The sequence below is a fragment of the Pseudomonas sp. GW821-FHT05D12 genome (genome assembly GCF_059419825.1).
Genome location: NZ_JBWKSN010000005.1, coordinates 56,433 through 112,513 on the forward strand (window position 1 = coordinate 56,433; position 56,081 = coordinate 112,513).

The following is a 56,081-nucleotide window of genomic DNA, read 5'->3' on the forward strand; positions in this document are numbered from 1 at the left end:
CGCCGCCTTCAGGTCGTTGAACCACACAGCCAGGCCGTACACCGTGATGAGCATGCCCAGGGTAGCAATTATTGGCCACTTGCTTTGCGCTGGTACGTAGTACGTATCATGAGTCGACATGTATTCGCTCTCCTGATTGAGCGGGCAAACAGTAGCTAGCCGCCGCTATGGACAGCCACCGGCGGTTGGCGCGCAGTGATATCAAACAGCGTGTACGCCAGGGTCAAATGCTTCACATCCTTGGGCATGTCGCGGTCGACAATGAAACGCACCGGCATTTCGATGCGCTGGCCTGGCTGCAGCACTTGCTGGGTGAAGCAAAAGCATTCGGTCTTGTGGAAGTACATCGCCGCTTCGGCCGGGGAAATGCTCGGTACGGCCTGGGCGGTCATGGCTTTGTCGGTAGGGTTGTAGGCCACGAACAGCATTTCGGTGACCGCCCCCGGATTGACCACCACCTCATCGGCCTTGGAATGAAATTCCCAGACCATGTCGATGGCATTGGTCGACAGGAACTGCACCCGCACCTGCCGCGTGGGGTCGACGACCTGCTCGCCCTCGTACTGCCCGGCGGTCTTGCCGTTGATACCGAATGCCTTGCACATCACGTCGTAGATCGGCACCAGCGCAAAGCCGAAGCCGAACATCGCCACCACCAGGATCAGCAGGCGGGTGACCAGGCGCTTGGTGGGGATCGACTCAAGCATGACGATCACCCGCTCTTGGCTTTTCTGTGGGAGCTGGCTTGCCTGCGATAGCGGTGTACCAGTCACCCAATCCATCAACTGTCAGGCCCTCATCGCAGGCAAGCCAGCTCCCACAGGAGACCCTGGCAGTCCGCGCCAAGCTGTTCACTTGACCTCCGGCGGCGTCGTGAAGGTGTGGTAGGGCGCTGGCGAGGGGATGCTCCACTCCAGGCCTTCCGCGCCATCCCAGGGCTTGGCCGGCGCAGGCGGACCGCCACGGATGCACTTGATCACGATGAACAGGAAGAAGATCTGCGTGGCGCCAAACATGAAGGCGCCGATCGAGGAGACCATGTTGAAGTCGGCGAACTGCAGGTTGTAGTCCGGCACACGGCGCGGCATGCCAGCCAGCCCGACGAAGTGCATCGGGAAAAACGCCATGTTCATGCCGATGAAGGACAGCCAGAAGTGCAGCTTGCCGAGGGTTTCGTCGTACATGTGGCCGGTCCATTTCGGCAGCCAGTAGTAGGCCGAGGCGAAGATGCCGAAGATCGCACCGGGCACCAGTACGTAATGGAAGTGCGCCACCACGAAATAGGTGTCGTGGTATTGGAAGTCCGCCGGGGCAATCGCCAGCATCAGCCCGGAAAAGCCGCCGATGGTGAACAGGATCACGAAGGCCACGGCAAACAGCATCGGTGTCTCGAAGGTCAGCGAGCCTTGCCACATGGTGCTGACCCAGTTGAATACTTTCACCCCCGTCGGTACTGCAATCAGCAGCGTGGCGTACATGAAGAACAACTCGCCCACCAGCGGAATGCCGACCACGAACATGTGGTGCGCCCACACGATGAACGACAGGAACGCGATGCTCGCCGTGGCATATACCATCGACGTATAGCCGAACAGCGGCTTGCGCGAGAACGTCGGGATGATCGAACTGACGGCACCAAAGGCCGGCAGGATCATGATGTACACCTCGGGGTGGCCGAAGAACCAGAACACATGCTGGAACAGCACGGGGTCGCCACCGCCGGCAGCACTGAAGAAGCTGGTGCCGAAGTGGATGTCCATCAGCATCATGGTCACGCAACCGGCCAGCACCGGCATCACCGCGATCAGCAGGAAGGCAGTGATCAGCCACGTCCAGACGAACAACGGCATCTTCATCAGGGTCATGCCGGGGGCGCGCAGGTTGAGGATGGTGGCGACCACGTTGATCGCGCCCATGATCGAACTGATACCCATCAAGTGAATCGCGAAGATGAAGAAGGTCACGCTTTCCGGCGCGTAGGTGGTGGAGAGGGGCGCGTAGAAGGTCCAGCCGAAGTTCGGCCCGCCACCCGGAGTGAACAGGGTCGACACGAGCAACAGGAACGCCGCCGGCAACAGCCAGAAACTGAAGTTGTTCATGCGCGGCAGGGCCATGTCCGGCGCGCCGATCATCAGCGGAATCATCCAGTTGGCCAGGCCGACGAACGCTGGCATCACCGCGCCGAACACCATGATCAGGCCGTGCATGGTGGTCATCTGGTTGAAGAACGCCGGCTCGACAATCTGCAGGCCGGGCTGGAACAACTCGGCGCGGATCACCATGGCGAACGAACCGCCGAGCAGGAACATGGTGAAGGCGAACCACAGGTACATCGTGCCGATGTCCTTGTGGTTGGTGGTCAGCACCCAGCGCATCAAACCCTTGGCGGGGCCGTGGGCATGGTCACTGGCGTGGCCATGGTCGTCGATCACAGTGCTCATGGCCGTTCTCCTGCAAGCGAGTGGGCGGGGCGGTTCGGGGCATACGCAATGAAGGACGTCATTTGCTTTCCGCCTGCTTGATGGCCAGCACGTCTTTAGGCGTGACCATGTCGCCTTTGTTATTGCCCCAGGCATTGCGCTCGTAGGTCACCACCGCGGCGATATCCACTTCCGAGAGCTGCTTGCCGAACGCCGCCATGGCGGTGCCGGGCTTGCCGAAGTAAACGCGGTGCAGGTGATCTTCCTTGGGCCCGGTGGCAATCGGCGAGCCCTTGAGCGCCGGGAACATCGGTGGCAGGCCCTGGCCTTCGGCCTGGTGACAGGCCACGCAAGTGGTGTGATAGACCTTGTCGCCGCGCGCCACCAGCTCTTCCAGCGTCCACTCCTTGGAGGTCAGCTCCTTGAGCTTGGCCGCCTCTTCCTTGCGTTCGCTGAGCCAGGTGTCGTAGTCCGCCTTGGACTTGACCTCGACCACGATGGGCATGAAGCCGTGATCCTTGCCGCACAACTCGGCGCACTGGCCGCGGTAGATGCCGGGCTTCTCGATACGGGTCCAGGCCTCGTTGACAAAGCCGGGGATGGCGTCACGCTTGACCGCAAAGGCCGGCACCCACCAGGAGTGGATCACGTCGGCGGCGGTCACCAGGAAACGTACCTTGGCGCCCACCGGCAGCACCAGTGGCTGGTCGACCTCCAACAGGTAATGCTCGCCCTTGACCGCCTGGTTATGGATCTGCTCGGCGGGCGTGGCCAGGTTGCTGAAGAACTCCACGTCCTGGCCCAGGTATTTGTAATGCCACTTCCACTGATAGCCGGTGACCTGGATATCGATGTCCGATTCACTGCTGTCGTAGATATTGATCAGGGTCTTGGTCGCCGGGATGGCCATCGCGATCAGAATCAGCAAGGGCACCACGGTCCAGAGAATTTCCACGGTGGTGCTCTCGTGGAATTTGGCCGCGACCTGGCCCGTGGACCGGCGGTGAACGATCATCGACCAGAACATCGCGCCAAACACAACAATGCCGATCACCACACAGATCCAGAAAATGGTCATGTGCAGGTCAAACACAGCGTGACTGACTTCAGTCGCCCCTGGCGCCATATTCGTTGTCCAGGCGGCGTGCGCCTGGCCGAATACCGACCACAACAGGAGGCCCATCCAAACGTGTGGATGTCGCATCATTGCGGGTTCCCCTTATCGTTCTTGTTATCCCGCCGGTTTGCACCTGCGTCGAAGGGAGCGGCTTCCATACTGCCTACAACCGCTTAGCCTTGCCTGCTCATGCAGTCTGGCGTCATCAGCTAATCGCGTACAAATCCGAGTATAGACAGGCTCTGCAACCCCGCAATGTGTAGGGGCAAATGAGCAAAAATGACTGCTCGAAGCCAATAAAACCGGGGGCGGAATCGTTTATCCGACGAACGATGGCAATTCGATATAACGCACGTGCATAACCATGAAATAATTATGACAAATGCGTCTTAGGCGCTCGTATAAACGAGCTACCTTATCCTCTCCCTTTTCCTACGCCTGCTTCACTGGAGCTTTCATGAACACCGCCGCATTGCGCGAGCAGATTTCCCGTGCCCATCAACACGAAGCCAGCACTGGCCAGCTTGCCCAGCAACTGGAAAAACAATTGCCGCACCTGCATTCGGCCATTTCCCTGGCTGACGGTGATCGCAAGATTGTCATGACCCGTTTTGTCACCGCCTACATTGAGCTCGTCCCGGACCTGCTGGAAGCCGCCAACGACGTGGCCCGCGAAGCCGGTATCGAAAGCCAGATCAAGCCGGTGCTGAAAATCGCCGAGCATTTCTTCCTGCAACCGCCGGCGATCCTGGCCGGTCACGAAGGCCTGGACGGCTTGCTCGACGAGGCCTACCTGGCCCATCGCCTGGTGGAAGAAGTCAACGATCTGTATATCAAGCATTTCGGCCAGCCGTTGATTCCGGCCGACACCACCGTAGCCAACCTGATTGCCCACCAGCTGATCGGCGAAGAATTCGCCAACCAGCTGGATGAGGCCGTGCACCTGGCGGTAGATGAAATGCTCAACGAGGAGAGCTTTGCGCTGGAGTCAGTCGAGGCCTATCGCGAAACCCTCAAGAGCCCCAACACAGAAGCTGCATGGAAGCGCTGGCCGTGCCTGTCGCGCCAGTTGGGGGTTGAGTTGGCGTTGGAACAGCCGGCGTAACGCTTTAGCCTGACGCAGAACAAATGTGGGAGCGGGCTTGCTTGCGAAGGCGGCGTGCCAGTCACTGAATATTTGACTGATCCGCCGCCTTCGCGAGCAAGCCCGCTGCCACTTTTTTGATCCGGTTTCGTCAGCCAGCAGAAGGCGCCGAACCGATTCCCACCGTCGTACGCACCCGGCCTTCCAGCCTGCGCTTCAACCCACGTGCCTCGATCACCAGCGTCGAGCCCTTGGCGGCATTCGCCCGGCCCCATTCTTCCAGCAGCTCCAGACAGGAATGATCGATGTAACTCAAGTTACTCAGCGGCACATGCACCGTGGTTCCCGCAGGTACCGTCGACAGCACCTGGGTCAGCATCGGCACTTTCAGGAAGGTCGCCGCACCAGTCAGGCGCAACTCCATTTCACCTGCCTGAGGCAGGTCGACCAGGCTGACTTTCAAGCGCGACGCCTTCAAGGCCAGCTTCACCAGCGTCAGCCCGAAACCCACCAGTACGCCGGTCAGCAGGTCGGTAAAGATGATCGCCAGCGCCGTCGCCGCATAAGTGAACATCGGCATCCTCCCATAGCGTCCCAACGCCCGGAACGCCTTGACGTCGACCAGCTTGATGCCGGTGTACACGAGCACACCCGCAAGGCTCGCCACCGGAATGCTTTGCAGCACACTCGAGAGCAACAGCACGAACGCAAGCAGCCACAGCCCGTGGAACATCGCCGACAAGCGCGTGGTGGCGCCCGCCTGTACGTTGGCCGAACTGCGCACGATCACACCGGTCATCGGCAGGGCGCCGACCAGGCCACATAGCATGTTGCCTACACCCTGAGCGGACAATTCCTTGTCAAAATCAGAACGCTGCCCACTGTGCATGCGATCGACAGCCGCCGCAGACAGCAAGGTTTCGGCGCTGGCGATAAACGCCACGGCGAACGCGGCGATCAACAGTTGTGGATCGGCCAGGTTCAGCAGGTCGCTGGGACGCAGCCAGTCGATGGCATCGGCCAGGTTTTCCGGGACCTCCACGCGCTTGACCTGTAACGCCAGCAACAAGCTGGCACCCGTTGCCAGGCCTACGCCCAACAACGCGCCTGGTACAAAGCGCAGGGTTTGCGGGCGGAACTTGTCCCACAGGTACATCACCAGCATCGTCGAAAGCCCCAGCAAACCGGCCTGCCAACCCAGGCCACCGCCAACAGTCGGAATGGCCTCGACCAGCGCCGCCGGGAAGCCGGCCAGGTTATCCAGCCCCGATGGCTTGGGGGCACCGTCGAGCATCACATGCACCTGCGACAGCACAATCAGCACCCCGATCCCCGCCAGCATCCCGTACACCACCGCCGGCGCCGTGACACGAAACCAGCAGCCCAGGCGCAAACGTCCAGCCACTAACTGCAGGAAGCCGGCCAGTAACAGGATCGGCCCGAGCATCAGCATGCCGTGCTGGCGCACCAGTTCGAACACCAATACCGCCAGGCCCGCCGCCGGACCGCTGACCTGCAGCGGCGAACCTGCCAGCCAACCCACCACCAGGCCACCGATGATCCCGGTGATCAGGCCCTTGGCCGGCGGCATGCCCGAAGCAATCGCAATGCCCATGCACAACGGCAGGGCGACCAGAAACACAACCACGGACGCAAGCAGCTCCCGTGGCAGTACAGCTTTCAATTGAGCAGCACGCATGATGACTCTCCCGAGGCATTCGCCGGGCGCGGCAAAGCCTGGCTGCGTCCATGGCAGCCACCGCTTTACCCGGCAGGGAAGTGTGTTAGAAGCGCGCTTTAGGCGTCGCGGAAGGAATCGGGCCTTCGCCGCCCAACGGTCGGAACGTCGATTGATCCGCGTCGTAAGCCCGGATTTCGCTGGTCTCGATGTTGTAGATCCAACCGTGGATGAACAGGTGACCATTGGCCATGCGCGATGCCACGGAAGGGTGGGTGCGCAAATGCTGCAACTGGGCGATGACGTTTTCTTCGGTCAGCACCTTCATGCTCTCGCCTTCATTGGCGCAGTCGCAGTTGTCGTGGACCATGGTCTTGGCGACCTCGGCATGCCGCAGCCAGGCCTTGACCGTGGGCATCTTCTCGAGGCTCTCAGGGTTGAGTACCGCGCGCATGGCGCCGCAATCGGAGTGCCCGCACACAATGATGTGCTGCACGCCCAGGGCGAGCACGGCGTACTCGATGGCGGTGGAAACACCCCCGTTCATCTGACCATAGGGCGGCACTACGTTGCCGACGTTACGCGTCACGAACAGGTCACCAGGCGAGCTCTGGGTAATCAGCTCCGGCACGATGCGCGAGTCGGCGCAGGTAATGAACATCGCCCGTGGGCTCTGGGCCGTGGCGAGTTTCTTGAAGAGTTCTTCCTGCTGGGGGAAGACGTCGTGATGGAAATGCAAAAAGCCGTCGACGATGTGCTTTAGCGCTGCATCGGCGGATTCCGCGACCTGAGGGGCAGAAGCCGACGCAGCCAACGGCTGTTTATCCTTGTCACTCATGATTCATCCTCTTGATTAATGCAGGGGGAGCTTGCAGGCAAGTTCGACGCCGGGCCATTGGAATAGTTGTAAACATCCAAAAACCCGGCTTGCGACTCATCAGTCACTCGCTGAACAAGGTAACCGCCGAAACTTAACTCAAACTGAATGAACCGCTCTAGACCGCGGGTTTCAGTGATGTCAAAACGCGACTATTCCTACTGGAAAGCAGGATACGCCTCTACAGTTTACAACAATGCCATCTGCCTGCCCGGTGGGCAAAACGCGGTGCAATCCAGATTAAACCCTTCCCGTCGGTTAAGCCCCAGGCGCTTGATCGCCTTGCTGAAACGCTGGGCGAGCAAATCGGCAAACGGCCCCTCGCCGCGCATGCGCACGCCGAAACGGCTGTCATACACCTCGCCGCCGCGCACCTGGCGGACCAGGCTCATCACATGGGCCGCGCGCTGCGGGTAATGCGCCGCCAGCCACTCCTCAAATAACGGCGCCACCTCCAGCGGCAGGCGCAACATCATGTAGGCCGCACTCTGGGCGCCAGCGGCGTGGGCTTCGGTGAGCAGGCTTTCCAACTCGCTGTCGTTGATCATCGGGATCATCGGCGAACACAACACGCCGACCGGGATTCCCGCCTCGCGCATCACCCGAATCGCTCGCAACCGCGCCTTGGGCGCCGCCGTACGCGGCTCCAGGATGCGCTTGAGCTCATCGTCCAGGCTGGTGAGGCTGATCATCACGGCGACCAGGCGCTGCCGGGCCAGCTCGGTGAGCAGGTCGAGATCCCGCAGGATCAACGACCCCTTGGTGATGATGGTCACCGGGTGCCGATAACGCAGCAACACTTCGAGGGTTTGCCGGGTGATCCTGTACTCGCGCTCGATGGGCTGGTACGGGTCGGTATTGGAGCCCAGGTTGATCGGCGCACACACGTAGCCGGGCTTCGACAGCTGCTGTTCCAGCACGTCGGCGGCATTGGTCTTGGCGATCAGTCTGGTTTCGAAATCCAGCCCTGGCGACATATCCCAGTAAGCATGGCTGGGCCGCGCATAGCAGTAGATACACCCATGCTCGCAGCCCCGATACGGGTTGATGGAGCGATCGAACGGCAGATCCGGCGAGTTGTTGCGGGTGATGATGCTCTTGGCCGTTTCGATGCGCACTTCAGTGCCCTGGGTCGGCGGCACTTCCTGGAACCAGCCGTCGTCCTCGACCACGCTGACGGTCGGCGCAAAGCGGTTGTGCAGGTTGGTGGCCGTGCCCCGACCCCGGGGCGGCAGCGGAGTAGACATGAAAGCGCCTCGATACTGTTTTTATATACAGTATCGAGGCGCGAGGTTCCTGACCAGTGCCGTTTGGCGGTCAGGGCAGGATCAGTGCTTTTGCGTCACTTGGCCCAGGTCATCGCCCGAGGTCGTGCGCATATCACTCTTGCGCAAGTCCGCCACGTCGCTGGCCTTGACCGGCGCGCCCTTGTTGCCCCAGCTGCCGCGAACGAAACTGACCACATCCGCCACTTCCTGGTCCGACAGACGCCAGGCGAAGGCCGGCATGGTGAAGGTCGACGGTGCCGTGTGCGTCGCCGGCAAGGTGCCGCCGTTCAACACGATGTTGATCAAGGAAGTGGCATCCGCCGTCTGCACCACCGGGTTGCCCGCCAGCGCCGGGAACACCCGCGTGTATCCATGGCCGTCGGTCCGGTGGCAGGCCGCGCAGTTGTCGATATACACCGACGCGCCCGGCTTGCTGTCATCACCCTTCCACAAGGCCTCGGCCACCTGCTTGTCGTAGGCGTGCGGCTGATCCTTGGGGTCCACCGCCGGCAGGCTCTTGAGGTAGCGAGCGATAGCGGTCAGGTCGTCCTGCGACATGTATTGCATGCTGTGCACGACCACGTCGCTCATGCCGCCAAACACCGCGCTGCGATCACTGCGACCGGTCTTGAGAAATTGCACCAGTTGCTCCTCGCTCCAACTGCCGAGGCCGTCCTTGTGGTCGCCGCGCAGGCTCTTGGCGATCCAGCCTTCCAGCGGCGCGCTGCCGGACAGGAATGCATTGCCGTCAGTCGCACTCAGGGCTTTTTCCTGCATGGTCAGCGCCCGTGGCGTATGGCACGCGCCGCAGTGGCCGAGGCCTTCAACCAAGTAGGCACCGCGGCTGATCACCGGGTCGGCACCCGCCGCTGCCTGGTAGTCCGCCACCTCGGGGGCGAACATCCAGCGCCACGCCGCCAACGGCCAGCGCATGCTCAGGGGCCACGGAATATCGCTGTCCTTGTTCTCCTGCGCGACCGGCTCGACGCCCTTCATGAAGTACGCATACAACGCCTGCATATCGCTTTCGCTGACGCGCGCATAGGACGGATATGGCATTGCCGGGTAAAGCGTACTACCGCTCTTGGCGACGCCGTGGCGCACGGCCTTGTCGAAGTCCTCAAAGCTGTAGTCACCCAGGCCGGTCTTGTCCGGGGTGATGTTGGTGGAATAGATCACCCCGATCGGGGTCTCCATCGGCAGGCCGCCAGCGAATGGCTTGCCGCCTTTGGCGGTATGGCAGGCCACGCAGTCACCGGCGCGGGCCAGGTATTCGCCCTGCTTGACCAGGTCGGTTTCAGCGGCGCTGATCGAACAACTGCTGAACAGTGCTAGGGAGGCGATAACGAGTACTTTCATGGTCATCGCTCCTTATGCCTGAACCAGTGGGCCGGGGTTTTTCAGGTACTGCTCGCGGATCGCCCGCGCCGACCAATAGGTCAGGGCAGCGACCAGGCCGGTAGGGTTGTAGCCCAACCCTTGTGGGAAGGCGGACGCGCCTGGGACAAACACGTTGTGTACATCCCAGGATTGCAGGTAGCGGTTCAACGCACTGGTCTTCGGGTCGGTGCCCATGATCGCGCCACCATTGAGGTGGGTGGTCTGGTAAGAGGCGGTGTTGAAGTGCTCACCGACCTTTTTGCCGAGCACGGCAATTGCCTTGGGGTTCATTGCCTGAGCGACCTTGCCCATCTTTTCCATCATGAAGCGGTTCATCTTGATGTCGTTTTCCTGCCAGTCGAACGTCATCCGCAGCAATGGCAAGCCGTAGGCATCGCGATACACCGGGTCCAGATCCAGGTAGTTGCCCCGGTAGGATTGATGCGCGCCGTGGGAGTCCATCGACACTTGGTGGGTGTAATAATCGGCGGTAGCGCGTTTCCAGGCACTGCCCCAGGCCGGGGTGCCCGGCGGGTTGGACGTACCGGCAATCGGCCGGCTGCCAGCCTGGTTGACCCACATCGGCGAGCCGCCCACAAAGCCGTGGGGCCCGTGGTCGAAGTTATCGGCGTTGAAGTCATCGATGGCCACGCCATTGCCGCCCGCGCCGATGAAGTTGTTGGTGTGGGTGTCCTTGTCGAAGAACGCCTTGATCGTGCCCATGTTCTGGTAGGCAAAGTTCCTGCCCACCACGCCCTCGTTGGTAATCGGGTCGTAAGGCTTGCCGATACCCGAAAGCAACATCAGGCGCACATTGTTGAACTGGAAGGAGCCGATGATCACCAGGTCCGCCGGTTGCTCGCATTCGCGACCCTGGCCGTCGATGTAGGTCACGCCCGTGGCCTTGCTCTTGGTGCTGTCGAGATTGACCTTGAGCACGTGGGAATTGGGCCGCAGCTCAAAGTTCGGCACCTGGCGCAGCGCCGGCAGGATGTTCACGTTCGGCGAGGCCTTGGAATACATGTAGCAGACATAGCCGCTGCAGAAACCGCAGAAGTTGCACGGGCCCATCTGCGCGCCGTAGGGGTTGGTGTACGGCCCCGAGGTATTGGCCGACGGCAGGTTGTAGGGTTTGTAGCCGGCTTCGGCCGCCGCTTTCTGAAACAGCTGTGCGGAGACGGTGTTTTTCTGCGCTTCCAACGGGAACGGGTTGGAGCGATCCGGCGCATACGGGTTGCCGCCACGGCCTTCGCCTACGAGTTGACCTTTCACGGTCCAGGCCTGGCCTGAGGTGCCGAAGACTTTCTCCGCATAGTCGAAAAACGGCTCCAGCTCTTCGTAACTGACGCCGAAGTCCTGGATGGTCATGTCCTTGGGAATGAAGTTCTTGCCGTAGCGCTCTTCATAGTGACTGCGCATGCGCAACTCGATCGGGTCGACGCGAAAGTGCACCCCCGACCAGTGCAGGCCCGCGCCGCCCACGCCGTTGCCGGGCAAGAACGCGCCCAATTGGCGGTTGGGCAGGGCGACATCATTCACGCTATGGCGAATGGTCACGGTCTCCTTGGAGATGTCCTGGAAGAGTTTTTTACGCACGCTGTAGGTCAATTCGTCGATGACCTGCGGATAGTTGCCGTCCGGGTAAGTGTCCTGCATCGGGCCGCGCTCCAGCGCTACCACGTTGAGGCCGGCTTCCGTCAGCTCCTTGGCCATGATCGCGCCGGTCCAGCCGAAACCCACGATCACTGCATCCACTTTCTTCATGATGGTCGCCACGTTTATGCCCTCTCGCCGCGGATGGAAACAGCCGGGAAGGGGTATTGCTCGTTGCGTTCCACCCAATCCATGAAATCGGCGCGGGCGCCGGGGAAGCCGATCATGGTCCAGCCGACCATGCCTTTGTTGCCGCCGTGAATCGGGTCGCAGAAGAACCCTTCCTTGGTGTTTTGCAGCAGCAAATTGAAAAACATCTTCGCCGGCACTGTGTCGAAATGCGCGCTGACCTCACTGCCACCGGCTTCCAGGCGCCGCAACATATCGTCCTGGGTAGCGCTGTCTTGCGCAGCAAAAGCCTTACCGTTGAACGCCTTCGACCAGGCATCCGTGGCAGCAATGCCCAGGCGATAAATCTCCTTGGGCACCAATTTGCTCTGCCAGCCCATCTCGGGCGCGGCATCGGCATTGAATGGGCCTTGCATGAACCACAGTGCGCCGCTGGCGTAGGGCGTGTTCATCTGGCGGTCGATGTACTCCGGCGCGCCGGCTTCCAGCGCACCGGGCCCTTGGGCGTCGGCAGGGATCAGGCGGGCGACGGCAGCGTTCAGAAACGCCCACTCTTCGGCGCTGAAATAGCTCGGTTCATAGGCCTTGTCGCTGGCCGCAGGCTTGGCCGGCGCAGCCTGGGCAGGCTCGGGCGTGGCCATCAGCATCGAACCGCCAAGGCCGGTACTGGCAACCGTGACCACCGGGATCAAGGTCAAGGATTTGCGCAGAAAGTCACGCCGGGGGTTGTCTTGATCTTGATCAGACATGGGTGCACCTCATCATGTGGTCACGGGTTTTATCAGCCGCTTCTGGGAGCAGCGTGAAGGCTTGCCAGGAAATGGGATCCAAAGGGATAGAACATATTGGCAATCAATAGTTACAAATGATAGCAGGCTAAGGATTTGAAGAATCGATTCAGCGAGAAAAACAGCCGATCCGGCGCTTCAATCACGATTCTTTGACGAGCCCCTCACGCGCCGTTGACCGCCGACAAACGACGCTAGGGCTCATCAATCAACGCCCTGCTCGGTCACTCACCCATGTTCAAGATTCGATTGCTGCCAGCGCTCGGCCTGGCCTGTATGGCGCTGCTCGCCATCGCCCAAGCCCAAGCGGACGAGACTACGTCGCTGCGCTCCCCGGAGTGGGCCCAACCCGTGGGCAATCAATTCAACCTGCACCAGATGACGCCCACGCTCTATCGCAGCGCGCTGCCGGACAGCAATGCGCTGCCGGTCTTGAAAAACCTGAAGATCGGTACGGTGATCAACTTTCTGCCGGAATCCGATTCGGCCTGGCTGAAGAACGCTGATATCAAGCAGGTGCAACTGACCTACCGCACCAACCATGTCGATGACGCCGACGTTCTCACTGCGCTGAGGGCCATTCAGGCTGCCGAGGCCAACGGCCCGGTGCTGATGCATTGCAAGCATGGCTCAGACCGCACCGGCCTGATGGCGGCGATGTATCGCGTGGTGATCCAGGGATGGAGCAAGGAAGACGCGCTGAACGAGATGACCTTGGGGGGTTTCGGCGGCAGCAGTGGCTTCAAGGACGGTGTTCGCTACATGATCCAGGCGGATGTCGACAAGTTGCGCATGGCCTTGGCGAAGGGTGATTGCAGCACCAGTGCGTTTGCACTGTGCTCGATGAAGGATTGGATTTCGACAACGAACAAGACTGAAGAGCAACTGTAGGAGCCTGCCTGCGAAACAAGTACGCGGTGTTTCAGTCACACCGCGTTGGGCTATCGCAGGCTAGCCAGCGCCTCCAGGAAGCAGGCTTCAGTCTTTTTTCAGCTTGGGATTGGGAAAGAACTGCACCGCCTGCACATTTGGATCCGGCGCTTTCAACGCCGAGGTGTTGACCCGCGTGCCCAACTCCTTGGGCACCGACAACCCCTGGTCATTCAGCGTATCGGTATACCCGCAGGCCACACACTCGCGGTGCGGCACGTTGTCTTCGGTCCACATCTTGAGCTTGTCCGGCTCGCTGCACGCCGGGCAGACCGCCCCGGCGATAAATTGCTTTTTGGTAATCACAGGCCCTTCACTCATGCTGCCGCGTCCTCACTCAGGCCGCTGTGGCGCAAGAGTGCGTCAATCGACGGCGCCCGTCCGCGGAAGTCGACGAACAGCACCATCGGCGCCTGCGAGCCGCCACGGGCGAGGATCGCCTCGCGGAATGCGCGGCCGGTCTCGGCATTGAGCACGCCGTCTTCCTCGAACTTGGAGAAGGCATCCGCCGACAGCACTTCGGCCCATTTATAGCTGTAGTAACCCGCCGCATAACCGCCGGCGAAGATGTGCGCAAAGCTGTTAGGGAAGCGGTTGTAGGCGGGCGGACGCATCACCGACACCTCGTCACGCACGCCTTCGAGCACCTGCGCCACGCTGCGGCCATCGCCGTGAGTGGCATGCAGTTCGAAGTCGAACAGCGAGAACTCCAGCTGGCGCACCATCATCAGGCCGGACTGGAAGTTTTTTGCCGCGAGCATTTTTTCCAGCAGGTCCTGGGGCAGCGGCTCGCCGGTTTCATAGTGGCCGGAGATCAGTGCAAGGCCTTCCGGCTCCCAGCACCAGTTCTCCATGAATTGGCTCGGCAATTCCACCGCATCCCAAGCCACGCCGTTGATACCGGACACGCCGGCATGTTCGACGCGGGTCAGCAGGTGGTGCAGGCCGTGGCCGAATTCGTGGAACAGGGTGGTCACTTCATCGTGGGTCAACAGGGCAGGCTTGCCGCTGTCGGCCGGGGTGAAATTGCACACCAGGTTGGCGACCGGGCTTTGCAGCACGCCGTCGAGGGTGCGACGACGATCGCGCGCGCCGTCCATCCAGGCACCGCCACGCTTGTTGGCGCGGGCGTACAGGTCGAAGAAGAAGCGGCCGACATGCTGGCCGTTTTCCTTGATTTCAAACAGGCGGACATCCGGGTGCCAGGTGTCGAAGCCTTTCTGCTCGGCAATCTCGATGCCGTACAGGCGCTGAACGATGGCAAACAGGCCGCCGAGTACTTTGTCGATCGGGAAATAGGCGCGCAGGGCTTCTTGCGACACGCTGTAGCGCTGCTCGCGAAGTTTTTCGCCGTAGAAACCGCTGTCCCAGCTTTGCAGGTCGGCGCAGCCTTGTTCGGCGGCGTAGGCCCGCAGTTGCTGCAGATCCTGGGCGGCAAACGGCTTGCTGCGCTTGGCCAGGTCACGCAGGAAGGTCAACACCTGGTCGCTGGACTCAGCCATTTTGGTCGCCAGGCTCAGCTCGGAGAACGAGGCGTAGCCGAGCAGCTTGGCCAGTTCCTGACGCAGGTCGAGGATCTGTTCCATCACCGGGCCGTTATCATTCTGACCGGCATTCGGACCTTGGTCCGACGCACGGGTGCAGTACGCCGCGTAGACTTCTTCACGCAGGGCGCGCTCCTGGGCGTAGGTCATCACCGCGTAGTAGCTCGGGAACTCCAGGGTGATCAGCCAGCCATCCAGGCCTTTGGCCTGGGCGGCGGCAGCCATCTGCGCCTTGGCCGAATCCGTCAGGCCGGCGAGGGTGGCTTCATCGGTAACGTGTTTGGTCCAGGCCTGGGTGGCGTCCAGCAGCTGGTTGGAAAACTTGCTGCCCAACTCGGACAGCTTGCTCTGCACTTCGGCGTAGCGCTTTTGCTGCTCAGGCGGCAGATCGATACCCGACAGGCGGAAGTCGCGCAGGGAATGTTCCAGGATGGTTTTTTGCGCCACGTCGAAACCGGCAGCCTCCGGGCTGTTGGCCAGGGCTTCGAAGGCCTGGAACAGTTCGCGGTTCTGGCCCATCTCGGTGGAATAGGCGCTCAACGCCGGCAGGCAAGCCTCGTAGGCTTCGCGCAGTTCGGCGCTGTTGCACACGGCGTTGAGGTGGCTGACCGGGCTCCAGGCGGCGCCCAGGCGGTCGTTCAGTTCGTCCATGGCCAGCACCAGGCCTGCCCATGTCGGATTTTTACCCTGGCTTTGCAGGATGCCTTCGATGGCGACACGGTTGTCGGCGAGGATCTGTTCGATGGCCGGCTGCACGTGCTCGGCACGGATCGCCGAGAACGGCGGCAGGTCGTAGGACTGCAGAAGAGGGTTGTTCGCGCTCACGGTTGGCACCTTGGCTGAAGAAACATGTAAGAACAAAGATGGGGCCATCTTAATTACAATCAACGCCCACCGCAGCTATCAGCACATAAGAGAGAGGCTATCGTGACCCTTCGCACCTATCAGAACCACACGCCAACCCTGGGCGCCGGGGCTTTTGTCGATATTTCGGCGGTGGTGATCGGCGATGTCGAAATCGGCACCGACAGCTCGGTCTGGCCGCTGACCGTGATTCGCGGCGACATGCACCGCATCCGTATCGGCGCGCGCACCAGCGTGCAGGATGGCTGCGTGCTGCACATTACCCACGCCGGGCCCTTCAATCCTGACGGCTTCCCGCTGCTGATCGGCGATGACGTAACCGTCGCCCACAAAGTCATGCTGCATGGTTGCAGCGTCGGCAACCGGGTGTTGATCGGCATGGGCAGCATCGTGATGGACGGCGCCGTGGTGGAGGACGACGTGATTATCGGCGCCGGCAGCCTGGTGCCGCCTGGCAAGAAGCTCGACAGCGGCTTTTTGTACGTGGGGAGCCCGGTTAAACAAATCCGCGCGCTGACTGACAAGGAGCGTGCCTTTTTCACCTACAGCGCCGCGAACTACGTGAAGCTCAAAGACCTGCACCTGGCGGAAGGATTCGATCAATGACCCTCAACTACTCAACCGTCCTGTTCGACCTGGATGGCACCCTCACCGATCCGCGCGAGGGCATCACCCGTTCGATCCAGTACGCCCTCGGCAAGCTGGGGATCGATGAGCCGGACCTGACCAAGCTCGAACACTTCATCGGCCCGCCGCTGTTGCAGGCGTTCATGCAGTTTTACGGCTTCGACGAGGCCAAGGCCTGGGAGGCGGTGAATTTCTACCGTGAGCGCTTCAAGGTCACCGGCCTGTATGAAAACCGCGTGTTCGACGGCGTGATGCCACTGCTGGAAGACTTGGGCAACCAGGGTCGCCAGCTCTATGTAGCAACGTCCAAGCCTTGGGTGTTTGCCCGCGAGATCGCTCGGCATTTCGACTTCGCCAAGCACTTCAAGGTGATCTACGGCAGCGAGCTGGATGGGACGCGGACCAACAAGGTTGAGCTGATTGCGCACTTGATCAGCGAGGAAGGCCTTGATCCTTCGACCACCCTGATGATTGGCGACCGCAAGCATGACCTGATCGGCGCCCGCAGCAATGGCCTGGATTCGGCGGCGGTCGGCTATGGATTTGGCAGTTTTGCAGAGTTGAATGCCGAGGCGCCGACCTGGCATTTCGAAACGCTGGCCGAGATGCACCAGGCATTTTTGCCACGCGCTTGAGACCGCCTTCGCAGGCAAGCCAGCTCCCACACTTGATCTTCTTACACCCGAGGCCCCGAGTCATACCCGGATCCTCCTGTGCGAGCGGGCTTGCTCGCGAAGGCGGGCTGACAGTTGATGCCGTGTATGCCTGACCCACCGCCTTCGCAGGCAAGCCAGCTCCCACATTGGATCTCCATACACCCGAGGCCCCGAGTCATACCCGGATCCCCCTGTGGGAGCGGGCTTGCTCGCGAAGGCGGGCTGGCAGTTGATGCATTCGGTGCTGACCCACCGCCTTCGCAGGCAAGCCACACACATTTGATCTTCTTACACCCGAGGCCCCGAGTCATACCCGGATCCCTCTGTGGGAGCTGGCTTGCCTGCGAGAGGCCCTGATGGCCCCGTACCCTCCAACTGCCTCAACGCCGCCTTGCGCTGCGCCTGCGGCAACCGCCCCAGTTGCTCCACCGCCGCATAAAACTTCAGCCAATCCCCGCCCTGCTGCGCATACAACGCCGCAAACGCCGGCACCCATTGATCATACAGCCCAAACGGCAGCAACCGCGCATTGTTCATCGGCTGGTTGATCCACACGTCATAACGCTTGTCGCCGCCCCACTGGCTATCACGCAGTTGCCGATAATCACTGCGCAAACGCTCGAATTCCGCCGCCTTGGCCTGACGCATCACCTCGCCAGACAGGGGCTGCGCATAGAGTTTTTCCAGGCGTTGACGGGTCTCGAGGATCAGCCGGGTGAATTGGTCACGCTGCGCCACCGCGGAGTCGCTGAGGGGCGCCAGGCCCCGTGCCGCGCGCCATTGGCGGGTGCCTTCCTGTTCGACGAAATTGGCGAATGACTCGTTGAACTCGGTGTCGTCCTTCACATAGAAACGCTGGTGCGCCAACTCGTGGAAGATCAGCGTGGCCAGGCGCTCGTCACCCCAGTTCATCATCGAATTCATGATCGGGTCGTCGAACCAGCCCAGGGTGGAATAGGCCTCGACACCACCGATCGAGACATCCATGCCCTGTTGCTTCAACAGCGCCGCCTCACCGCGCGCCGCACCTTGGTTGTAGTAGCCGCGATAGGCCACGCAACCGGCAATGGGGAAACAGTGTGTTTCAGGCGACAGGGAAAATTCCTGCGTGGCAAAGACATTCCAGACGACGTAAGGCCGGCCAATATCGGCGTACAGACGGTAACTCTGGTTGTCAGGAAGGTGCAGGTGCTCGCTGGCGAATGTCCGCGCTTTTTGCGATTGCACCAGGTGCTCACGCAGTGGCTGTGGGCGGGACGGGTCGGCGATGACCTCGGCCACCGGCTCGCGGGCACGCAACAATTGCCATTGTCCGCTGGCCAACTGGCTGTAATAACTGAGGCTGGAACAGCCGCTGAGCACCACAACCACCGCCCCTGCAAGAAAACGCCTGACCATGCCCCGACCACTCTTGGCTGATTTGCTCGCCAGACTATCCTGCCTATACGGAATTTTTCCATGACGTGACGTGTTTATACTCATAGCGAGTCTGTTGCCGTGCGCGCCAGGCTCAATTCTTTCCCTGCGATGAGTGCCTGCCATGCGTCAGCTCTTGCTCCCCGTCACCGCGCTGTTCCTGAATGCGTGTGCTTACACCCCGATCCCGCCGGTTGATCCGCACCAGGCCTGGATCGATTTCGCCACCCCGACACCGGGTGCCAAACTGGTGATGGCCCAGCGCCTGGACGGTAAAAACCTCCCCGACGGGCGCTACTTCCAGGTCCCGCCCGGCAGTCATGAGTTGATGGTGCGCTTTGATTTCGAGGTGCCGACTGGCGGCAGTTTCAGCGGGTTTGGGCAAACGACGGATCGGACCTGCTTCATTACCTTGCAGTACGACCATTTCGAAGCCGGCCAACGTTATAGCCTGGAAGGGCGCTCATTGGCCTACACGCCGAATATCCGCCTGTACAACGCCGCCCGCCAATTGCTGGCCGAAGAGCGCAGCGTCAACTGCCTCTGATCAGTCGTTGTTCTTCTGGTAGACGATGGCTTTGGTGCCGTTCTCACAGCTGCCGACGACCATGGCGGAGTCGTGCTTGTCGGCTTCTTCCTTGCTGACAACTTCCAGGGTGTAGGACGGAACGGCGTTCGCCTGGATCTTGACCTCAATCTCTTTCCTGAGCTCTTCGCAGTCTTTTGGCGCGGCCACGGCCGAAGTGGCCAAAACACCGCAGATGATCGCCAAGGCAAAACGTTTCATGTGTGAAGCTCCCTGAATGCATTGCGCACGGGTGTGCGTCTAAGGCTGCATAGGCTATAGGACCACATCGGTGAAACACGAGTTCTGATTTAACGCAGATGTTTTGGCGCCACCCAAAAACACCTGCAGGCGCCGGCTTGCCGGCGACCTACAGGTAGCGGTGTCAGTTTACGAGGGTGGCATCCAGGCTGATTTTCGCATTCAGCACTTTCGATACCGGGCACCCTTCCTTGGCTTTCTTGCTCAGTTCATCGAACTGCGCCTGGCTCGCGCCTGGAATCTTGGCCTTGAGGATCAAATGCACAGCAGTGATCGCAAAGCCGCCATCGACCTGGTCCAGGGTCACTTCAGCCTGAGTGTCGATGCTGTCAGCCTTGAGGCCGGCATCACCGAGAATCATCGAAAACGCCATCGAGAAACAGCCGGCGTGCGCCGCACCGATCAGTTCTTCAGGGTTAGTGCCCTTGCCGCCTTCGAAACGCGCCTTGAAGCCGTAGGGGGCTTCGCGCAGCACGCCGGTTTCGGTGGAAATGGAACCCAGGCCAGTCTTCAGATCACCTTCCCAATGCGCGGATGCCTTTTTAACAATACTCATAGCTTTCTCCTCGAACGGTGGTTTTGCGTCAGTAAGGTTCTGAGGATAGAAGCTTTGGCAAAGTTCACTTGTAAGAGAAACCTAGCGATTAAGTAGGAAATTTCGGGCTAGCTATTGAATCTCGGGTATATGCCCTCATTGCATAGGACATGCACATGAAGCGGCAGGTTTTGGTTCGTCTATGAAGCCTGCGCCCCCATTGGAGAAGCAGGCTTATGAAATCGCTGTCCGACGTAAAGTTCTCGACCCTCGACCTCGTGCCCGTGCGGGCCAACGGCAGTCCGGCGCAGTCGTTACGCAATTCCCTGGACCTGGCCCAGCACGTGGAAAAGTTCGGCTACAACCGTTTCTGGGTGGCGGAACACCACAATATGGACGGTATCGCCAGCTCGGCCACTTCGGTCTTGCTGGGCTATCTGGCTGGCGGCACCTCGACAATTCGCGTCGGCTCGGGCGGCGTCATGCTGCCCAACCATGCACCGCTGGTGATCGCCGAGCAGTTCGGCACCTTGGAAAGTCTCTACCCGGGCCGTATTGACCTGGGCCTGGGCCGCGCGCCCGGTTCCGACCAAATGACTGCGCGCGCCCTGCGCCGTGAGCGCTCGGGCAGCGCGGATGACTTCCCCGAAGATGTCGCCGAGCTGATGGCCTACCTGGGCCCACGCACGCCCGACCAACGGGTGATCGCCGTACCGGGCACCGGCACCAATGTGCCAGTGTGGCTGTTGGGTTCCAGTCTGTTCAGCGCCCAGCTGGCGGGGGAGCGCGGTTTGCCCTACGCCTTCGCCTCCCATTTCGCACCGCGCCTGATGCATGAAGCGATTCGTGTGTACCGCAATCACTTCAAGCCATCGGCCGTGCTCGACAAACCCTACGTGATGCTCGGCATTCCACTGGTCGCGGCGGACACCGATGAGCAGGCGGACTACCTGGCCACCTCTGTATACCAGCGCATCCTTGCGCTGATGCGCGGGCAAAGCCTGGTGCAGCGCCCGCCGGTGAAAACCATGGACGGCCTGTGGCTACCGCATGAAAAAGATGCGGTAGGCAGCTTCCTGGGCCTGGCCATGGTCGGCAGCACGGCGAAGATCCGCGCCAAACTGGAGGTGCTGGTCGAACAGACCGGCGCTGACGAGCTGATCTTTACCTGCGACCTGTACGAGCATGCCGATCGGATTCATTCCTACGAGCTGCTGGCACAGTTGATGAAGGGCTAAAACTTCAGGCGAAAAAAAACGACGCACCTGTGGCCAGGGAGCTTGCTCCCGCTGGGCTGCGTAGCGCCGCCGAAAAAGGCGGTGCTGCGCACTCCAGCGGGAGCAAGCTCCCTCGCCACAAGTGCGTCGATTTTATATGTGAAGCACGGGATCACCCGCGCTTGTAGGCGATTTCCTTGGTACCGGCTTCGCAGCTGCCGACCACTGTGTGATCGCTCGGCGCTGCGCCCTTGTCCACGACTTCCAGCGAATAACCCGAAGCGCCCTTGGCGTCGATTTTCGCTGCAATTTCGCTTTTCAGCTCTTCACAAGGCTTGCCCGCCGCCAGGGCAGTGCCCGCAATGCTCAACAAACCTACCGCTAACAGGAACTTCTTCATCCGTTACTTTCCTTGCGCTGATCGAAAAGAGCGTGCCGACGCTTTCGCCTCGGCACCCATTGGTTGTAGCGCAGGTTATGGCAATCGGCCAGTCGGCAAGTTCAACCGACGTGATCAACTACTGGCAATTCGGAACCCGACTTTGAGGGTGACCTGAAAGTGCGCGGCCTTGCCGTCCTTGATGTGGCCACGGGTTTCGGTCACCTCGAACCATTCCAAGTGCTTGATGCTCTTGTTGGCTTCAGCCAGGGCGTTGTTGATCGCATCTTCAATGCTGGTCGCCGACGAGCCAACCAGTTCGACTTTCTTGTACGTGTGATGATCAGACATAGCGTTTCTCCTGAGGTCTCTAGTGAGCGTAGCAGTCAATGTTCGTACTGCTTCTGGCGACCGTTCCTACCTGAAAGTTCAGATTTACTGCACTTTCTGAAACGGGCGCAGTCGGTATCTACACCTGCCACTCAATCATTTCAGGAGAGTCCACATGGCCAACACTTCTTTACGCAAAGCGTCGCTGGAAAGCATGGAAGCCGAGATTTCGAGCCTGCTCAAGTCCCTTGAGAGCCTCAAGGACGATGCGTCTGATGAGTCGCGCAAAACGCTGAAGGCCCTGAAAAGCAATGCCGAGAATGCCCTCAAGCACTCTCGCCACCTGATCAGCGACGCGTACGAAGAAAGCAAAGTCAAACTCCGCGAAACCGGTGTTGCGACCCGGGACTACGCACAAGAGCACCCATGGACTACCGCCGGCGTCGCCGTTGGCGCACTGGGCCTGCTGGCGGCTTACCTGCTGTGCAAACGCGGCGACTAAACGTCCTGGTGCGCCAGCTCAGCCTTGAGCCACCGCGCCAGTTGCCCGGCGCGCCCATCTGCGGCGCGCTTGGGTAGCCACAACGCCAGGTGCGCCGGGGTTTCACTGAAGCCCCACGGCGCCACCAGGCGACCCGCGCGCAGATCCTCTGCCACCAGCGGTTCCGGCGCAATCGCGACCCCAAGACCTGCCACCGCCGCCTCCAGCAAATAATACAAATGCTCGAACCCCTGGCCATGTTTCAACGTGCCGGGCGCGATGCCGTGTTGCTGCGCCCAACTGGGCCAGGCCTGCGGGCGGGAAGTGGTGTGCAACAAGGCTTCTGCGCACAGCGCTTGCGGCGGCGCCTGGCGCAAGCGCTCGTAACCGGAAAAACGCGGGCTCATCACCGGGCCGATACGCTCGCTGGCCAGTTCATACACTTGCATGTCCGCCGGCCATGGCGGCTCGGCAAACACCAGCAAAGCGTCCAGGCCGGGGCGCCTGGGGTCGAGGTCGCCGTCACCCGCCGACAGGTGCAGGCGCAAGTCCGGCAAGTCGGCATTCAAACGACCCAGGCGCGGAATCAACCAGCGCGCCAGCAAACTTCCCGAGCAGCCCAGCACGAAGGGTGCGTCGGCGCTGGCCTGGGTGAGTTCGGCGCAGACATCTCTCAGACGCTCGAACGCTTCAGCGCTGGCGTCGCGCAGCCGGGCGCCGGCATCTGTGAGTTTAAGGCCGCGCCCATCCTTGGCGAACAGGCTAACACCCAGGTGCTCTTCCAGCACCTTCAACTGGCGGCTGACGGCACCATGGGTCACATGCAATTGCTCGGCCGCCTGGCTGACACTGTTGAGCCGGGCGGTGGCTTCGAACGCACGCAAGGCATTCAGGGGCGGTAGGTCTCGGCTCATCTGTGAGTTTTCCTGACAGGTTAATGCGATCTTATCGGTTTTCAGTGCGGGATGTGAGGGGTAGAGTGACCGTCATTGCTGGTTACCCAAATTCCTACCTGGAGCGTCCCATGACTCAGTCCCAGACCGATCTGCGCAACGGCCCTGACGCCAACGGCCTGTTTGGCGCGTTCGGCGGCCGCTACGTCGCCGAAACCCTGATGCCGTTGATCCTCGACCTGGCCCGCGAATACGAAGCGGCCAAGATCGATCCGGCGTTCAACGAGGAATTGGCCTACTTCCAGCGCGACTACGTCGGCCGCCCGAGCCCACTGTACTTCGCCGAGCGCCTGACCGAATTCTGCGGCGGCGCCAAGATCTACCTCAAGCGCGAAGAGCTGAACCACACCGGCGCGCACAAGATCAACAACTGCATCGGCCAGATCCTGCTGGCGCGGCGCATGGGCAAGAAACGCATCATCGCTGAAACCGGCGCGGGCATGCACGGCGTGGCCACTGCCACCGTTGCCGCACGGTTTGGCCTGCAGTGCGTGATCTACATGGGCACCACCGACATCGAACGCCAGCAGGCCAACGTGTTCCGCATGAAGCTGCTGGGCGCTGAAGTGATTCCAGTCGTCGCCGGCACCGGCACCCTGAAGGACGCGATGAACGAAGCCCTGCGCGACTGGGTCACCAATGTCGACAGCACCTTCTACCTGATCGGCACCGTGGCCGGCCCGCACCCGTACCCCGCCATGGTGCGCGACTTCCAGGCCGTTATCGGCAAGGAAACCCGCACCCAGCTGCAAGCCCAGGAAGGCCGCCTGCCGGACAGCCTGGTCGCGTGCATCGGCGGTGGTTCCAACGCCATGGGCCTGTTCCACCCGTTCCTGGATGACACCAGTGTCGAGATCATCGGCGTTGAAGCCGCCGGCTACGGCATCGAAACCGGCAAGCACGCCGCCAGCCTCAACGGCGGCGTACCCGGCGTCCTGCACGGCAACCGCACCTTCCTGCTGCAGGACGACGACGGCCAGATCATCGACGCCCACTCGATTTCCGCTGGCCTGGACTACCCCGGCATCGGCCCGGAACACGCCTGGTTGCATGACATCGGCCGCGTCCAGTACACCTCGGTGACCGACGACGAAGCCCTCGACGCGTTCCACAAATGCTGCCGCCTGGAAGGGATTATTCCTGCACTGGAAAGCGCCCACGCCCTGGCTGAAGTGTTCAAGCGCGCTCCGACCTTGCCCAAGGATCACCTGATGGTGGTGAACCTGTCCGGCCGTGGCGACAAAGACATGCAAACCGTGATGCACCACATGGAACAGGCTTCACAAGAGCCATCTCAGCAGGAGAAACACTAAATGAGCCGCCTGCAAACACGTTTTGCGCAACTGAAAGAACAAAACCGCGCGGCCCTGGTGACCTTCGTTACCGCTGGCGACCCGGGTTATGACACCTCGCTGGCGATCCTCAAGGGCTTGCCGGCAGCCGGCGCCGATGTGATCGAGTTGGGCATGCCCTTCACCGATCCGATGGCCGACGGCCCGGCCATCCAACTGGCCAACATCCGCGCACTGACCGCCAAGCAGAACCTGGCGAAAACCCTGCAGATGGTCCGTGAGTTCCGCAAGGACAACACCGAGACGCCGCTGGTGCTGATGGGTTACTTCAACCCGATCCACAAATATGGTGTGCCGCAGTTCATCGCCGATGCCAAGCAAGCCGGTGTAGACGGCCTGATCGTGGTCGACATGCCGCCCGAGCATAACGGCGAGCTGTGCGACCCGGCCCAGGCTGCGGGTATCGACTTTATCCGCCTGACCACGCCGACCACCGATGATGTGCGCCTGCCTACCGTGCTCAACGGCAGCTCCGGGTTTGTGTACTACGTGTCGGTGGCCGGTGTGACCGGCGCCGGCGCGGCGACCCTCGAGCATGTCGAGGAAGCCGTAACCCGCCTGCGCCGGCATACCGACCTGCCGATCAGCATCGGTTTTGGTATCCGCACGCCGGAACAAGCTGCCGCCATCGCGCGCCTGGCAGACGGTGTCGTGGTGGGGTCGGCCTTGATCGATCACATTGCGAATGCCAAAACTGATCAGCAAGCGATTGATGGCGTGTTGGGCCTCTGCTCGGCACTGTCGGAAGGTGTCCGCAACGCCCGTAAGTAAGCGGCTCGTAAGCGGTAGGTAAAGTTCCTGATACAGAGGAATCATACCGTCGATTCAGTACCTAAACTGACAAGACCAAGGGATTTCGAACCTCGTTCGAAATCCCTTTTTTGTTCGTGCAGTACTGAGGAAACACCCCATGAAAATGCCTAAACGCTTGATAGCTGGTCTCGGCGTGCTGATGCTCGGCGCAAGTGCCCTGGCGCAAGCCGCGCCTTACGACCAAGGCGGCCCAGACCGTGGCGGCCCGCAAGGCCAGCACGAGCAACATGGCGACGACCACCGCGGCCCACAGGACAACCGTCGCGGCGGCCCGCCCCAGGACTTTGGCCCGGTGCGGCAGATCATCCACGACAACCATGGTCAGTTCGCGCGCGGCGCCCCACCGCCGCCGAATGTGCGCCTGGTACGCGGCCAACCACTGCCCCGTGGCTACTACGGCGAACGCCTGGACAACCGAGCGCTGGCGCGCCTGCCGGTGTACCCAGGCTACGAATGGCGCCGCTCCGGCCCGGACGTGGTGTTGATTGCGGTGGGTACCGGCATCGTCTACGAGATCCTTGACGGCGTCCTCAACTGAAACCGAGGGACAGGGGGAGCTTGCAAGGCAAGCAGGCTGTCTGTCTGTGGCAAGCAGGCTCCCTGTGACAAGCCCGCTTCCTGTGCAAGAAGACTCCCTGTGACAAGCCCGCACCCTGTGCAAGAAGACTCCCTGTGACCAGCCCGCTTCCTGTGGCAAACCCGCATCCTGTGGTGAGCGGGCTTGCCCCGCGTTGGGCTGCGCAGCAGCCCCAATAGAGAAGCTACTGCGGTATTTCAGGAATAACGCGTCGACAGATTTTGGGGGCGCTTCGCACCCCAACGCGGGGCAAGCCCGCTCGCCACAGGATGCGGGTTTGCCACAGGATGCGGGCTTGCCACAGGGAGCCCATCTGCTAAAGAGGCTCACCTGCTAAAGAAGCCCCCATCAGCGACAAACACCCATCCGCCACAGGCTATTCATTCAGTTCAATTCGCTCGACCTTACCCACCAACAGCACGTAGGACAGCGCACCGAGCAACGCCAGCACCGCGATATAGGTGATCGCCGGCGCAAACGAATCGCCGCTGGCCAAAAAGCCAATCACGATCGGCGTGGCAATCGCCGACAGGTTGCCGATGAAATTGAACACCCCTCCCGTCAGCCCGAGCAGACGCGCAGGCGCCAGGGTCGAGACCAGCGACCAGGTGATCGACGCCAGGCCATTGCCGAAAAACGCCAGCGCCAGGAACGCAATCACCCAAGCCGTCGAGTCCACGTAGTTGGCGCCGATGATCGCCGTGGAAATCAGCAATCCACCGATGATCGGCAATTTGCGTGCGAAACCCACCGACGCCCCCCGGCGAATCAGCCAGTCGGAAAATATCCCCGAGCAGAGCACCCCGACAAACGCCGCCAGAAACGGCAGTGACGCCAGCAGGCCGGACTTGATGAAGTCCATGCCGCGATATTTCACCAAGTACGTCGGAAACCACGTCAGGAAGAACCACAGCGTCGAGTTCAGGCAGAACTGCCCGAGGTAGATGCCCCAGAGCTTGCGCCTGCTCAGCACGATGCCCAGGTCGACCCAACTGAACGGCGCCTTGGTGGCTTGCGCCTGCATGTCCACCAGCCCGCCACCTTCGCGGATCAGGTCGATTTCAGCGGCGTTGGCGCCTTTGAAATCCTTCGGCTCGCGATACACCGCGTACCAGATCACCGCCCACAGGATGCCGACGCCACCGGTGGCGACAAACACCATGTGCCAGCCGAACGCGTGCTGCAGCCACGCCAGGACCGGCGTGAGAAAGGCCAGCCCGACAAACTGCCCGGAGGTATAGACGCCAATCGCAGTGGCGCGCTCGCGTTCGGGAAACCAGGTGGTAACCACACGGCTATTGATCGGGTAGGCCGGCGCCTCCAGGGCGCCGACGGCCATGCGCAGCACGAACAGCGCGATGAAACTGGCGGCGAACCCGAGCATCACCGTTGCGATCGACCACAGCAGCAGGGCAGCGGTGTAGAGGATGCGGGGCGGCACGCGGTCGACCAGCCAGCCGCCAGGGATCTGCATGGCGGCATAGGTCCAGCCGAATGCGGAAAAGATCAGCCCGACGTGCACCGGGTCGATCCCCAGTTCACTGGTCAGTGCCGGGGCGGCAATCGACAGGTTGCTGCGGTCGAGGTAGTTGATCACCACGGTGATAAACAGCAGCACCATGATGAAGAAGCGCTTTCGGGTAGGCGTGACTAAAGATGCCTGCCCGGTGAAGGATTCAGGGTGCATGGGGGTTGCCTCTTGTTATGTTTATTGAGGACGGGTCGACGCGGTCAATGTGGGAGCTGGCTTGCCTGCGATGGCGGTGTGACCGCTGACTCAGCTGGCACAGGCAGACCGCTATCGCAGGCCAGCTCCCACATTCGAACAGGTCCCTTCAGGTCAATATCACCACTCGGCAAAACTGCCGTCGGCATGCCGCCAGATCGGGTTGCGCCAGCGATGGCCGATGGCCGCGCGTTCGATCACGTATTCCTCGTTGATCTCGATGCCCAGGCCAGGCCCGTTGGGGATCTTCACGAAGCCCTGGTCATAGTCGAACACGCCCGGGTCGCGCACGTAGTCGAGCAGGTCGTTGCTCTCGTTGTAGTGAATGCCCAGGCTTTGCTCCTGGATAAACGCGTTGTAGCAAACCGCATCCAGTTGCAGGCAGGCCGCCAAGGCAATCGGGCCCAACGGGCAGTGCAGGGCCAGGGCCACGTCGTAGGCTTCGGCCATGTTGGCGATCTTGCGGGTTTCGGTGATGCCGCCGGCATGGGAAGCATCCGGCTGAATGATGTCGACGTAGCCTTCGCTGAGCACGCGCTTGAAGTCCCAACGCGAAAACAGGCGCTCGCCCAAGGCAATGGGCGTGCTGGTCAACGGTGCCAGCTCCTTGAGGGCTTCATAGTTTTCACTGAGCACCGGCTCTTCGATAAACATCAGTTTGTACGGGTCCAGCTCTTTCATCAGCACTTTGGCCATGGGCTTGTGCACCCGGCCATGGAAGTCGACGCCGATGCCGACGTTAGGGCCGACTGCATCGCGCACGGCCGCGACGTTGGCCAGGGCCAGGTCGACTTTCTCGAAGCTGTCGACGAACTGCAATTCTTCGGTGCCATTCATTTTCACCGCAGTAAAACCACGGGCCACGGCCTCTTTGGCAGCGCGCGCGGTGTCGGCGGGGCGGTCGCCGCCGATCCACGAATACACGCGGATCTTGTCACGCACCTGGCCACCGAGCAGGTCGCTGACCGACACACCGAGGGCCTTGCCCTTGATGTCCCACAGTGCCTGGTCGATGCCGGCGAGGGCGCTCATATGCACGGCGCCGCCTCGGTAGAAGCCACCGCGATAGAGCACGGTCCAGATGTCTTCGATATTGCGTGGGTCTTTGCCGATCAGGTAGTCGGACAGTTCCTCGACCGCAGCAGCCACGGTGTGGGCGCGGCCTTCGACCACGGGTTCACCCCAGCCGGTGACGCCCTGGTCGGTCTCGACCTTGAGGAAGCACCAGCGCGGCGGGACGATGAAGGTCGTCAGTTTGGTGATTTTCATCTGTTATCTCTCTTATAGATGCGGCGCCTGCAGGCGCGGAACTTGATATCAGCTCAGGGCTTTCCAGGCGGCGACATAAGCCTGGGCGCGGCTCGCTACCTGATCCACTGTCATACCCGGTTTGAACAATCCCGACCCCAACCCGAAGCCCTTGGCGCCGGCGTCGATGAACACCTGCATGTTGTCCGGGGTGATACCGCCCACCGGCAGCAGCAACGTGCCGGCCGGCAATACCGCCAGCCACGCCTTGATCACCGAAGGGCCCATTTGCTCGGCCGGGAACAGCTTCAACACGTCGGCACCTTCGGCCAAGGCGGCGAAGGCTTCGGTAGGCGTGGCCACGCCGGGCGACAGGTACAGGCCGGCGGCTTTCGCCGCGCGCAACACCTTGGCATCGCTGTGGGGCATGACGATCACCTGGCCACCGGCGGCCTGCACCTGCTCGACCTGCTCGGGCGTCAACACCGTGCCGGCACCGATCAGGCAATCGGCGGGCAGGCTGTCGCGCAAGGTGCGGATGCTGGTGTACGGGTCGGGCGAGTTCAGCGGGACTTCGATCACCCGAAAGCCCGCCTGGTACAGCACTTGGCCGATGGCTTGGGCTTCGTCCGGTCGTACCCCGCGCAGAATCGCGATCAAACCGTTTTGTGCGAGTGCTTGCTTGAGCATGTCAGGCCTCCGTTGCAGGTTGAGTGAGCCCGGCCGCCACGGCCAATTGCCACAGGCCACGCTCGGTCGCTTCCTGCGCCAGGCTGACGTGGGCGAAACCGCACAAGGCGAGGGCACGTTGGTAGCGGGCGCAAAGGGCGCCAGCACCGACCAGGATGATCGGCGTTTGCTTGGCGTGGCCAGGCAAGCCGGCGAGTTCATGGCCGATCAGCAGGCCAGACAAGTAATCGGGTTGTTGCTCCGGGGCGAGTTCGGCGGTGAGGCCCAGGGCGCGTGCGCTGAACAGCGTCGACAGCACGCCACGCTGGCCGTCCCTGGAGAGCGCCACCTGCACGCCGCGATCAAACGCGTCGGCCTGAAACTGCTCGGCGACCTTTTGCGTACGCCCGAGAATGCTGTGCTTGCTCAGTACCGCGAACAGCTCGCCGGTCATGAAGGTGTCGAAGTGAGTGATGCAACCGTCGACCACCTCGACCCATTTGGAATGGCTGCCGGGCAGGCCGATCAACACTTCAGCGGTGCTCGGCAGGCTTTGCAGCACGCCCAGCACCTGGGTTTCTTCGCCGCGCATCACGTTGGGCAAGCCGACCTGCTCGATCACTCCCGGCACGATGTGCACCGCCACGTCGCGCAGGCTGCGCACGGTGTGCAAGGCCTTGCCGAGGCTCGCGACGTCCACGGGGGTATTGCGATAAGCCGCTTCGCTCCAGCCCTGGGCGCTGCCGACCATGCCGCAGGCGATCACCGGCAAGCCTGGCTCGGCGTCGAGCCAGTCGCCGCACGCCGCATCGAACGCCAACTCGAAGCCATCGCTGCAGCGCACGCCGGCAATATCCCGGGGCTCGCTGGGCAAGTGCATGATGCCGGACGCCAGCGCGCGCTGTTCCAGCACCACACCCGCCGGGCCGAGTTTGTAAGCACGAAGGGAGCTGGTCCCCCAATCGAGCGCGATCAATTGCGCCTGCATCGCTTCACCTGAGTTCTGAGCGGATGCAGCGAATATAAACCCAGGCGCACGCAAGTCTCAATATATAAATACACATCCCATATATAGGGAGATCGCGTGCAAACGAACCGGCCTTGCGGCGATAGCGCTCTTGAGGCGCCATCGCAGGCAAGGCGGATCCTGCATCAGGGCGCAGGTCAGAAAATAGACAGGTCCAATTCGCGCATCGCCCCCATCCAGATCGCGTAGTCGGTGTGATCTTTCAGGTCATCGCCGGTATCGGGGTGCAGGAACACCACCAGGCCATTGCGGTTGAGCGCCAGCCACGGCAACACCACGCCGATGTATTCGGCGTCGAACGCCAGTTGGCAACTCCAGTCCGGGTGCGGGCCGACGGGCCGTTCATGCACGCGGCCCATGCGCAGCGGAAACAGCCTGGCACCGTCCTCGCACAAGGCCCGCGCCTGGTCGATGGTGCTGGCGTCAAAGTAGATGTGGGCGTGGTAGCCCTTGATACGTTGCATGTCGGACTCCGGATCCACTGTGCGCCAAATCCTAGACCGCAATCGATGGCAGGGCCAGCCCGGTCAGCGACTGCGCGCTGCTGGCCTGTTCCGCCACCAGCCAGTCGACAAAACGCTCGACCAGTTGCCCACGCCGCTTGCGCTGGGGTTGCACCACGTAATAGCCGAAGCGCGAGATCACGGTGTCGCCGATTGGCCGGCACAGCCAGTTCTGTTCCAGCAGGTTATCCACCAGGTGGCGCCAGCCGATGGCCACGCCCTGGCCGGCAATCGCCGCCTGGATCAGCAGGGTGTAGTTGTCGAAGCGCAGTTGCCCCGGGGTGGGCGCGGTGCTGATGCCCAGTTCGCGAAACACACCACTCCAGTCGAACCATTGGCTGTTGTTTTCCTGGCGCAGGTGCAGCAAGGGGAAATCCTGCAAATTCTGAACGGTCAGCGGCACGGCCTGGTCCTTGAGCCACTGCGGGCTGCAGACCGGGAATACTTCCTCGTTGAACAGCCACAGGCTGTCGCCCTGTTTGAACCGACCATCACCGAAGAGCACTGCGACGTCGATATCGCTGCGCAGGGTCGCGTGGTTGCGCTCGCTGGTCACCAGGCTCACGTCGACTTGAGGGTTGGCCTGGTGGAAGCGATGCAGGCGCGGCATCAGCCAATAGGCGGCGAAGGCGAAGTCGGTGGCCACTTGCAGCACTTCATGCTGGTCCTGCTGGGTAATCGCGCTGAGGCCATGATTAATGCTTTGCAGGCCGCCTTGCACATGCTCGAACAGCAGGGCACCGGCGTCGGTCAGCTCGATGCCACGGTAGATGCGATCGAACAGGCGGATCGCCAGCTGTTCTTCCAGGCGCTTGATCTGCTGGCTGATCGCGGGCTGGGTGGTGCCCAGCTCCATCGCGGCAGCGGTAAAGCTGCGGTGGCGCGCGGCGGCTTCGAAGGCGCGCAACAGGTCGAGGGACAGGTCACCGAGAGCTTCATACATAAGCTGTGCTTATCCTAGACATTGCTTTTCATGGGCTTTACCCCATTTTCCATGGGCTGCATGCTCATTCGCATAAACACCGCCTATGGAATGCCGAAGACCCATGAAGCGCAAGAACATTCTTTTCATCATGGCCGATCAAATGGCCGCGCCGCTGCTTCCGTTCTACGGACCTTCCCCGATCAAGCTGCCCAACCTGAGCCGCCTCGCCGCGCAGGGTGTGGTGTTCGACGCCGCTTATTGCAACAGCCCGCTGTGCGCGCCGTCGCGATTTACCCTGGTCAGCGGCCAGTTGCCGAGCAAGATCGGCGCCTACGACAACGCAGCAGATTTTCCCGCCGATGTCCCGACCTATGCCCACTACCTGCGTCGTCTCGGTTACCGCACGGCGCTGTCGGGCAAGATGCATTTCTGTGGCCCCGATCAGTTGCATGGCTATGAAGAACGCCTGACCAGCGATATCTACCCGGCCGACTACGGTTGGGCAGTCAATTGGGATGAGCCGGACGTGCGCCCCAGCTGGTACCACAACATGTCCTCGGTGCTGCAAGCCGGCCCTTGTGTGCGCACCAATCAGCTGGATTTCGACGAAGAGGTGGTGTTCAAGGCCCAGCAATACCTGTTCGACCATATCCGCGAAGACGGCGACCAGCCGTTCTGCCTGACCGTCTCGATGACCCACCCCCACGACCCGTACACCATTCCCAAGCCGTTCTGGGATCTGTACGACGATGCCGACATCCCTTTGCCTGCAACACCCGCGCAAGGCGACCTCGACCCGCATTCGCAACGCCTGCTCAAAGTCTACGACCTGTGGGACAAGCCGCTGCCGCTGGCCAAGATCCGCGATGCCCGCCGCGCCTACTTCGGCGCGTGCAGCTATATCGACAGCAATGTCGGCAAGCTCCTGCAAACCCTGGAAGACACCGGCCTGGCCGATGACACAATCATCATCTTCTCCGGCGACCACGGCGACATGCTTGGCGAGCGTGGCCTCTGGTACAAAATGCACTGGTTTGAAATGGCTGCGCGCGTGCCGCTGCTGGTCAGTGCGCCGGGGCAGTTTGCCGCGGGCCGCGTGACCCACGCCGTTTCCACTGCCGACCTGCTGCCGACCCTGGTGGAGCTGGCCGGCGGCGAGCTGGACCCACGCCTGCCGCTGGATGGCCGCTCGCTGCTCCCGCACTTGCTGGGGCAGGGCGGGCACGACGAAGTGTTCGGCGAATACATGGCCGAAGGCACCATCAGCCCGCTGATGATGATCCGCCGTGGCGCTTACAAGTTCATCTACAGTGAGGACGATCCTTGCCTGTTGTTTGATGTACATAACGACCCGCACGAGCGGGAGGACCTCAGCCACGCACCGGAACACCGGCCACGGTTCGAGGCGTTTTTGCGTGAAGCGCGGGCCAAATGGGACATCCCGGCGATCCACCAGCAGGTGCTCGCCAGCCAACGCCGTCGTCGCCTGGTGTTTGAGGCGCTGACCCAAGGCAAGCTGAAGAGCTGGGATCACCAGCCACTGGTCGACGCCAGTCAGCAATACATGCGCAACCATATCGACCTCGACGACCTGGAGCGCAAGGCACGTTATCCACAACCCTGCCAAAACCAATAAATACAGAGGGAAGGCCATGCAAAAATTGACTGTGGTGCTGGGCATGCTGGCGTTGAGCTGCGCCAACGTGTACGCCGACACCGGTTGTGAGACGGTGAAGATGGCCGATCCAGGCTGGAGCGACATTGCCGCGACCAATGCCATCACCGGTTTCCTGTTGAGCGGCATGGGCTACAAGGCCAAGGTCGACACCCTGGCGGTGCCGATCACCTTTGGCGGGCTCAAGGATGGCCAGGTGGATGTGTTCCTGGGCAACTGGATGCCGGCGCAACAGGGCTTCTACGATAAGTTCGTGGCCAATGGCGATGTGGTGCAACTGGCGAAAAACCTCGACGGCACCGAGTTCACCCTCGCCGTACCGGACTATGTGTGGGACGCCGGGGTACATGACTTCGCCGACCTGAACAAATTTGCCGACAAGTTCGACAAGAAGATCTACGGCATCGGCTCCGGCGCGCCGGCGAATATCTCGCTGCAGGAGATCATCAAGAAGAATGACTTCGACCTTGGCCAGTGGAAGCTGGTGGAATCCAGCGAACAGGCGATGCTTGCCGAGGTGTCGCGGGCAGTGAAGAAACAGAAGTTCGTGACCTTCCTCGGCTGGACGCCGCACCCGATGAACGTGCAGCTGAAAATGCATTACCTCAAGGGTGGCGAAAAGTACTTCGGTGACACCGGCAGCGTGTACACCTTGACCCGCAAGGGTTATGCACAAGCCTGCCCGAATGTCGGAAAACTGCTGACCAACCTGAGTTTCACCCAGGACATGGAGAACGCGATCATGGCGCAGGTGGCCAACAACAAGGTCAGCAATGCCGATGCGGCGAAGGCGTGGATCAAGGCTAACCCGGCGGTCTTGGACAAGTGGCTGGACGGCGTGAAAACCGTGGATGGCCAGGATGCGCTGGCCGCCGTAAAAGCCAAACTCTGAAGGCAACACCACCCCCTGTAGGAGCCGGCTTGCCGGCGAAGCACTCGAAAACGCCGCGTTTTTTCAGACAACCCGCGTTATCGTTACCCACCTTCGCTGGCCCGCCAGCTCCTACAGTATTTCGAGCAGCCCGATGCCCCGGCCCACCCGCCAATCACTCTTCCCCTTCCTCGCCTGGCTCCCGCGCCAGACCCGCGCCAGTGTCGGCCGCGACGCGATGGTCGGCCTCAGCGGGGCCGTGCTCGCCTTGCCGCAGTCGATTGCCTACGCGCTGATTGCCGGGCTCCCACCCGAATACGGCCTGTACGCCGCCATCATCCCGGTGCTGATCGCCTGCCTCTGGGGCTCGTCCTGGCACCTGATCTGCGGCCCCACGGCGGCCATTTCCATTGTGCTCTACGCCAGCGTCAGCCCGTTGGCCGTGCCCGGGTCACAGGACTACATAACCTTGATCCTGCTGCTGACCTTCCTCGCCGGCGTGTTCCAGTGGCTGCTGGGCATGCTGCGCTTCGGCGCGCTGGTGAATTTCGTCTCGCATTCGGTGGTGTTGGGTTTCACCCTCGGCGCCGCCGTGGTGATCGCCCTGGGGCAATTGCCTAATCTGCTCGGGCTGGATTTGCCCAGCCAGGCCACAGCGATCAACAGCCTGCTGGCGTTGATCGACCATGGCGGCGAGTGGGACCACGCTTCCTTGGGCCTCGGTTTAGGCACGTTGCTGGTGGGTGCGTTGCTCAAAGTGCTGGTGCCGCGCTGGCCGACACTGCTGATCGCGCTGGCCCTTGGCAGCCTGGCCGCCTGGGTATGGCCGGCGATGTTCGGGCATGTGGCGCTGGTCAGTTCGTTTATCGGCAAGCTGCCACCGTTCAGTCCGTTGCCGATGGATCTGGACATGATCCTGCGCCTGCTGCCCAGCGCCGTTGCGGTGGGCATGCTGGGGCTGGTGACCAGCCTGTCGATTGCCCGCTCGCTATCAGCGCGTTCTCAGCAATTGCTCGATGCGAACCAGGAAGTTCGCGCTCAGGGTTTATCCAATATTGTTGGCGGATTTTTCTCCGGGTATCTGTCAGCCGGTTCCTTTACCCGCTCCGGCCTCAGCTACGAGGCCGGTGCCTGCTCACCCTTGGCCGGGGTGTTTTCTGCCCTCTGGGTGGCGCTCTTCGCACTTTTTGGTGCGGCGCTGATCGCGCATATTCCGATCCCGAGCATGGCCGCCAGCATCTTGCTGATTTGCTGGGGCCTGGTTGACCAACGCGGCATTCGCGCATTGTTCCGGGTCAGCCGCGCCGAGTTCGTGGTGATGAGCCTGACGTGCGTCGCCACGTTGTTGCTGGAGCTGCAAACGGCGATCTACGCGGGGGTGCTGGCCTCGCTGTTTTTCTACCTCAAGCGCACGTCGCAACCGAGGGTCCAGCAGTGGCGCGACGGAGATGAAGATGTGTTGCGCGTGGGCGGCTCGATCTTTTTCGGCGCCAGCCATTACCTGCAAGTGCGCCTGCAAAGCCTTTCGGGCGAGCGGGTGGTGATCGAGGCGCAGCAGATCAACTTTATCGACTATTCCGGCGTCGAGATGCTGCACCAGGAGGCGCGGCGGTTGCGGGGGTTGGGGCGTAGCCTGACATTGCGCCGGGCGCGGCCGCAGGTGGTGGAAGAGTTGAAAAAGCTGGAAGGGGCGGATAAATGCCCCATCCATTTCGAAGACTGAACGCGGTTAAACCTGTGGGAGCTGGCTTGCCTGCGATTGCGGCGTATCAGTGCCAGGTGTGGCTGACCTGCCGCTATCGCAGGCAAGCCAGCTTCCACATTGGCCATGCCCACATCAGATAGCTTCAGGCCAGCTGCCGCCGCAGTTCAGCTAAAACCGGTGCCGACTCCGGGCGCACGCCGCGCCACAGGAAGAACGCTTCCGCGGCCTGTTCCACCAGCATACCCAGGCCATCCATCGCCACGGCGGCACCTTGCTCGGTAGCCCAGCGACAGAACGCGGTCGGTTCCTTGGCGTACATCATGTCGTAGCAGAACGTCTTGCCCGGTTCGATCAGGCTGCCGGCAATCGGCGGTACATCGCCTGACAGGCTGGCGGACGTGGCGTTGATGATCACGTCCACCGGCTCACGCAGCCAATCGAAACCACTGGCGGACACCGGGCCCAGATCGTCGAACAGCTCGGCGAGCAATTCGGCTTTTTCCACCGTGCGGTTGGCGATGATCAATGAGGCGGGCCGCTCGGCCAGCAACGGCTCCAGCGCGCCGCGCACCGCACCACCGGCACCCAGCAACAGAATGCGTTTGCCCTGCAGGCTTAACCCGGCGTTGACCGTCAGGTCGCGCACCAGGCCGGCGCCGTCGGTGTTATCGCCGAGCAAGGTGCCGTCGGCCAGTTTGCTCAGGGTGTTCACAGCACCGGCGCGTTGGGCGCGTTCGGTCAAGGTGTTGGCCAGGCGGTAGGCGTCTTCCTTGAACGGCACGGTGACGTTGGCACCACGGCCCTGCTGAAAGAACTCACGGGCGCAGCCGGTAAAATCCTCCAGCGGCGCCAGCAGGGTGCTGTAGTCCAGGTGCTCGCCGGTCTGCTCGGCGAACATCCGGTGAATCAGCGGCGACTTGCTGTGGCCGATAGGGTTGCCGAATACCACGTAACGATCCATCAGACGGCCGCCTTGGGCGCAGCCACGCCAAGCCAGTCGCGGTCTTGCAGGAAGTAGTCAGTGAGGCGTGCTTCTTCGCTGCCGGCTGCGGCTTTCCAGTCGTAGCTCCAGCGCACTTGCGGCGGCAGCGACATCAGGATCGACTCGGTACGCCCGCCCGACTGCAGTCCGAACAGGGTGCCGCGGTCGTAGACCAGGTTGAACTCAACGTAGCGGCCGCGGCGAAACTCCTGGAATTCGCGCTGCTGCTCGGTGTAAGCCATGGCTTTGCGGCGCTGCACGATGGGCAGGTAAGCGTCGATGTAGGCGTCGCCGATCGCGCGGATGAAGGCGAAGCAGGTATCGAAGTCCCACTCGTTCAGGTCATCGAAGAACAGCCCGCCGATACCCCGGGGCTCGTTGCGATGCTTGATGTGGAAGTAGCTGTCGCACCAGGCCTTATAGCGCGAGTAGACCTCTGCACCGAACGGCGCACAGGCCTGCTCGGCCACACGGTGCCAGTGGATGCAGTCTTCTTCGTTGCCGTAGTAGGGCGTGAGGTCGAAACCGCCACCGAACCACCACACCGGCTCTTCGCCGTCTTTTTCGGCGATGAAAAAACGCACGTTGGCGTGGGAAGTCGGCACATGCGGGTTGTGCGGGTGGATCACCAGCGACACGCCCAGGGCTTCAAACCCGCGACCGGCCAGCTCGGGACGATGGGCGCTGGCGGACGGCGGGAGGCCGCTACCGAACACGTGGGAAAAGTTAACGCCGCCTTTTTCGATCACCGACCCGTTTTCGATCACACGGGTGCGACCCCCGCCGCCGGCAGGCCGGGTCCAGGCGTCTTCGATGAAGCGAGTGTCCGTCTCGAAGGTTTCCAGGGCGCTGCAAATGCGGTCTTGCAGGTCAAGCAGGTAGGCCTTTACAGCCTCGGTGCGGGTAGTCATGGCATCACCTTGAATCGGGCAAAGCTACGCGAGGCCATTGGGCGTCGGCGGCAAATGGGCGCACAGGATACCACTGCACCCTGTGTCGCCGCAGTTGACGAAGGTCAAGCTTAGGAGTGGGATAGTGGGCTACGCGAAATAGACCTCAGGAGAAGTGCAGATGGCCAAACGTATCCAGTTCAGCGCCCATGGCGGCCCCGAAGTGCTTGAGTATGTGGACTACACGCCGGCAGAGCCGGGCCCGCAGCAGGTTCGCGTGCGTAACGAGGCCATCGGCCTGAACTTCATCGACACCTATTTTCGCAGTGGGCTCTACGCGCCGCCGGCCCTGCCATCGGGGCTCGGCGCGGAAGGCGCTGGCGTGGTCGATGCGGTCGGCAGTGAGGTCAGCCAGTTCAAGGTCGGCGACCGCGTAGCCTATGGCAGCGGCCCGCTGGGCGCCTACAGCGAATTGCACGTGCTGCCCGCCGCCAACCTGGTGCACCTGCCGGACGACATCAGCTTCGAACAAGCCGCCGGCGCCATGCTCAAGGGCCTGACCGTGCAGTACCTGCTGCGCCAGACCTATGAGCTCAAGGGTGGCGAGACCATCCTGTTCCACGCCGCTGCCGGTGGCGTGGGCTCCCTGGCCTGCCAATGGGCCAAGGCGCTGGGCGTCAAGCTGATCGGTACGGTCAGCTCGCCGGAAAAAGCCGCGCTGGCCAAATCCCTCGGTGCCTGGGAAACCATCGACTACAGCAAGGAAAACGTCGCACAGCGCGTCCTGGAATTGACCGACGGCAAAAAGGTCCCGGTGGTGTACGACGGCGTCGGCAAGGACACTTGGCTGACCTCTTTGGACAGCGTGGCACCACGCGGCCTGGTGGTGAGCTTCGGTAACGCGTCAGGCGCGGTGGACGGGGTGAACCTGGGGATTCTGGCAGCCAAGGGCTCGCTGTACGTGACCCGCCCGACCCTGGCGACCTACGCCAGCAACCCGAAAGACTTGCAGGCCATGGCTGACGACCTGTTTTCGATGATCAAGAGCGGCAAGGTGCGCATTGATATCAATCAGCGGTTTGCGCTGGCGGATGCGGCCAAGGCGCAGACGGAGCTGTCGGGGCGTCGCACCACCGGGTCGACCATTCTGCTGCCGTAAGGCTTGAGGGTGCCATCGCCAGCAAGCCGGCTAAAGCGGGCCTGCCGGCGATGGGCACGATGCGCCCTCAGGACGGCCGCACCACCTCACCGGTTGCCAGGTTTCGAATCAGGCTCGGGTTCTTGCGCCCACCCAGGGCGCCGCCCAATACCAGGTCCACCTGGCCGCGGAAGTACTGCTCCACGCGAATTCGCGTGCGCGCGGCAGGACGGCCTTGAGGATTGGCCGACGTCGAAATCAACGGCCCGACCAGCGAACACAGGTCCCGCACCAGTGGGTGGTCGGTGACGCGCAACGCGACGGTGTCGTGCATCCCGGTCACCCATTCCGGCAACAGATCCTGGTGGGGCACCAGCCAGGTGTTCGGCCCCGGCCAAGTGCTGGCCATGCGGTCGATCCAGTCCTGCGGGAAGTCTTCGAAGAGAAAATCGAACTGGCGAATGTTGTCCGCCACCAGGATCAGGCCCTTGTCTACCGAGCGGTTTTTGATCGCGAGCAGACGGTCGACTGCCTCTTCATTCCACGGATCGCAGCCCAAGCCCCACACCGCCTCGGTTGGGTAGGCGATCACCGCGCCTGCGCGAATTTCTCGTGCGGTTTCCAGCACACGCCACCTGTTGACCATTGCTCACTCTCCGGACTAAAGCTCTGCGCAGTTTACCGATCTTCGTTACAAAACCTAGCAGCGCGCAAGCCAGCGCCCGCTTTCGCAGATCACCTGGCCTTCCAGCTCCAGCTCCGTCAGGGTCGCCAACACCTGGGACAGCGGGCGCCCGCTGGCAATCGCCAACCCCTCACTGGTGTGAGGCGCCGCGTGCAGCAGCGCCACAAGCGGATGCACCACCGGTATCGGCACCGGGCGAGACAACGCCTGCCAGCCGCGCAACCCTTCCAGAATGTGCTCGATGGTTTCCACCAGTACCGCGCCGTCGCGGATCAACTGGTGGCAGCCCTTGGCGCCGGGATGATGGATAGAGCCCGGAATCGCATACACCTCACGCCCCTGTTCAGCCGCCAGTTTCGCCGTAATCAACGAGCCGCTGGCGATGCTGGCTTCCACCACCAGTACGCCCAGGGACAGGCCGCTGATGATTCGGTTGCGTCGTGGAAAGTTGGCCGCATGGGGCGCGGCATCCAGCGCAAACTCGGAAACCACTGCGCTGCCATGGGCAATCATCGCTTCTGCCAGGCGTTTGTGGCGCTGTGGATAAAAATTTTCCAGCCCCGTGCCGAGCACGCCGATGGTCTGGCCGCCGACGTCCAATGCCGCTTGATGAGCCGCACCGTCGATGCCCAACGCCAGGCCACTGGTGATGACAAAACCGGCGCTTGCCAGGCTGCGGGAAAAGGCAGCGGCGGTGTCCATGCCTGGGCGTGATGCACGGCGACTGCCGACCATCGCCAACTGCGGTTTTTCCAGGATCCCGGGGTCGCCTGCGACGAATAAAAGCGGCGGCGCATCGTCGATCTGGGCAAGCAAGGCGGGGTAGTCCGGCTGGTCCCACATCAGCAAATGCTGGGCCGGGTGCTCAAGCCAGCCCAATGCCCGGCTGGCACCGTCGCGGATCTCGTGACTGCGCCGAGCCTCGGCGCTGATGGCTGGCAAACCCAGGGAACGCCAGGCACTGGCCGGCGCGCTGATCGCCTTTGAGGCCGAGCCGAATGCCTCGATCAATAAGCGAAAACGCTTCGGGCCCACCTCCGGCAGCCTGTGCAAGCGTAGTCGGGCTTCCAGTTCTGAAGGGGATATTTCACTGCTGTTTATCGGATACATCTGATCATCCTTGACCGGAACAAGCTGTGGATAACTCTGTTGGTAACTTATTTAGCAGGCTATTTATTGCGTTTGATCAGCACTCTCGAAACGATCCATTACGGCCAGGGGTCGGGAAGCACTGAGCACCAGGCCATAACTGAGCTTTTCATAGGTGCGAAACACCAACAGCGTGCCGGCACGTTCGTCCGGTAGCGTGACCGGTGCGCCAGTCAGGGTGTCGCGCACAGTCGCGCCGGCCTTGATCAATGTCAGCAGTTGGCCTTCGACCACACCGTCACGGCGGCCTTTGTTCAGGGTGACGGCATCCAGCACGCCGATCTGGGTCACGCCCCTGGGGATATCGATGATCTGTCCCGCAATGAACGGCGCCGATCGGGATGCGCCAAAGTTGGCCGGATCGATGGCAGGTTGGACGCGCAGCAAGCGATCGCCAGGCCGGACCTCCTGGGTGACCCGATGCACGGCGAGGGTGGTGAGATCACCTGCGGTTACAAATTGTGCGGTGCCGATGTCATCGACGTTGATACCCAGCAGCTCCTGGGTGTGCGGATCGGTGTAAGCCTTGCCGCGTCGCACGATTGCATAACCCGGCTGGGCAGGATCCAGGTCGCCCCGGGCATGCACGTGCTCGTCATGGGCGCCCAATACCCGGCCGTTGCCGGCGGCGACAATATAGGGCGCGGTGTCCAGGTCGGTGGGCGAATCAAGAATGCGGTTGTGCAACAAAAAGCGCTGGATGGCCTGATAGGCCGGCGGATCCAGGCGCTGGACGGGTGCAGGAAGCAGGGCCATGGCAAGCGGGGCCCACAGCAGCAAGACGAGTAGCGATTTCCTCATGGGGTGAATCTCCTTTATTATGTGCGTTCGCGTGAAATGCCATAGCCTTCGCGGCTTGCGAGCCTTTCACACCGGCTGTCTGGGTCCATCCCAACGCCGATTTGCCTCTACCTCACATGTGCAGCAATTACGCTTATGGCTATTTTGAACATCCTCGAATTCCCCGACTCGCGCCTGCGCACGATCGCCAAACCGGTGGCCGTAGTGGACGACAAGGTTCGTCAGTTGGTCGATGACATGTTTGAAACAATGTATGAAGCCCCGGGCATCGGCCTCGCCGCGACCCAGGTCAACGTGCATCAGCGCGTCGTGGTCATGGACCTGTCGGAAGACCGCAGCGAACCGAGGGTGTACATCAATCCCGAGTTCGAACCACTGACCGACGAAATGGGCGAATACCAGGAAGGCTGCCTGTCGGTGCCGGAGTTCTACGAGAACGTCGAACGCCCGCTGCGCGTGAAGATCAAGGCCCTGGACCGCGACGGCAAGCCGTTCGAGCTGATTGCCGAAGGCCTGCTGGCAGTCTGCATCCAGCACGAATGCGACCACCTCAACGGCAAGCTGTTTGTCGATTACCTGTCCACGCTCAAACGTGACCGGATCAAGAAGAAGCTGGAAAAAAAGCATCGCCAGCAAGCTTGATGCCCTTCTTCCAAAGGCTTGCTGCGGCAAGCCTTTTTCTTTTGTGACTGCTTTTAACCGAGACCTCCCATGACCGAGCCATTGCGCATTGTTTTTGCCGGCACCCCCGAATTCGCCGCCGAACACCTCAAGGCGCTGCTTGCCAGCCCCTATGACATCGTCGCGGTGTACACCCAGCCGGATCGCCCGGCCGGTCGCGGGCAAAAACTGATGCCGAGCCCGGTCAAGCAACTGGCGCTCGAGCACAACATTGCTGTGCTGCAACCGCCGACCCTGCGCAATGCCGAGGCCCAGGCCGAACTGGCCGCGCTGCAGCCGGATTTGCTGGTCGTGGTCGCTTATGGCCTGATCCTGCCGCAAGCGGTGCTGGATATTCCACGCCTGGGTTGCATCAACAGCCATGCATCGCTGCTGCCGCGCTGGCGCGGTGCAGCGCCGATCCAACGCGCCGTGGAAGCCGGCGACCGTGAAAGCGGCGTCACCGTGATGCGCATGGAGGCTGGCCTGGACACCGGCCCGATGCTGCTCAAAGTCACCACCCCGATCACCGCCGAAGACACTGGCGGCAGCCTGCACGACCGCCTGGCCGAACTGGGCCCGCCTGCCGTGATCCAGGCCATCGCCGGGCTCGCCGCCGGTACCCTGGAAGGCGAAGTGCAGGACGACAGCCTGGCCACCTACGCCCACAAGCTGAACAAGGACGAGGCGCGCATCGACTGGAACCGCCCGGCCGTGGAGCTGGAGCGCCTGGTGCGCGCGTTCAACCCGTGGCCGATCTGCCACAGCAGCCTTAATGGCGAAGCCCTGAAGGTATTGGCCGCCACCCTGGCCGACGGTAAAGGTGCTCCCGGTGAAATCATCGGCGCCAGCAAGGACGGCCTGTTGGTCGCCTGTGGTGAGCAGGCGCTGTGCCTGACCCGTCTGCAATTGCCCGGGGGCAAGGCGCTTAATTTCAGCGATTTGTTCAACAGCCGTCGTGAGAAATTTGCCCTGGGCACGCTTCTCGGGGTGGTCGCGCAATGAATCCGCGTCTGGCCGCCGCCAAGGCTCTCGCCGCCGTCCTCAACGGCAAGGCTTCGCTGAACAGTTCGTTGCCCACGCAACTGGATAAGGTCGACGACCGCGACCGTGGCTTCACCCAGGACCTGGCCTTCGGCACTGCACGCTGGCAGCCGCGCTTGTCGGCGCTGGCGGCCAAGCTGCTGCAAAAGCCCTTCAAGGCGGCGGATGCCGATGTCGAAGCATTGCTGCTGGTGGGCCTCTACCAGTTGCTCTACACCCGCGTGCCGGCCCACGCGGCCATCGGCGAAACCGTCGGTTGCGCCGATAAACTGAAAAAGCCCTGGGCCAAGGCGCTGCTCAATGCCGTACTGCGCCGCGCCCAGCGTGAAAGCGAAGCACTGCTGGCCGAGCTGGAGCATGACCCGGTGGTGCGCACCGCCCACCCGCGCTGGCTGCAAAAGTCCCTGAAAGCCTTCTGGCCCGAGCAATGGGAAGCCATTTGCGCGGCCAACAATGCACACCCGCCGATGATCCTGCGGGTCAACCGTCGCCATCACCACCGGGACAGCTACCTGCAACTGCTGGCGGACGCGGGCATTGGCGCTACTGCCTGCGTGTACAGCGTCGACGGCATTGTTCTCGACGCCGCCACCGATGTGCGCAGCCTGCCGGGCTTTGCCGAAGGCTGGATCAGCGTGCAGGACGAAGCCGCGCAACTGGCCGCCGACCTGCTCGACCTGGCCCCCGGCCAGCGCGTGCTGGACGCCTGCTGCGCGCCTGGCGGTAAGACTTGTCACATTCTTGAGGTCGAAAAAGACCTCGCCGGTGTGGTCGCCGTCGACCTGGAAGCCAAGCGCCTGGTGCGCGTGCGGGAAAACCTCGCACGCCTGGGCCTGAGTGCCGAGCTGATCGCCGCCGACGGCCGCGACACCGCCACCTGGTGGGACGGCAAGCCGTTCCAGCGCATCCTGCTCGACGCCCCCTGTTCCGCCACCGGCGTGATCCGTCGCCACCCGGACATCAAGCTGACCCGCCAACCCGACGACATCGCCGCCCTGGCCGTGCTGCAAGGCGAGTTGCTCGACGCACTGTGGCCGACCCTTGAAGTCGGCGGCATCCTGCTCTACGCCACCTGCTCGACCTTGCCCACCGAAAACACCGAGGTGATCCAAGCCTTCCTCGCCCGCACCAGCGGTGCGCGTGAGCTCGATCTCGCCACGGCCGCCGGCATCAAGCAACCCCATGGTCGCCAATTGCTTGCACAGGAAGGCGGACACGACGGCTTCTATTACGCCAAACTGATCAAGATTGCCGCCGCGCGCGGCTGAATGGGTTTAAGGGAGTGACCGGATGAAAATCATCATCCTTGGGGCAGGGCAGGTCGGTGGCACGCTGGCCGAACATTTGGCCAGTGAAGCCAACGACATCACTGTGGTCGACACCGATGCCGAACGCCTGCGCAACCTTGGCGACCGCCTGGACATCCGCACCGTGCAGGGCCGCGCGTCATTTCCGACGGTGCTGCGCCAGGCCGGCGCCGACGACGCCGACATGCTGGTGGCGGTGACCAACAGCGACGAGACCAATATGGTCGCCTGCCAGGTCGCCCACACCCTGTTCCACACCCCGACCAAAATCGCCCGCGTGCGTGAGGCGGCTTACCTGACCCGTGCCGGGCTTTTCGACAACGACGCGATTCCAGTGGACGTGCTGATCAGCCCGGAACAGGTGGTGACCCACTACATCAAGCGCCTGATCGAAATTCCCGGGGCCTTGCAGGTGATCGACTTCGCCGAGGGCAAGGCCCAACTGGTGGCGGTGAAGGCCTACTACGGCGGTCCGTTGGTGGGCCAGCAATTACGCCAGCTGCGCGAACACATGCCGAATGTGGAAACCCGCGTGGCGGCGATCTTCCGCCGCGACCGACCGATCCTGCCCCAGGGAGACACCGTGATCGAGGCCGACGACGAAGTATTTTTCATCGCTGCCAAAGCCAATATTCGTGCGGTGATGAGCGAAATGCGCCGGCTGGACGAGACCTACAAACGCATCGTCATCGCCGGTGGCGGGCAGATTGGCGAGCGCCTGGCCGAAGCCATCGAGAGCCGCTATCAGGTCAAGATCATCGAGATGAATCCTGCACGCTGCCGGCACTTGTCCGACACCCTCGACAGCACCGTCGTCCTCCAAGGCAGCGCCTCGGACCGTGACCTGCTGATGGAGGAGAACATCGCCGACGCCGATATCTTCCTGGCGCTGACCAACGATGACGAGGCCAACATCATGTCGTCCTTGCTGGCCAAGCGATTGGGCGCCAAGAAGGTGATGACCATCATCAACAACCCGGCCTATGTCGACCTGATCCAGGGCGGCGATATCGACATCGCCATCAGCCCGCAGCTGGCGACCATCGGCACCTTGCTTGCCCACGTGCGCCGTGGCGATATCGTCAGCGTGCACTCCCTGCGCCGTGGCGCGGCGGAAGCCATCGAGGCGATTGCCCACGGCGACGCGAAATCGAGCAAGGTGATCGGCAAGGCCATCCGCGATATCGGCCTACCGCCGGGCACCACCATTGGTGCGATCATTCGTGACGAAGAAGTGATCATTGCCCACGACGACACGGTGATCGCCACGGGTGACCATGTGATCCTGTTCCTGGTGGACAAGAAACATATCCGTGATGTGGAGAAGTTGTTCCACGTGGGGCTGAGCTTTTTCTGATCAACACATTCAGCTGAGCCTGCCGCCCTCATCGCGGGCAAGCCCGCTCCCACAGGAGATCGCGCTCCTGCTATGGAAGCGGGTTTGCCCGCGAGGGCGTTATTGAAAACCCGACCTAGCTAAAGGATGCACAGCCATGCTCGAATCCCTGGAAAAAATGCTCGCCAAGGGTGTGGATAACTCATTGCTGCGGTTTGGTTTGGGCAAGGGTTATCTGGATCTGAAGGACAACGCCAAGGCGGCGGAGCATTTGCACAAGTGCGTCGAATTTGATCCGAAGTATTCGGCGGCGTGGAAGTTGTTGGGCAAGGCGCATCAGGCCAACGGTGACAGTGCCGCAGCACGACAGGCGTGGGAAAAGGGGATCGAAGCGGCCCAGGCCCATGGCGACAAGCAGGCTGAGAAAGAGATGACGGTGTTCCTGAAGAAACTTGATCGCCAGGGGTGAATGGAGATCAAACATGTGGGAGCGGGCTTGCTCGCGAATGCGGTGTATCAGCTACCTATTCAGTGACTGACACTGCGCTTTCGCGAGCAAGCCCGCTCCCACATTGGTTTTGCATCGATCTTGAGTCAGCCGTGAATCAATACCACCGCGCCTCGCCCGGCGGGCGTTTCTTGAAGCGCTTCATGCTCCACATGTACTGGCTCGGGTAGGCGCCGACATAACGCTCCACCACCTTGCTCATCGCCGCGCAGGAGGTGGCAGTGTCGGTGCTGTACATGTCTTCCGGCGCCGCTTCCAAGATCACTTTGTAACCCGAGCCGTCCGGCAGCCGCAGGGCATGCAGGAACACGCCGACGGCCTTGTGCCCCGCCAACATGTTCGGCACGAACTTGCTGGTCAGGGCCTGGGTGGCGAAGAACGGTACGAAGATACCGGCCGACTCCGCCGGCTCCGGATCGGCAGGGATGCCCACCTGGCCGCCTTTGCGCACTTCCTTGATCACACTGAGGATGCCTTCCTTGGTGGAGGCCGCCACGCGGTTACCCAATTGCACGCGCTGTTTGCGCAGCAATTCGTCCACGGCCTTGAGCTTGGGCGGACGGTAAAAGATGATCGGTTTGCACTGGCTGCAATAGAAGTGGTTCAACACCTCCCAGTTGCCCAGGTGGCTGGTGATACCGACCACGCCCTTGCCCGAGGCCAGGGCTTCATGCAGCACTTCCAGGCCTTCGACTTCGCGCACCAGGTCGATGGAGCGCTGGGCCGGCCAGATCCAGGCGCAGGCGCTTTCGGTCAGCGACTTGCCGATGTCCATCAGGCTGCGACCGACCAGGCGTTCGCGCTCGACCGGGTCCATCTCGGGGAAGCATTTGGAGAGGTTGATCCGCACCGTGTCGCGAGAGCGGTTGGGGGTCTTCCACATGATCCAGCCAATCGCCGTGCCGACCGCTTGAACCGCGCGCCAGGGCAATAGGGCAAATAACCGAAGAGCGCCTACCAGCAAGGCGCCTTTAAACTTTTCCACAGGTCACTCCTGATCGTGTGTGGTGCGCAAAGCGGCCATTCTAACCGGCGTTGGCCAAGTCCGCGTAACGGTCGCAATCCTGAGTGTGGTCCATGACCATGCCCGAGGCCTGCATGAACGCGTAACAGATGGTCGGGCCGACGAAGGTGAACCCGGCTTTTTTCAGGGCGCGGCTCATGGCCTCAGCCTCCGGCGTAATGGCCGGGACCTGGCTGCGGTCCTTGAAATGATTGACCTTGGACACGCCGCCCACAAACGACCACAGAAACTCCACCGGGTCCTCCAGCGCCAGCCAGGCAGCGGCATTGCGTCGGGTGGCGTTGAGCTTGAGGCGATTGCGCACGATGCCCGGGTCGAGCATCAGCGCTTCGATTTCTGCATCGGTCAACTGTGCCAGGCGCTGGGCATCAAAGCCGAACAAGACCTTTCGATAATGCTCGCGTTTGCGTAAAACGGTGATCCAGGACAGGCCCGCCTGGAACCCTTCGAGCAAAAGCAACTCGAACAAACCCTGCGCATCGCGCAGCGGCGTTCCCCACTCTTGATCGTGATAAGCCATGTACAGCGGATCTTCAGAACACCAAAAGCAGCGTGGCATAAGGCTCCAGGGAGTGGTGGCAGGGCCGAATCGGGTATACTCCCGCTCTTTAAATCGCAGCCCAAGTAACAGGTGAATTTCGTGAGCCAGCCTACGCCAGCCGTGCGTACCTTCCAAGACTTGATCCTCGCCCTCCAGCAATACTGGGCCGAGCAAGGTTGTGTGGTACTTCAGCCCTACGATATGGAAGTAGGCGCCGGCACTTTCCACACCGCTACCTTCCTGCGGGCCATCGGCCCGGAAACCTGGAACGCCGCTTATGTGCAGCCCAGTCGTCGCCCGACTGACGGCCGCTACGGCGAAAACCCGAACCGTCTGCAGCACTACTACCAGTTCCAGGTAGTCCTGAAGCCGAACCCGGACAACTTCCAGGAACTGTACCTGGGCTCGTTGAAACATGTCGGCCTGGACCCGCTGGTCCACGACATCCGTTTCGTCGAAGACAACTGGGAATCGCCAACCCTGGGCGCCTGGGGCCTGGGCTGGGAAGTCTGGCTCAACGGCATGGAAGTGACCCAGTTCACCTACTTCCAGCAAGCGGGCGGCATCGAGTGCTACCCGGTGACCGGCGAGATCACCTACGGTCTCGAGCGCCTGGCCATGTACCTGCAAGGCGTGGATTCGGTCTACGACCTGGTGTGGGCTGACGGCCCGTTCGGCAAAGTCACCTACGGCGACGTGTTCCACCAGAACGAAGTGGAGCAATCCACCTACAACTTCGAACATGCCAACGTCGACAAGCTGTTCGAACTGTTCGACTTCTATGAAAGCGAAGCCAAGCGCCTGATCGAACTCGACCAGCCGCTGCCGTTGCCGAGCTATGAAATGGTGTTGAAGGCGTCCCATACCTTCAACCTGCTGGATGCTCGCCGTGCCATCTCGGTAACCGCGCGCCAGCAATACATCCTGCGTGTGCGCACCCTGGCGCGTTCCGTCGCCCAAGCCTACCTGCTGGCTCGCGCCAAGCTGGGCTTCCCGATGGCTACCCCGGATTTGCGTGATGAAGTGTTGGCTAAGCTGGAGGCTGCACAATGAGTGCTCAAGATTTTCTGGTTGAACTGGGCACCGAAGAGCTGCCACCCAAGGCACTCAATACTCTGGCCGACGCGTTTCTGGCCGGTATCGAAAAAGGCCTGCACAGCGCTGGCCTGAAGTTTGAAGCGAAAAAAGTCTACGCCGCGCCACGTCGCCTGGCCGTATTGCTGACCGCGCTGGAAACCCAGCAGCCAGACCGTAACATCAACCTGGACGGCCCACCGCGCCAGGCCGCTTTCGATGCTGACGGCAACCCGACCCAAGCGGCCCTGGGCTTTGCCAAGAAGTGTGGCGTCGAGCTGAGCGAAATCGATCAGAGCGGCCCGAAACTGCGTTTCAGCCAGGTCATCAAGGGCAAGCCAACGGCCAGCCTGTTGCCGACCATCGTGGAAGATTCCCTGAACGACCTGCCGATCCCCAAGCGCATGCGCTGGGGCGCGCGCAAGGAAGAGTTCGTGCGTCCGACCCAATGGCTGGTGATGCTGCTCGGTGACCAGGTCATCGACTGCACGCTCCTTGCCCAGAAGGCCGGCCGTGATTCCCGTGGCCACCGCTTCCACCATCCGCAGAGCGTGCGCATCACCTCGCCGGCCAACTACCTCGACGACTTGCGTGCAGCCTACGTGCTGGCCGATGCCAACGAGCGTCGCGAGCTGATCAGCAAGCGCACTGAAGAGCTGGCCCGCCTGCAGGAAGGCACCGCTATCGTGCCGCCAAGCCTGCTCGACGAAGTGACCGCGCTGGTTGAATGGCCGGTGCCGCTGGTGTGCTCGTTCGAAGAGCGTTTCCTCGACGTGCCGCAAGAGGCGTTGATCACCACCATGCAGGACAACCAGAAGTACTTCTGCCTGCTGGACGTGGATGGCAAGTTGCTGCCGCGCTTTATCACCGTGGCCAACATCGAGAGCAAGGACCCACAGCAGATCATCGCCGGTAACGAGAAAGTCGTGCGCCCGCGCCTGACCGACGCCGAGTTCTTCTTCAAGCAAGACAAGAAGCAGAAGCTCGAAGACTTCAACCTGCGCCTGCAAAACGTGGTGTTCCAGGAAAAACTCGGCAGCGTCTACGACAAAGCCGTGCGCGTCTCCAAGCTGGCCGCCTACATCGCGCCACGCATTGGTGGGGATGCTGCCTGGGCTGCGCGTGCAGGCTTGCTGTCCAAGTGCGACCTGGCCACCGAGATGGTCGGCGAGTTCCCGGAGATGCAAGGTGTTGCCGGCTACTACTACGCCCTCAACGACGGAGAGCCGGACGATGTCGCCCTGGCGTTGAACGAGCAGTACATGCCGCGCGGTGCCGGCGCTGAACTGCCGACCACCCTGACCGGTGCAGCCGTGGCGATCGCCGACAAGCTGGACACCCTCGTGGGTATCTTCGGTATCGGCATGTTGCCTACCGGCAGCAAAGACCCGTATGCCCTGCGCCGTGCGGCCCTGGGCGTGCTGCGTATCCTGATCGACAAGAAGCTGGACCTCGACCTGACCCAGGCCGTGGTGTTCGCGGTCGGCCAGTTCGGCGGCAAGGTCAAGCAGGCCGGCCTGGCCGAGCAAGTCCTGGAGTTCGTGTTCGACCGCCTGCGTGCGCGTTACGAAGACGAAGGCGTGGATGTCTCGGTGTACCTGTCGGTACGTGCCCTGCAGCCGGGTTCGGCGCTGGACTTCGACCAGCGCGTACAAGCCGTGCAGGCCTTCCGCAAACTGCCTGAGGCCGATGCCCTGGCCGCCGTGAACAAGCGCGTGTCGAACCTGCTGAGCAAGGCCGAAGGCCTGGGCAACGCCGATGTCGACCCTGGCCTGTTTGCCGATGCCAAGGAGTTCTCGCTGAACTCGGCCATTGCCAAGGCAGAGAACGCCGTGAAGCCGCTGATCGCCGAACGCAACTACGCCGAAGCCCTGGCGCGCCTGGCCACCTTGCGTGAGCCGGTGGATGCGTTCTTCGAAGCGGTGATGATCAATGCCGAAGACGCGGGTGTACGCAAAAACCGCTACGCCATGCTGGCGCGTCTGCGTGGCCTGTTCATCAATATCGCCGACATTTCCGTACTGGGCTGATCATGTTGAAACTGCTGATTCTCGATCGGGACGGGGTGATCAACTACGACTCCGACGCTTACATCAAGTCGGTGGCGGAGTGGATTCCACTGCCCGGCTCGATCGAGGCCATCGCGCAGTTGAGCAAAGCCGGCTGGACGGTGGCCATCGCCACCAATCAGTCCGGCATCGCCCGCGGTTACTACGACATCGCCACCCTGGACGCCATGCACGCGCGCTTGCGCACGTTAGTGGCCGAGCAGGGCGGTGAGGTGGGGCTGGTGGTGTACTGCCCCCACGGGCCGGATGAGGGCTGCGATTGCCGCAAACCCAAGCCTGGCATGTTGAAAACCATTGCAGAACATTACAAGGTGCCCTTGGCTGGGCTATGGTTCGTCGGGGACAGCCTCGGTGACCTGGAGGCGGCCAAAGCCGTCGACTCTCAGCCAGTTTTGGTTAAGACCGGGAAAGGCGAAAAGACCCAGGCGAAAAACCTGCCGGTAGGCACCTTGATTTTTGACGATCTGGCGGCGGTTGCCGCAGAACTTATCAACAACTAGCCGCCCTCGACTTCCTGACCAAGGACCGTTCGGGAGTGCGCTTTTAACAGGCGGGCGTTGTCCCGCAACGGTAAATGCCGCCATGTCGATTTTGCAGGCCATCAGAACCTTTTTCTTTTACCTGCTGTTGGGCACCAGTTCTTTCCTCTGGTGCACCCTGAGCTTTTTTATCGCGCCTTTCCTGCCGTTTAAGGCGCGCTATCGTTTTATCAACGTCTATTGGTGTCGCTGCGCGTTGTGGCTGACCAAGGTGTTCCTCAATATCCGTTTCGAGGTGAAGGGCGCCGAAAACGTGCCGGACCAGCCGTGCGTGATTCTGTCGAACCACCAGAGCACCTGGGAGACGTTCTTTCTCTCGGCGTACTTCTCGCCCCTGAGCCAGGTGCTCAAGCGTGAGCTGCTGTACGTGCCGTTCTTCGGCTGGGCCATGGCCATGTTGCGTCCCATCGCGATTGACCGTGACAACCCCAAGGCGGCGCTCAAGCACGTGGCCAAGAAGGGCGACGAGCTGCTCAAGGACGGCGTGTGGGTGTTGATCTTCCCCGAGGGTACCCGCGTGCCCTACGGCACCGTAGGCAAGTTCTCACGCGGTGGTACCGCGTTGGCAGTCAACGCCCACCTGCCGGTCTTGCCGATTGCGCATAACGCCGGCAAGTACTGGCCAAAGACCGGCTGGGCCAAGCGTGAGGGCACCATCACCGTAGTGATTGGCGAACCGATGTATGCAGAAGGTGAAGGCCCGCGCGCCATTGCCGCGCTGAATGACCGTGCTGCGGCCTGGAATGAAGCGCAGCAGCGGGCCATGGGTTCGCTGCCGCCAGAGCCGGTTGTGGTCGACACACCGGTGGTATGAGCATCTGTGGATAACCTGTGTACGGTTTGTTGGCGAATTAGTCTTTTTGACTTATAAGAAGCTGATTTACTTACATATTTCCCAAGCTCATAAAATAGCGGAAAAGGTGCATAAGTTTTTCTCGCAGAAAAAAACCGGTCCTTGGGACCGGTTTTTTATGCACAGCAGGAAAGTGGGTTTTCTCACTCGTCCCACAGCGGCAACTGCAGGCTGAACGTGGTGCCTATACCGACCACGCTTTCGCAACTGATCCGCCCTCCATGACGCTCGAGAACGGCTTTGACCATGGTCAGGCCCAGCCCCAGGCCTTCACTGCCCTGCGCGGAATCGAAGCGTCGGTACTGGCTGAACAGCTCCGGTAAATCTTGCGCAGCGATCCCCGGCCCCTGGTCGCTGATGCGGCATTCCAACCAACCTTGCACAGTGGCGTGACTCAGCCGGACGGTGGTACCCGACGGGGAGTATTTGATCGCGTTCTCCAGCACGTTGAACAACGCGCGCGTGAGCAACGATTGATCGGCCCACACCATGCCCTCATCGGCTTCATCCAGGTCGTGCACCAAGTGAATGCCCTTGAGCTGGGCGATCAACGCGACTTGGTCGAAGGCATCCATCACCAGCATCGCGAACAGGGTCGGCTGGAATTGATAGCCATCAGCCTCGGCTTTTGCCAGCTGTACGAACGACTCGGTAAGGCTCAAGGCGCGTCGTACCTGCTGTTCGATCTGGGCGAATACCGGTGACTCGCCGTTGTGCACATCCAGCAACGCGAGGATCGCCGAGTGCGGCGCGCGCAGGTCATGGGACAGGAAGCGCAGCATGGTCTCGCGATGCTGCTGGGCATCACGCTCCTTGCTCAGGTCCGTCAGGCTCAACAGCCAACCGAGTGCGACATCACCTTCTGCCGGCAGCAAGGGGGCCAGCTCCATGCGCAGGCTGCGCTGGCGGATATCTCGGAACTCGACGAGTTCGAGTGCGGACAGGGCAGGGCGCACACCATTGTGCAGCGGTGGATAACCGAGGTCGGCGAGTTGTTCGATGAGGTTTTCGTTGACCAGGTCATTGCCGAACACCTCACGGGCAATGCGATTTGCCAGCAAAATATTGCCGCCGGGGTCGGTAATCAGGGTGGCTACCGGTAAGCACTCCAGGCCATCGGCCATAAAGCGCCGCGTATCTCGCGTGCGGCTCACGGCTTGCTCCAGCGCGAAGATACGCCCCTGCAAAACATCGCCGTGGCTGGCGGGCGCGCGCCGGCGCTCGGGGAGCACTTTGGGCTCGTTATCCAGCCGCGCCAGCTCCCAGCCAAAATAGGCGAGGATCGCGCTCAGGCGCCGCCAGTTCCAGATCAGGTAGCTCAGTAACAAACCAATCAAGCAGGCCGCCGGCGACCACCAGTGGCCCAGGCGCAGCAGCGCCCAGGCACCGAACAACGCCGTGGCCATGCAGCTCAGGGTCATCCATAGCGCATAGCGCGGGCGGTACAGCAACAATCCCAGCAACAATGCGACCAGCGACGTCGCCAGGGTTGCCGCCAGCCATGCGGGCACGTCAACGATGCTTCGCCCTTGCAGCAAGCCATTGAGCACATTGGCCTGGATCTCTACGCCGGCCGTGGTGCCAACGGTGGAGGAGAGGGGCGTGACGAATCGATCGCCCATTCCGGAGGCCGTGGCGCCCACGAGAATCAGACGGTCGCGCAGTTGCTCGGGAGGCACCTCACCGTTTAATACACTGACGTAGGACACACTAGGGAAATGCGTGTGGGGCGCGATGAACGGGATGCGAATGGCATGCTCCCGGTGCCAGTGTTGATCGACCGGCTCACGTGCCTCTCCCGGCATCGGCGACTTCTCACCGCTCATCTCATAGGCCAGCCATGCCAACTGCGCAACGGCAGCATCCGGTGGGCCCTCGCGCATATACAAGCTGCGCACCACGCCGTCGTTGTCGGCTTCCACGTTGATATGGCCGACACCCCTGGCACATTTCAGCAGCGCCGACATTTGCTCGCCTGGCCGGCTGTAGCTGGCGGTGCTATCGCGCAACAGTGGCAACAACACGTTACCGGCGTTGCACACGGCATCGGCCAGGCGTTTGTCATTAACGGGGTTGCCGGGCTCGCTGAAGATCACATCAAACAGGATGCCAGCGGGTTGTGCGGCATTCAGGCGGTCGATGAGGTCGGCGTGCAAACTGCGCGGCCAAGGCCATTGACCGAGCTTTTTCAGGCTTTGATCGTCAATCGTCACCAGCAAAATACGCGGGTCCACCGGCAGTGGGGTCAGCCGACGCAGGCTGTCATATAACGGGTTGTTCAAGGCAAGGCCGGGGCTCAGTGACAGATAGGCCGTGATCGGCAGCAGCAGTAAACCGATCCACAGCCACTCGCGGACCAGGCCATGGAACAAGCGCTGGGCGTGGGTGGGCTGGCGTTTCTCGGGCTTGCCCCAGAGCATCATCGGTCAGCCACCGGTAGCCTGCGCCTGTGCGGCGGGAGGGTAGTAGAAAATGTCATAGACCCCGGGTTCTCCTTCCAGTCCGTGGGCGTCATACGCCGACAAACGCACGTGATAAAACGACGCCTTGAGCCCAGTGAAGCTCATTTTCGGCTCACTGGAGAAGTTTTCCTGCTTGATGTTCATGAAGGCTTTATCAGTCGCCACCTGGGCGCGATAACGTTGCGCGCCCGCCAATGGCCGCAGGTATAGACGCCAGACGGGCGCGTCGCCTTTCTGCCCATCCTGGCCAATGAGTTTCGGCGCGGGCAGCAACGCTAACGGCTCAAGCTCGCCTTGTTTCTTGAACAGCAGCCCTTGTCGCGCGCCGACCTTTACTTCGCTGTCAGACGGGCCAGCCTTGCTGTCACGGTTGACCGCGACCTGGCCGTCGAGTACTTCGAGCACCGATTGCTCACCATCGTCGCGCACTCGAAAATGTGTGCCACGTACCCCCAGCACGCCCACCGGCGTGACGATCTGGAAGCGATCATAATCGGTGGCCCGCTTGATCACATACGCTTCGGCCTGGCCTTGTTCGAGCATCACTTGGGGGATCAACTGCTTCTCGTCGAGGTGCAGGCGCACCTGGGAACTGGACGGCAGCACCACCCGAGAACCGTCGCCGAGCAACAGGCTGACAAATGCCGCAGCGGATGTTCTCACCCCCTCTTGCTCATCAATGGTCATGCCCTCCTCCAAAGGCGTCACCTTGCCGCGTACATCGAGCTTCCAGGCTTGCCCGGTCAGGTGCTGGACAACAGCCGGCAACGGCTGCG

At 61.7% G+C, this 56,081-nt stretch carries 56 protein-coding genes (2 of these 56 cut by a window edge); 23 read left to right on the top strand and 33 right to left on the bottom strand.

The window, feature by feature from the left end; genetic code table 11:
• The 4 genes from AC07SI_RS10575 to coxB form a co-directional block, all read right to left on the bottom strand.
• Positions 1-120: the 5' portion of a cytochrome c oxidase subunit 3 gene (locus AC07SI_RS10575; protein ID WP_065902785.1), read on the bottom strand. It extends 768 nt beyond the left edge of the window; 120 of the gene's 888 nt are visible here — the first part of the coding sequence; the start codon lies at positions 118-120; the stop codon falls past the left edge of the window.
• A gap of 35 nt (positions 121-155) precedes the next feature.
• Positions 156-707 carry a cytochrome c oxidase assembly protein gene (locus AC07SI_RS10580; protein ID WP_262135436.1) on the bottom strand — a complete coding sequence of 184 codons (552 nt, stop codon included), beginning with the start codon at positions 705-707 and terminating at the stop codon, positions 156-158.
• Positions 708-851: 144 nt separating this feature from the next.
• A complete protein-coding gene (gene ctaD, locus AC07SI_RS10585) occupies positions 852-2,441 on the bottom strand; it encodes a cytochrome c oxidase subunit I (RefSeq protein ID WP_065902781.1) in 1,590 nt (529 codons plus the stop codon).
• Between the two features lie 58 nt (positions 2,442-2,499).
• Positions 2,500-3,627 carry a cytochrome c oxidase subunit II gene (gene coxB / locus AC07SI_RS10590; RefSeq protein WP_495005696.1) on the bottom strand — a complete coding sequence of 376 codons (1,128 nt, stop codon included), beginning with the start codon at positions 3,625-3,627 and terminating at the stop codon, positions 2,500-2,502.
• 367 nt (positions 3,628-3,994) lie between these two features.
• On the opposite strand from coxB, the gene AC07SI_RS10595 reads away from it, so the two are divergent.
• Positions 3,995-4,642, top strand: coding sequence for a hypothetical protein (locus AC07SI_RS10595; RefSeq protein WP_065902777.1), 648 nt, complete (start codon positions 3,995-3,997; stop codon positions 4,640-4,642).
• Between the two features lie 130 nt (positions 4,643-4,772).
• On the opposite strand, the gene AC07SI_RS10600 is transcribed toward AC07SI_RS10595, so the two are convergent.
• The 6 genes from AC07SI_RS10600 to AC07SI_RS10625 all read right to left on the bottom strand — a co-directional run bounded on the left by AC07SI_RS10600 (position 4,773) and on the right by AC07SI_RS10625 (position 12,355).
• A complete protein-coding gene (locus tag AC07SI_RS10600; RefSeq protein ID WP_065902775.1) occupies positions 4,773-6,320 on the bottom strand; it encodes a SulP family inorganic anion transporter in 1,548 nt (515 codons plus the stop codon).
• A gap of 85 nt (positions 6,321-6,405) precedes the next feature.
• The gene (locus AC07SI_RS10605; RefSeq protein ID WP_065902773.1) at positions 6,406-7,137 is read right to left on the bottom strand and encodes a carbonic anhydrase; all 732 of its coding nucleotides are present in this window, start codon (positions 7,135-7,137) and stop codon (positions 6,406-6,408) included.
• 227 nt (positions 7,138-7,364) lie between these two features.
• Positions 7,365-8,423, bottom strand: a complete 1,059-nt coding sequence (locus tag AC07SI_RS10610; protein WP_065902771.1) for a PA0069 family radical SAM protein — start codon at positions 8,421-8,423, stop codon at positions 7,365-7,367.
• 81 nt (positions 8,424-8,504) lie between these two features.
• Positions 8,505-9,803, bottom strand: coding sequence for a c-type cytochrome (locus tag AC07SI_RS10615; RefSeq protein ID WP_495005697.1), 1,299 nt, complete (start codon positions 9,801-9,803; stop codon positions 8,505-8,507).
• A gap of 12 nt (positions 9,804-9,815) precedes the next feature.
• On the bottom strand, positions 9,816-11,600 hold the full coding sequence (locus AC07SI_RS10620) for a GMC family oxidoreductase (protein ID WP_495005698.1): 1,785 nt from the start codon (positions 11,598-11,600) through the stop codon (positions 9,816-9,818).
• A 2-nt stretch (positions 11,601-11,602) separates the two neighbouring features.
• Positions 11,603-12,355 (bottom strand): gluconate 2-dehydrogenase subunit 3 family protein, encoded by a 753-nt coding sequence (locus tag AC07SI_RS10625; RefSeq protein WP_213551925.1) that lies wholly within the window; start codon positions 12,353-12,355, stop codon positions 11,603-11,605.
• 273 nt (positions 12,356-12,628) lie between these two features.
• Here AC07SI_RS10625 and AC07SI_RS10630 point away from each other — a divergent pair, with 273 nt between their 5' ends.
• Positions 12,629-13,285 carry a dual specificity protein phosphatase family protein gene (locus AC07SI_RS10630; protein WP_495005699.1) on the top strand — a complete coding sequence of 219 codons (657 nt, stop codon included), beginning with the start codon at positions 12,629-12,631 and terminating at the stop codon, positions 13,283-13,285.
• Between the two features lie 87 nt (positions 13,286-13,372).
• Here AC07SI_RS10630 and AC07SI_RS10635 read toward each other — a convergent pair whose 3' ends face one another.
• The gene (locus AC07SI_RS10635) at positions 13,373-13,645 is read right to left on the bottom strand and encodes a YheV family putative zinc ribbon protein (RefSeq protein ID WP_495005700.1); all 273 of its coding nucleotides are present in this window, start codon (positions 13,643-13,645) and stop codon (positions 13,373-13,375) included.
• A complete protein-coding gene (gene prlC, locus AC07SI_RS10640) occupies positions 13,642-15,693 on the bottom strand; it encodes an oligopeptidase A (RefSeq protein ID WP_065902758.1) in 2,052 nt (683 codons plus the stop codon). The genes AC07SI_RS10635 and prlC overlap by 4 nt, the downstream gene beginning before the upstream one ends.
• A 102-nt stretch (positions 15,694-15,795) precedes the next feature.
• Here prlC and AC07SI_RS10645 point away from each other — a divergent pair, with 102 nt between their 5' ends.
• Positions 15,796-16,338: a gamma carbonic anhydrase family protein gene (locus tag AC07SI_RS10645; RefSeq protein ID WP_065902756.1), complete on the top strand. Its 543-nt coding sequence runs from the start codon at positions 15,796-15,798 to the stop codon at positions 16,336-16,338.
• Positions 16,335-16,994, top strand: coding sequence for an HAD family hydrolase (locus tag AC07SI_RS10650; RefSeq protein WP_106805549.1), 660 nt, complete (start codon positions 16,335-16,337; stop codon positions 16,992-16,994). Before AC07SI_RS10645 ends, AC07SI_RS10650 begins: the two co-directional genes overlap by 4 nt.
• A gap of 309 nt (positions 16,995-17,303) precedes the next feature.
• On the opposite strand, the gene AC07SI_RS10655 is transcribed toward AC07SI_RS10650, so the two are convergent.
• Complete coding sequence (locus AC07SI_RS10655) at positions 17,304-18,413, bottom strand: aminopeptidase (protein ID WP_495005701.1); 1,110 nt, start codon at positions 18,411-18,413, stop codon at positions 17,304-17,306.
• Between the two features lie 142 nt (positions 18,414-18,555).
• On the opposite strand from AC07SI_RS10655, the gene AC07SI_RS10660 reads away from it, so the two are divergent.
• A complete protein-coding gene (locus AC07SI_RS10660) occupies positions 18,556-18,978 on the top strand; it encodes a PA0061/PA0062 family lipoprotein (protein WP_495005702.1) in 423 nt (140 codons plus the stop codon).
• Here AC07SI_RS10660 and AC07SI_RS10665 read toward each other — a convergent pair whose 3' ends face one another.
• Positions 18,979-19,218 (bottom strand): DUF1161 domain-containing protein, encoded by a 240-nt coding sequence (locus AC07SI_RS10665; RefSeq protein ID WP_064450020.1) that lies wholly within the window; start codon positions 19,216-19,218, stop codon positions 18,979-18,981.
• Between the two features lie 163 nt (positions 19,219-19,381).
• Positions 19,382-19,813 carry an OsmC family protein gene (locus AC07SI_RS10670; RefSeq protein WP_010207768.1) on the bottom strand — a complete coding sequence of 144 codons (432 nt, stop codon included), beginning with the start codon at positions 19,811-19,813 and terminating at the stop codon, positions 19,382-19,384.
• 215 nt (positions 19,814-20,028) lie between these two features.
• Here AC07SI_RS10670 and AC07SI_RS10675 point away from each other — a divergent pair, with 215 nt between their 5' ends.
• Complete coding sequence (locus AC07SI_RS10675; protein ID WP_495005703.1) at positions 20,029-21,030, top strand: LLM class flavin-dependent oxidoreductase; 1,002 nt, start codon at positions 20,029-20,031, stop codon at positions 21,028-21,030.
• 151 nt (positions 21,031-21,181) lie between these two features.
• On the opposite strand, the gene AC07SI_RS10680 is transcribed toward AC07SI_RS10675, so the two are convergent.
• Positions 21,182-21,409, bottom strand: a complete 228-nt coding sequence (locus tag AC07SI_RS10680) for a DUF1161 domain-containing protein (protein ID WP_025854355.1) — start codon at positions 21,407-21,409, stop codon at positions 21,182-21,184.
• 114 nt (positions 21,410-21,523) lie between these two features.
• Positions 21,524-21,739 (bottom strand): dodecin, encoded by a 216-nt coding sequence (locus AC07SI_RS10685; RefSeq protein ID WP_003187305.1) that lies wholly within the window; start codon positions 21,737-21,739, stop codon positions 21,524-21,526.
• A 154-nt stretch (positions 21,740-21,893) separates the two neighbouring features.
• On the opposite strand from AC07SI_RS10685, the gene AC07SI_RS10690 reads away from it, so the two are divergent.
• Complete coding sequence (locus AC07SI_RS10690) at positions 21,894-22,220, top strand: ElaB/YgaM/YqjD family protein (RefSeq protein ID WP_003233664.1); 327 nt, start codon at positions 21,894-21,896, stop codon at positions 22,218-22,220.
• On the opposite strand, the gene AC07SI_RS10695 is transcribed toward AC07SI_RS10690, so the two are convergent.
• The gene (locus tag AC07SI_RS10695; protein ID WP_495005704.1) at positions 22,217-23,113 is read right to left on the bottom strand and encodes a LysR family transcriptional regulator; all 897 of its coding nucleotides are present in this window, start codon (positions 23,111-23,113) and stop codon (positions 22,217-22,219) included. The genes AC07SI_RS10690 and AC07SI_RS10695 overlap by 4 nt on opposite strands.
• Positions 23,114-23,223: 110 nt before the next feature.
• On the opposite strand from AC07SI_RS10695, the gene trpB reads away from it, so the two are divergent.
• The 3 genes from trpB to AC07SI_RS10710 all read left to right on the top strand — a co-directional run bounded on the left by trpB (position 23,224) and on the right by AC07SI_RS10710 (position 25,855).
• Positions 23,224-24,465 (top strand): tryptophan synthase subunit beta, encoded by a 1,242-nt coding sequence (gene trpB / locus AC07SI_RS10700; RefSeq protein WP_282395603.1) that lies wholly within the window; start codon positions 23,224-23,226, stop codon positions 24,463-24,465.
• Positions 24,466-25,275 carry a tryptophan synthase subunit alpha gene (trpA, locus tag AC07SI_RS10705; RefSeq protein WP_495005705.1) on the top strand — a complete coding sequence of 270 codons (810 nt, stop codon included), beginning with the start codon at positions 24,466-24,468 and terminating at the stop codon, positions 25,273-25,275.
• A gap of 139 nt (positions 25,276-25,414) precedes the next feature.
• Positions 25,415-25,855: an anti-virulence regulator CigR family protein gene (locus AC07SI_RS10710; RefSeq protein WP_065902741.1), complete on the top strand. Its 441-nt coding sequence runs from the start codon at positions 25,415-25,417 to the stop codon at positions 25,853-25,855.
• Between the two features lie 415 nt (positions 25,856-26,270).
• Here the strand turns inward: AC07SI_RS10710 and AC07SI_RS10715 are convergent, their stop codons facing one another.
• The 6 genes from AC07SI_RS10715 to AC07SI_RS10740 form a co-directional block, all read right to left on the bottom strand.
• Positions 26,271-27,581 carry an MFS transporter gene (locus AC07SI_RS10715; protein ID WP_495005706.1) on the bottom strand — a complete coding sequence of 437 codons (1,311 nt, stop codon included), beginning with the start codon at positions 27,579-27,581 and terminating at the stop codon, positions 26,271-26,273.
• 159 nt (positions 27,582-27,740) lie between these two features.
• Positions 27,741-28,889: a galactonate dehydratase gene (gene dgoD / locus AC07SI_RS10720; protein ID WP_003170741.1), complete on the bottom strand. Its 1,149-nt coding sequence runs from the start codon at positions 28,887-28,889 to the stop codon at positions 27,741-27,743.
• A 48-nt stretch (positions 28,890-28,937) separates the two neighbouring features.
• Positions 28,938-29,558 (bottom strand): 2-dehydro-3-deoxy-6-phosphogalactonate aldolase, encoded by a 621-nt coding sequence (locus AC07SI_RS10725; RefSeq protein WP_120447315.1) that lies wholly within the window; start codon positions 29,556-29,558, stop codon positions 28,938-28,940.
• A gap of 1 nt (position 29,559) precedes the next feature.
• Positions 29,560-30,525 carry a 2-dehydro-3-deoxygalactonokinase gene (locus AC07SI_RS10730; protein WP_213551908.1) on the bottom strand — a complete coding sequence of 322 codons (966 nt, stop codon included), beginning with the start codon at positions 30,523-30,525 and terminating at the stop codon, positions 29,560-29,562.
• 176 nt (positions 30,526-30,701) lie between these two features.
• Positions 30,702-31,028 (bottom strand): DOPA 4,5-dioxygenase family protein, encoded by a 327-nt coding sequence (locus tag AC07SI_RS10735; protein WP_065902730.1) that lies wholly within the window; start codon positions 31,026-31,028, stop codon positions 30,702-30,704.
• A 31-nt stretch (positions 31,029-31,059) separates the two neighbouring features.
• Positions 31,060-32,010 (bottom strand): choline sulfate utilization transcriptional regulator, encoded by a 951-nt coding sequence (locus AC07SI_RS10740; RefSeq protein ID WP_120447313.1) that lies wholly within the window; start codon positions 32,008-32,010, stop codon positions 31,060-31,062.
• 103 nt (positions 32,011-32,113) lie between these two features.
• On the opposite strand from AC07SI_RS10740, the gene betC reads away from it, so the two are divergent.
• The 3 genes from betC (at position 32,114) to AC07SI_RS10755 (ending at position 36,261) form a co-directional block, all read left to right on the top strand.
• Positions 32,114-33,628, top strand: a complete 1,515-nt coding sequence (gene betC / locus AC07SI_RS10745; RefSeq protein ID WP_495005707.1) for a choline-sulfatase — start codon at positions 32,114-32,116, stop codon at positions 33,626-33,628.
• A 16-nt stretch (positions 33,629-33,644) separates the two neighbouring features.
• Positions 33,645-34,559 (top strand): choline ABC transporter substrate-binding protein, encoded by a 915-nt coding sequence (gene choX, locus AC07SI_RS10750; RefSeq protein ID WP_065902727.1) that lies wholly within the window; start codon positions 33,645-33,647, stop codon positions 34,557-34,559.
• A gap of 133 nt (positions 34,560-34,692) precedes the next feature.
• A complete protein-coding gene (locus tag AC07SI_RS10755; protein ID WP_065902726.1) occupies positions 34,693-36,261 on the top strand; it encodes a SulP family inorganic anion transporter in 1,569 nt (522 codons plus the stop codon).
• Between the two features lie 124 nt (positions 36,262-36,385).
• On the opposite strand, the gene aroE is transcribed toward AC07SI_RS10755, so the two are convergent.
• Together aroE and hemF are read right to left on the bottom strand one after the other, a co-directional pair.
• A complete protein-coding gene (gene aroE, locus AC07SI_RS10760) occupies positions 36,386-37,204 on the bottom strand; it encodes a shikimate dehydrogenase (protein WP_495005708.1) in 819 nt (272 codons plus the stop codon).
• The gene (gene hemF / locus AC07SI_RS10765; protein ID WP_065902724.1) at positions 37,204-38,136 is read right to left on the bottom strand and encodes an oxygen-dependent coproporphyrinogen oxidase; all 933 of its coding nucleotides are present in this window, start codon (positions 38,134-38,136) and stop codon (positions 37,204-37,206) included. The genes aroE and hemF overlap by 1 nt, the downstream gene beginning before the upstream one ends.
• A 160-nt stretch (positions 38,137-38,296) precedes the next feature.
• Between hemF and AC07SI_RS10770 the strand changes: the two genes are divergently transcribed.
• Positions 38,297-39,274 (top strand): NADPH:quinone reductase, encoded by a 978-nt coding sequence (locus tag AC07SI_RS10770; RefSeq protein ID WP_065902722.1) that lies wholly within the window; start codon positions 38,297-38,299, stop codon positions 39,272-39,274.
• 67 nt (positions 39,275-39,341) lie between these two features.
• Here AC07SI_RS10770 and tsaC read toward each other — a convergent pair whose 3' ends face one another.
• The 3 genes from tsaC to AC07SI_RS10785 form a co-directional block, all read right to left on the bottom strand.
• On the bottom strand, positions 39,342-39,899 hold the full coding sequence (tsaC, locus tag AC07SI_RS10775) for an L-threonylcarbamoyladenylate synthase type 1 TsaC (protein ID WP_065902720.1): 558 nt from the start codon (positions 39,897-39,899) through the stop codon (positions 39,342-39,344).
• Between the two features lie 54 nt (positions 39,900-39,953).
• Positions 39,954-41,048, bottom strand: coding sequence for a DNA-processing protein DprA (gene dprA, locus AC07SI_RS10780; protein WP_065902719.1), 1,095 nt, complete (start codon positions 41,046-41,048; stop codon positions 39,954-39,956).
• A 63-nt stretch (positions 41,049-41,111) separates the two neighbouring features.
• Complete coding sequence (locus AC07SI_RS10785; protein WP_495005709.1) at positions 41,112-41,888, bottom strand: peptidoglycan-binding protein; 777 nt, start codon at positions 41,886-41,888, stop codon at positions 41,112-41,114.
• Positions 41,889-42,023: 135 nt separating this feature from the next.
• Between AC07SI_RS10785 and def the strand changes: the two genes are divergently transcribed.
• The 5 genes from def (at position 42,024) to AC07SI_RS10810 (ending at position 46,704) form a co-directional block, all read left to right on the top strand.
• The gene (gene def / locus AC07SI_RS10790) at positions 42,024-42,530 is read left to right on the top strand and encodes a peptide deformylase (RefSeq protein WP_053127413.1); all 507 of its coding nucleotides are present in this window, start codon (positions 42,024-42,026) and stop codon (positions 42,528-42,530) included.
• Positions 42,531-42,599: 69 nt separating this feature from the next.
• Positions 42,600-43,553 (top strand): methionyl-tRNA formyltransferase, encoded by a 954-nt coding sequence (gene fmt, locus AC07SI_RS10795; protein ID WP_495005710.1) that lies wholly within the window; start codon positions 42,600-42,602, stop codon positions 43,551-43,553.
• Positions 43,550-44,860 carry a 16S rRNA (cytosine(967)-C(5))-methyltransferase RsmB gene (gene rsmB, locus AC07SI_RS10800; RefSeq protein WP_201146228.1) on the top strand — a complete coding sequence of 437 codons (1,311 nt, stop codon included), beginning with the start codon at positions 43,550-43,552 and terminating at the stop codon, positions 44,858-44,860. Before fmt ends, rsmB begins: the two co-directional genes overlap by 4 nt.
• 22 nt (positions 44,861-44,882) lie before the next feature.
• Entirely contained in the window at positions 44,883-46,256 is a 1,374-nt protein-coding gene (gene trkA / locus AC07SI_RS10805) for a Trk system potassium transporter TrkA (RefSeq protein ID WP_065902713.1), read from the top strand.
• Positions 46,257-46,392: 136 nt separating this feature from the next.
• Positions 46,393-46,704, top strand: coding sequence for a tetratricopeptide repeat protein (locus AC07SI_RS10810; protein ID WP_495005711.1), 312 nt, complete (start codon positions 46,393-46,395; stop codon positions 46,702-46,704).
• 136 nt (positions 46,705-46,840) lie between these two features.
• Here AC07SI_RS10810 and AC07SI_RS10815 read toward each other — a convergent pair whose 3' ends face one another.
• A complete protein-coding gene (locus tag AC07SI_RS10815; RefSeq protein ID WP_065902711.1) occupies positions 46,841-47,728 on the bottom strand; it encodes a lysophospholipid acyltransferase in 888 nt (295 codons plus the stop codon).
• A 40-nt stretch (positions 47,729-47,768) separates the two neighbouring features.
• Positions 47,769-48,326 carry a DNA-3-methyladenine glycosylase I gene (locus AC07SI_RS10820; RefSeq protein WP_495005712.1) on the bottom strand — a complete coding sequence of 186 codons (558 nt, stop codon included), beginning with the start codon at positions 48,324-48,326 and terminating at the stop codon, positions 47,769-47,771.
• 81 nt (positions 48,327-48,407) lie between these two features.
• On the opposite strand from AC07SI_RS10820, the gene glyQ reads away from it, so the two are divergent.
• The 4 genes from glyQ to AC07SI_RS10840 all read left to right on the top strand — a co-directional run bounded on the left by glyQ (position 48,408) and on the right by AC07SI_RS10840 (position 52,804).
• Positions 48,408-49,361 carry a glycine--tRNA ligase subunit alpha gene (gene glyQ / locus AC07SI_RS10825; RefSeq protein ID WP_003187265.1) on the top strand — a complete coding sequence of 318 codons (954 nt, stop codon included), beginning with the start codon at positions 48,408-48,410 and terminating at the stop codon, positions 49,359-49,361.
• Complete coding sequence (gene glyS, locus AC07SI_RS10830) at positions 49,358-51,412, top strand: glycine--tRNA ligase subunit beta (protein ID WP_065902707.1); 2,055 nt, start codon at positions 49,358-49,360, stop codon at positions 51,410-51,412. Before glyQ ends, glyS begins: the two co-directional genes overlap by 4 nt.
• Positions 51,412-51,951: a D-glycero-beta-D-manno-heptose 1,7-bisphosphate 7-phosphatase gene (gene gmhB, locus AC07SI_RS10835; protein ID WP_174245652.1), complete on the top strand. Its 540-nt coding sequence runs from the start codon at positions 51,412-51,414 to the stop codon at positions 51,949-51,951. Before glyS ends, gmhB begins: the two co-directional genes overlap by 1 nt.
• Positions 51,952-52,033: 82 nt before the next feature.
• Entirely contained in the window at positions 52,034-52,804 is a 771-nt protein-coding gene (locus AC07SI_RS10840; RefSeq protein ID WP_065902705.1) for a lysophospholipid acyltransferase family protein, read from the top strand.
• A 182-nt stretch (positions 52,805-52,986) separates the two neighbouring features.
• On the opposite strand, the gene AC07SI_RS10845 is transcribed toward AC07SI_RS10840, so the two are convergent.
• Entirely contained in the window at positions 52,987-55,266 is a 2,280-nt protein-coding gene (locus tag AC07SI_RS10845; RefSeq protein WP_495005713.1) for a CHASE2 domain-containing protein, read from the bottom strand.
• Between the two features lie 3 nt (positions 55,267-55,269).
• A protein-coding gene (locus AC07SI_RS10850) for a FecR family protein (RefSeq protein ID WP_495005803.1) crosses the window boundary here: on the bottom strand, positions 55,270-56,081 show its 3' portion. The gene runs 103 nt beyond the window's last position; only the last 812 of its 915 coding nucleotides appear in the window; the start codon falls outside the window, past its right edge; its stop codon occupies positions 55,270-55,272.

Coding starts and splice junctions, on each gene's coding strand:
- def (WP_053127413.1), top strand. CDS start 42,024: ATGGCTATTTTGAACATCCTCGAATTCCCCGACTCGCGCCTGCGCACG.
- AC07SI_RS10595 (WP_065902777.1), top strand. CDS start 3,995: ATGAACACCGCCGCATTGCGCGAGCAGATTTCCCGTGCCCATCAACAC.
- glyS (WP_065902707.1), top strand. CDS start 49,358: ATGAGTGCTCAAGATTTTCTGGTTGAACTGGGCACCGAAGAGCTGCCA.
- AC07SI_RS10680 (WP_025854355.1), bottom strand. CDS start 21,409: ATGAAGAAGTTCCTGTTAGCGGTAGGTTTGTTGAGCATTGCGGGCACT.
- coxB (WP_495005696.1), bottom strand. CDS start 3,627: ATGATGCGACATCCACACGTTTGGATGGGCCTCCTGTTGTGGTCGGTA.
- fmt (WP_495005710.1), top strand. CDS start 42,600: ATGACCGAGCCATTGCGCATTGTTTTTGCCGGCACCCCCGAATTCGCC.
- AC07SI_RS10820 (WP_495005712.1), bottom strand. CDS start 48,326: ATGCCACGCTGCTTTTGGTGTTCTGAAGATCCGCTGTACATGGCTTAT.
- AC07SI_RS10670 (WP_010207768.1), bottom strand. CDS start 19,813: ATGAGTATTGTTAAAAAGGCATCCGCGCATTGGGAAGGTGATCTGAAG.
- AC07SI_RS10715 (WP_495005706.1), bottom strand. CDS start 27,581: ATGCACCCTGAATCCTTCACCGGGCAGGCATCTTTAGTCACGCCTACC.
- AC07SI_RS10610 (WP_065902771.1), bottom strand. CDS start 8,423: ATGTCTACTCCGCTGCCGCCCCGGGGTCGGGGCACGGCCACCAACCTG.
- AC07SI_RS10785 (WP_495005709.1), bottom strand. CDS start 41,888: ATGAGGAAATCGCTACTCGTCTTGCTGCTGTGGGCCCCGCTTGCCATG.
- trkA (WP_065902713.1), top strand. CDS start 44,883: ATGAAAATCATCATCCTTGGGGCAGGGCAGGTCGGTGGCACGCTGGCC.
- AC07SI_RS10710 (WP_065902741.1), top strand. CDS start 25,415: ATGAAAATGCCTAAACGCTTGATAGCTGGTCTCGGCGTGCTGATGCTC.
- AC07SI_RS10665 (WP_064450020.1), bottom strand. CDS start 19,218: ATGAAACGTTTTGCCTTGGCGATCATCTGCGGTGTTTTGGCCACTTCG.
- AC07SI_RS10650 (WP_106805549.1), top strand. CDS start 16,335: ATGACCCTCAACTACTCAACCGTCCTGTTCGACCTGGATGGCACCCTC.
- AC07SI_RS10730 (WP_213551908.1), bottom strand. CDS start 30,525: ATGCAGGCGCAATTGATCGCGCTCGATTGGGGGACCAGCTCCCTTCGT.
- AC07SI_RS10740 (WP_120447313.1), bottom strand. CDS start 32,010: ATGTATGAAGCTCTCGGTGACCTGTCCCTCGACCTGTTGCGCGCCTTC.
- AC07SI_RS10660 (WP_495005702.1), top strand. CDS start 18,556: ATGCGTCAGCTCTTGCTCCCCGTCACCGCGCTGTTCCTGAATGCGTGT.
- AC07SI_RS10755 (WP_065902726.1), top strand. CDS start 34,693: ATGCCCCGGCCCACCCGCCAATCACTCTTCCCCTTCCTCGCCTGGCTC.
- choX (WP_065902727.1), top strand. CDS start 33,645: ATGCAAAAATTGACTGTGGTGCTGGGCATGCTGGCGTTGAGCTGCGCC.
- dprA (WP_065902719.1), bottom strand. CDS start 41,048: ATGTATCCGATAAACAGCAGTGAAATATCCCCTTCAGAACTGGAAGCC.
- AC07SI_RS10685 (WP_003187305.1), bottom strand. CDS start 21,739: ATGTCTGATCATCACACGTACAAGAAAGTCGAACTGGTTGGCTCGTCG.
- trpA (WP_495005705.1), top strand. CDS start 24,466: ATGAGCCGCCTGCAAACACGTTTTGCGCAACTGAAAGAACAAAACCGC.
- AC07SI_RS10600 (WP_065902775.1), bottom strand. CDS start 6,320: ATGCGTGCTGCTCAATTGAAAGCTGTACTGCCACGGGAGCTGCTTGCG.
- AC07SI_RS10770 (WP_065902722.1), top strand. CDS start 38,297: ATGGCCAAACGTATCCAGTTCAGCGCCCATGGCGGCCCCGAAGTGCTT.
- AC07SI_RS10690 (WP_003233664.1), top strand. CDS start 21,894: ATGGCCAACACTTCTTTACGCAAAGCGTCGCTGGAAAGCATGGAAGCC.
- AC07SI_RS10675 (WP_495005703.1), top strand. CDS start 20,029: ATGAAATCGCTGTCCGACGTAAAGTTCTCGACCCTCGACCTCGTGCCC.
- AC07SI_RS10725 (WP_120447315.1), bottom strand. CDS start 29,558: ATGCTCAAGCAAGCACTCGCACAAAACGGTTTGATCGCGATTCTGCGC.
- dgoD (WP_003170741.1), bottom strand. CDS start 28,889: ATGAAAATCACCAAACTGACGACCTTCATCGTCCCGCCGCGCTGGTGC.
- ctaD (WP_065902781.1), bottom strand. CDS start 2,441: ATGAGCACTGTGATCGACGACCATGGCCACGCCAGTGACCATGCCCAC.
- AC07SI_RS10695 (WP_495005704.1), bottom strand. CDS start 23,113: ATGAGCCGAGACCTACCGCCCCTGAATGCCTTGCGTGCGTTCGAAGCC.
- betC (WP_495005707.1), top strand. CDS start 32,114: ATGAAGCGCAAGAACATTCTTTTCATCATGGCCGATCAAATGGCCGCG.
- AC07SI_RS10625 (WP_213551925.1), bottom strand. CDS start 12,355: ATGTCTGATCAAGATCAAGACAACCCCCGGCGTGACTTTCTGCGCAAA.
- AC07SI_RS10605 (WP_065902773.1), bottom strand. CDS start 7,137: ATGAGTGACAAGGATAAACAGCCGTTGGCTGCGTCGGCTTCTGCCCCT.
- AC07SI_RS10580 (WP_262135436.1), bottom strand. CDS start 707: ATGCTTGAGTCGATCCCCACCAAGCGCCTGGTCACCCGCCTGCTGATC.
- rsmB (WP_201146228.1), top strand. CDS start 43,550: ATGAATCCGCGTCTGGCCGCCGCCAAGGCTCTCGCCGCCGTCCTCAAC.
- AC07SI_RS10810 (WP_495005711.1), top strand. CDS start 46,393: ATGCTCGAATCCCTGGAAAAAATGCTCGCCAAGGGTGTGGATAACTCA.
- AC07SI_RS10735 (WP_065902730.1), bottom strand. CDS start 31,028: ATGCAACGTATCAAGGGCTACCACGCCCACATCTACTTTGACGCCAGC.
- AC07SI_RS10630 (WP_495005699.1), top strand. CDS start 12,629: ATGTTCAAGATTCGATTGCTGCCAGCGCTCGGCCTGGCCTGTATGGCG.
- tsaC (WP_065902720.1), bottom strand. CDS start 39,899: ATGGTCAACAGGTGGCGTGTGCTGGAAACCGCACGAGAAATTCGCGCA.
- trpB (WP_282395603.1), top strand. CDS start 23,224: ATGACTCAGTCCCAGACCGATCTGCGCAACGGCCCTGACGCCAACGGC.
- aroE (WP_495005708.1), bottom strand. CDS start 37,204: ATGGATCGTTACGTGGTATTCGGCAACCCTATCGGCCACAGCAAGTCG.
- AC07SI_RS10845 (WP_495005713.1), bottom strand. CDS start 55,266: ATGATGCTCTGGGGCAAGCCCGAGAAACGCCAGCCCACCCACGCCCAG.
- AC07SI_RS10655 (WP_495005701.1), bottom strand. CDS start 18,413: ATGGTCAGGCGTTTTCTTGCAGGGGCGGTGGTTGTGGTGCTCAGCGGC.
- AC07SI_RS10615 (WP_495005697.1), bottom strand. CDS start 9,803: ATGAAAGTACTCGTTATCGCCTCCCTAGCACTGTTCAGCAGTTGTTCG.
- AC07SI_RS10635 (WP_495005700.1), bottom strand. CDS start 13,645: ATGAGTGAAGGGCCTGTGATTACCAAAAAGCAATTTATCGCCGGGGCG.
- hemF (WP_065902724.1), bottom strand. CDS start 38,136: ATGACTACCCGCACCGAGGCTGTAAAGGCCTACCTGCTTGACCTGCAA.
- AC07SI_RS10840 (WP_065902705.1), top strand. CDS start 52,034: ATGTCGATTTTGCAGGCCATCAGAACCTTTTTCTTTTACCTGCTGTTG.